Origin of the sequence: Pseudomonas sp. (genome assembly GCF_030150285.1) — a bacterium.
GTDB lineage: Bacteria > Pseudomonadota > Gammaproteobacteria > Pseudomonadales > Pseudomonadaceae > Aquipseudomonas.
Map to the genome: position 1 here is coordinate 1 of NZ_JASLGE010000032.1, position 57,671 is coordinate 57,671.

The window sequence follows — 57,671 nt, forward strand, 5'->3', positions numbered from 1 at the left end:
GATCCATGGGCAAATCGCTGGTCATTGTGGAATCCCCGGCTAAGGCCAAGACCATCAACAAGTACTTGGGTAACGAGTACGTGGTGAAGTCGAGTATCGGCCATATCCGAGACCTGCCCACCAGCGGTTCGGCTAGCGCCAGCAAAGAACCGGCTGCCAAGCGTGGCAAGGCTGCGGCGGGCGAAGCGCCGGCCCTGTCGCCAAAAGAGAAGGCTCAAAAGCAGCTGATCTCGCGCATGGGGGTTGATCCGGAGCACGGCTGGAAAGCCAAGTACGAGATCCTTCCAGGCAAGGAAAAAGTCATCGAGGAGCTGCGTCGGCTCGCCAAGGATGCTGACACCATCTACCTCGCAACCGACTTGGATCGCGAGGGGGAAGCCATTGCCTGGCACCTGCGCGAAGCCATCGGTGGGGATGACAGCCGTTACAAGCGCGTGGTGTTCAACGAGATCACCAAAAAAGCCATTCAGGAAGCCTTTTCCAAGCCGGGCGAACTGGACATCAACCGTGTAAATGCCCAGCAAGCGCGACGCTTTCTAGATCGCGTGGTGGGTTACATGGTTTCGCCACTGCTGTGGGCCAAGATTGCACGAGGCTTGTCGGCGGGCCGTGTGCAGTCGGTTGCGGTGAAGCTGGTGGTTGAGCGTGAGCGCGAAATCCGCGCCTTCAACCCCGAAGAGTACTGGGAAGTCCACGCAGACCTCGGCACCGCCAAGGGTGCGAAAGTGCGCTTTGATGTGGCCCGTGAAAAAGGCGAAGCCTTCAAACCGCTGAATGAAGCGCAGGCCATGGCCGCCCTGGAGAAGCTGAAGGCTTCCAGCTACAGCATCGTCAAGCGTGAAGACAAGCCTACCAGCAGCAAGCCATCGGCTCCCTTCATCACGTCAACCTTGCAACAGGCGGCCAGTAACCGCCTGGGCTTTGGCGTGAAGAAAACCATGATGATGGCTCAGCGTCTGTATGAGGCGGGCTACATCACGTATATGCGTACCGACTCCACCAACTTGTCCGCCGATGCGGTCGAGATGGCGCGTACGTATATCGAAGGTGAATTCGGTGCGTCTTACCTGCCACCGGCACCTAATGTGTACAGCAGCAAGGAAGGCGCACAAGAGGCTCACGAGGCGATCCGCCCGTCGGATGTCAACATGCACCCGAGCAAGCTGTCAGGCATGGAGCGCGACGCTGAGCGCCTTTACGAGCTGATCTGGCGTCAGTTCGTGGCGTGCCAGATGCTTCCGGCCAAATACCTGTCCACGACTGTCAGTGTTGCAGCCGGCGATTTCGAGTTGCGTGCCAAGGGTCGCATCCTCAAATTTGATGGTTACACCCGTGTCATGCCGCAAATTGCCAAGCCCGGTGATGACGATGTGCTACCGGACATGGCGCAGGGTGAAGTGCTGAAGTTGATCGGCCTCGATCCGACCCAGCATTTCACCAAGCCCCCCGCGCGCTACTCCGAAGCCAGCTTGGTGAAAGAGATGGAAAAACGCGGCATTGGTCGTCCTTCGACTTATGCGGCGATTATTTCGACCATTCAGGATCGGGGTTATGTGGCGCTGCATAATCGCCGTTTCTATTCCGAAAAAATGGGCGATATCGTGACCGAGCGCCTGTCCGAAAGTTTCTCTGACTTGATGGACTACGGCTTCACCGCCGGCATGGAAGAGAACCTTGATGATGTGGCCCAAGGCGAGCGCGACTGGAAGAACGTACTTGACGAATTTTACGGCAGCTTCAAGAAGAAGCTCGAAGTAGCGGCTGACCCTGACGGCGGCATGCGTGCCAATCAGCCTGTCATGACCGATATTGCGTGTAAGGAATGCGGTCGCCCCATGCAGATCCGCACCGCCTCAACGGGTGTTTTCCTGGGTTGCTCGGGTTATAGCTTGCCGCCCAAAGAACGCTGCAAAGCGACGGTCAACCTGGTGCCAGGCGATGAAATTGCCGCTGACGATGAAGGTGAATCCGAATCGCGGGTGTTACTGGGTAAGCACCGCTGCCCGATTTGCAGCACTGCGATGGATGCGTACCTTCTGGATGAAAAGCACAAGCTGCATATCTGCGGTAACAACCCGGATTGCACAGGCTATGAAATCGAAGAGGGTAGTTATCGCATCAAGGGCTACGAAGGCCCAAGCCTTGAGTGCGACAAGTGCGGCAGTGAAATGCAACTCAAAACCGGCCGTTTCGGCAAGTTCTTCGGGTGCACCAATGCGGAATGTAAAAATACCCGCAAGCTGCTGAAAAGTGGTGAGGCGGCACCGCCGAAAATGGACCCGGTGAAAATGCCGGAGCTCAAGTGCGAGAAGGTCAACGACACCTATATCTTGCGTGACGGTGCTTCGGGGCTATTCCTGGCGGCGAGCCAGTTCCCGAAAAACCGCGAGACGCGCGCGCCTTTGGTGATTGAAATCATCCCGCACAAGGACGAGATCGATCCCAAGTATCACTTTTTGTGCGACGCGCCCAAGAAAGACCCAGAGGGTCGCCCGGCAGTGATTCGCTACAGTCGCAAAACCAAAGAGCAATACGTGCAGACTGAGGTGGAGGGCAAGCCAACGGGCTGGCGCGCGTTCTACGACGGTGGTAGCTGGAAAATTGAAGACAAGCGTAAAGAAAAAGACGCTTGAAACTGAACTGACCCGCTAACAAAAAAACCGCGCAAGGGCTGTAGGCCTTGCGCGGTTTTTTGATACTGGAAGCGCCATTAAACGTGGCGGCTATGGGTGCCATGCCAGCGACTACAGGTCCTGTGTGATTCATGGGTTCGCCCAAGCCGAGGCGTCTGTGCGCCACGTTGGCATTCTGTTAGAAGCCAGCGTCAGCAAGGGCGAGACCATAAGTATGGATACGACGTCCCATCCGTCCGTGCCAACCCATGTCGCGACCTGCGCCGGAGTTGCCGGTGCCGCGAGCGGGGTGGGCGGGGTTGTTGACGCTCTTTTAAAGATCAACAGATCACGAGCAAGCTCGTTCCTACATGTTGCGTAAAGAGCTGGGGGCGCACTTCAATGCTCTGTAGGAGCGAGCTTGCTCGCGATCTTTTATGCTGGAAGTGCCATTAAACCCCGTTGCAGAGTTCATGAGGGTTGCACCCTTACACCCTGATCCTTGAGACTGCCCATCAGCCCTTACCCATTCGCTGTGGAGCGCCTGAACATGGCTCATGAACGCTATACCCGTACCAATCAGAAAATATATTTCGCCGGTTTGGCCCTTGAGGCCATGAACAAGGCCGGGGAAGGGCGGGCCATGAATGCTCAAGCGCTGGTTCAGGCAGAGCGCGAGTCAGCCGTGTTCCACTTGTATGGTGCCTTGCTGGGTTTGTGCCATGAAATCGCCGGTTTTTATCGGTTGCCGCAAGCCGATGCAGCGAGGGTGGAACTGTTGTTAACTCAGTCTGTGCTGGACGCCAAAGCCATTCCTGAACTGGCCGAGCTGTTTGAGTTGGCGCAAGCGCCACAGACGTGGCTGGCCCAGTTGGTCGCAGCGCATGCGGCGCTCTATCAGCCCTTGCAGGCTCCGAAGAAGATCAAAGTGGATGTTTTTCAGCCATTGATCGAGGCGGTTAACCTGGAAGATGAGGCGACTGAAGCATTGCCGCGTGAAACACTGGAAGCGTGGCGCCAGAGCCTCAAAGGCCTGGCGATTCGTTTTCGTGATGGGCTCAGTGAGTGTTAAGCCTCGCGCGTAAAACAGTACAGTCATTCATCTGACTGTAACTAAACCACCACACAACCTGGAAAATTGGCAGAGGATGACTGGTATAATCCCGCGCTTTCGTGGAGAACACATTTTTATGCCAACGTCCTTTCTAGAAATTGTCGAGCTGCCAGACGGCCGTATCGAGTTGCGCCGCGCTGAGGACGAAGGTTCTTTGGTAACGCTCAACTTCTCTGAAGATGCCAAGGCTTTTCTTCAGGGCCAGCATGTCGAAGTGGCCAAAGCCATGCTGAGCGTAGGCGTGCAAATGGCTGGTCGGCTTGCCGAAGGCGAGTTTGAAAAAGAAGATGGGCCGCGCGTACTTCATTGAACCCGGCAGCGGCTTAAATCTGGCATCACGGGGTTCTGCCTTGCGCAGCCCCTGATGTGATGGCCGAGATTCAACCCAGGCGAATATTCAAACTTTGCCCGTGGCCCGCGCGTGCTGCCCCAATAAGGTGTTGGCGTGCATTGGTGTTGAGCGGATTGATCCAGCTCACAACGGTATGGCTGCGCCCCAAGCGAAGTGCTTCACAGGTCAGTTGCAAGGCGTTCTTGTTGCCATTGGGTTGCAGCAACAGGATGCGTTCGCGGTTCAGCCCGGCATCCCGTAGCCAGCTTTGTGTCAGGCTTGCAGGTGGGGCGATCAGGGTTAGCCAGCGTTCGTGCTGTTGTTCGCTCAGCTCGCGCAGCATGGGCGCGAGCAGGCTCAGGCAGTTCTCGGCAGCACCGCGTAACGACAACTCACTGAAAACTTCCGGTTCGGTGCCCCAGGGCGAATCAAGCACATCCTTGATCGTGGGTGCCATGGGTTGTGCCATGAACGCCTCGAACAGGGGGAGTTGTGCTGGCTGCGGTGTGTGCGGGAACTGCATGGCGCCTCCTTTTAGCGGCGAATAACGCCTACGCTCAGGCCTTCGATGACCAGTTCCTGCTCTTTGAGATTGACTTCAATGGGCGCGAAATCCGGGTTTTCTGCGATCAGCCAGACTTTGCTGCCTTCTCGCTTAAAGCGTTTTACCGTCACTTCATCATCAATGCGCGCAACCACAATCTGCCCGTTTCGGGCTTCCCGACAGGTGTGAACGGCCAGCAGGTCTCCGTCGAAAATACCGACGTCTTTCATGCTCATGCCCTGCACTCGCAGCAGGTAGTCAGCGCGTGGATGGAAGAAGGTCGGGTTGATGTTGCATGACTCTTCTACGTGTTCCTGCGCCAGAATCGGGGCTCCGGCAGCCACTCGACCGATGATGGGCAGCGTGGATTCGTCCGCCTTGGCCTCGAACCCCGGGATGCGAATGCCGCGCGAAGCGCCGGGCGTCATTTCGATGGCACCTTTACGGGCCAGTGCCTTGAGATGTTCTTCAGCCGCATTGGGCGACTTGAAGCCCAGTTCCTGTGCGATCTCGGCACGGGTGGGCGGGTATCCGTTGTCATCCAGGCATCGCTTGATGAAAGCCAGGATCTCAGCTTGGCGTGGCGTCAGTTTTAGCATGTTGATCGCTCTGTCTTTTTATACAGTGACTGGGATTATATACAGTGAAGGCGCATTGGCAATCATCGTTTTTCAGCCGTCCGCTGGACGGTCGTCAACCGACGTTGTGACCTGCGTTTTACCAAACGGGTCTTACGGGTCCGGGCTGTGGTTAAATGCGAGACCGCCCAGTCGCATATCGAACGAGTCATCTTGACTTTTTACAAACTGAAACGTATGTTTCAAACAGCTGTTTAAAATGTTTGGTCAGCCGGAGTAGACATGGCCCAGTCGGAAACCGTTGAACGTATCCTTGATGCTGCAGAGCAACTGTTCGCGGAAAAAGGTTTTGCCGAGACTTCATTGCGGTTGATTACCAGCAAGGCCGGGGTCAATCTGGCGGCGGTAAACTATCATTTTGGCTCGAAGAAGGCCTTGATTCAGGCTGTTTTCTCGCGCTTTCTTGGCCCTTTTTGCGCCAACCTCGATCGCGAACTCGATCGCCGCCAGGCCAAGCCCGAACAGCCACCCACCCTGGAAGAACTTCTGGAGATGTTGGTCGAGCAAGCGTTGGTGATCCAGCCGCGCAGTGGCAATGACCTGTCGATCTTCATGCGTTTGCTGGGCTTGGCATTCAGTCAAAGCCAGGGGCATTTGCGTCGCTACATTGAAGACATGTACGGCAAGGTGTTTCGGCGCTTTATGGTGCTGGTTAATGATGCCGCGCCACAAATACCGCCGATTGAACTGTTCTGGCGCGTGCATTTCATGCTCGGCGCGGCCGCGTTCAGCATGTCGGGTATAAAGGCTTTGCGTGCGATTGCCGAGACCGATTTCGGCGTAAACACCTCGATCGAGCAGGTGATGCGCTTGATGGTGCCTTTTCTGGCCGCGGGCATGCGTGCCGACAGCGGTGTAGTCGACCCTGCGATGGCCACGGCTCAGCTTCGCCCACGGCTCAAGACCTCCCCGGCGGTCGCCAAGGTTTAACCCGCTGCAGGTGGGCGTGGCAGCGCAGTTCCGCTAAGCTAGCCGCCATGTTGCTGCCTTGTCTATTGCGTTCCGACTGCCTGTGGTGGTGGCCTTTTTTGGCCACTCGCTGCAGTGTGCCCGCGTACAATGCGCGGGATCCAAGCGCTCTCTTTCTGAAGGATTTTCCATGAGTTCTGCCTTGCACGGCTCCTTGATGGTGGATGTCGCCGGTACTTGGCTGACGGCCGAAGACCGGCACTTGCTGCGCCAGCCTGAAGTGGGTGGTTTGATTATTTTTGCCCGCAATATCGAACATCCCCGCCAGGTACGTGAGCTGAGCGCGTCGATTCGTGCCATTCGCCCAGACCTGCTGCTCGCCGTCGATCAAGAGGGCGGCCGGGTGCAACGCTTGCGTCAGGGCTTTGTTCGCTTGCCTGCCATGCGCGCCATTGCTGACAACCCCAATGCCGAGTACCTGGCCGAGCAGTGTGGCTGGATCATGGCCACCGAAGTGCTGGCGGTCGGGTTGGACTTGAGTTTCGCCCCGGTCCTGGATCTTGACTACCAGCGCAGTGCTGTCGTGGGTAGCCGTTCGTTCGAGGGTGACCCCGAGCGTGCAGCGACACTGGCCGCCGCCTTTATTCGGGGTATGAATGACGCGGGCATGGCGGCCACCGGGAAGCATTTTCCGGGGCATGGCTGGGCTGAAGCCGATTCTCATGTGGCCATCCCAACCGATGAACGTAGCCTTGAAGAGATTCGTGCCCATGACCTCGTGCCGTTCGCTCGACTGAGCACGCAATTGGCGGCAGTCATGCCGGCCCATGTGATTTACCCGCAAGTCGACCAACAGCCCGCCGGGTTCTCCCGTCGTTGGCTGCAGGATATCTTGCGCGGCGAGCTGGGCTTTGATGGCGTGATTTTCAGTGATGACCTGTCGATGGCCGGTGCTCATGTGGTCGGCGACGCCGCCAGCCGCATTGAAGCGGCCCTGTCCGCCGGTTGCGACATGGGGCTGGTGTGCAACGATCGCTGCGCCGCCGAACTGGCGCTGAGTGCGGCCCAGCGCCTCAAGGTGAAGCCCTCGCCACGGATCGCCCGCATGCGTGGCCAGGCCTGGGCCAGCACGGACTATCGCCAGAGCCCGCGTTGGCTCGTGGCGATGGGCGCACTCAAAGATGCTCAACTAATTGATTAAGGAACCTGCCTCAATGACGGTCTATGCAATTATCGGCGGTACGGGTTTAACCCAGCTTGAAGGGCTGACAATCAGCCGCTCGCTGGCGCTGGATACGCCCTATGGCCCGACTTCGGCCGATATTCAGATTGGTGAGTTCGGGGGGCGCGAAGTGTTGTTTCTGGCGCGCCACGGTCATCCGCATCGGGTACCGCCGCATCAGGTGAATTACCGCGCCAATCTGTGGGCGTTGAAGCAGGCAGGTGCCGAAGCGATCCTGGCCGTGAATGCCGTGGGCGGGATTCACATGGCCATGGGCACCGGGCATTTTTGCGTTCCGCACCAGATCATTGACTACACCAGCGGCCGTGAACACACCTACTTCGCCGGTGATCTGGAACAGGTGACCCACATTGATTTCAGTTACCCCTACAGTGAATCCCTGCGTGAGCAGTTGATTCGCGCTTTGGCCGCCGAGGGGTGTGCCTACAGCAGCCACGGTGTGTATGCCGCCACCCAAGGCCCGCGCCTTGAAACCGTGGCGGAAATTGCGCGCCTTGAGCGTGACGGTTGTGACATTGTGGGCATGACCGGTATGCCTGAAGCCGCGCTGGCCCGAGAGCTGGAGCTGGATTACGCCTGTTTGGCGCTGGTGGTGAACCCGGCGGCGGGCAAGTCTACGGCGATCATCACCATGGCCGAAATCGAGCAAGCGCTGCATGACGGTATGGGCAAGGTTAAAGCGACCCTGGCGCGGGTGCTGGCGGGTTAGTGTCAACCTTCGACGCTCGACTGCTCCTGGCGTTGGGGCAGTCTTAGCGTTTTTCGATTTTGGGCGGCAGCGGGGCAAACAAAGCGTCGATGTCGTCGTCTTGCAGTTTCCAGTCTCCGGCGATTCGCCCATCCAGAATACCTGCGGCCAGGTCAGACTTCTCCTGCTGCAAGTGCTGGATTTTTTCTTCGACCGTGCCGCGCGCAATCATCTTGTACACAAACACCGGTTTCTCTTGCCCGATGCGGTAGGCGCGGTCGGTTGCCTGGTGTTCGGCGGCCGGGTTCCACCAGGGATCATAGTGAATCACCGTGTCGGCTTCTGTCAGGTTCAGGCCTACACCACCGGCTTTAAGGCTGATCAGAAAAATCTGCAGTGTGCCACTCTGAAATGCCTTGACCGGCGTGCGGCGGTCGCGGGTCTGGCCGGTGAGCAGGGCATAGCGGATATTGCGTTTTTTCAGTTCCGCTTCAATCAGGCCGAGCATCGAGGTGAATTGCGAGAACAGCAGCACACGCCGCCCCTCGGTGAAGAGCTCTTCGAGCATCACCATCAAGCTGTCGAGCTTGCCTGAGGTGCTGCCTTTTTTCGGCGGGCTGTCGCTGACAAGGCGCAAATCGCAGCACACCTGACGCAATTTAAGCAAAGCCTCAAGAATGATGATCTGGCTGCGGCCCATGCCCTTGCGGGTGATTTCATCGCGGACCTTTTTGTCCATGGCCAGGCGCATGGCTTCGTACACGTCGCGCTGGGCTTCATTAAGCTCGACCCAATGAATGATCTCGGTCTTGGGCGGCAGTTCGGTTGCCACTTGCTCTTTCGTACGGCGTAACAGGAACGGTTTGATCCGCGCGTTCAGATGCTCCAGCCGCTCGCCGCTGCCATGGCGCTCGATAGGCACCCGGTAATCGCGATTGAAGGTTTTGACGTCCCCGAGCCAGCCGGGTAGCAAAAAGTGAAACTGCGCCCATAACTCGCCAAGGTGGTTTTCCAGCGGCGTGCCACTTAGGCACAGGCGTTGGCGTGCCTTCAGTTCACGAGCGGCTTGCGAGGCTTTGCTGTCCGGGTTTTTGATGTATTGCGCTTCATCAAGAATCAGCAGGTGCAGCGCCTGCTTTGACAGGTGTTCGACATCTTTGGGTAACAGAGCGTAAGTGGTCAGGATGACGTCGTATTCATGCAGGTGTTCAAAGTGTTTTTTGCGGGTGGCCCCGTATAACGCCAGCACTTTGAGCTGCGGGGTAAAATGTGCGGCCTCATCGAGCCAGTTTGGAATCAGGCTCGTGGGCATGACTACCATGGCCGGACAGTCCAGGCGGCCGGCGTTTTTCTCGCACAGAATATGTGCCAGGGTTTGCAGAGTTTTGCCCAGCCCCATGTCGTCCGCAAGAATTCCGCCGACTTCAAGTTGACGCAAGGATTGCATCCAGCTCAGGCCTTCCAGCTGATAAGGCCGCAGGTTGGCGTTGAGCCCTTCAGGCGGGTCGACACTGAAATCCTTGATATCGCGCAGGCGTTGGGCGAAGCCGCGAATATGTTCGCCACCCTCCCAGCGCAGTGGCAGAGCATCCAGTGCATTCAGGCGTGTCGCATCGGCGCTTTTGATACGCAGAACGGTCGCGTCGGGTTCGCCCAGATAGAACGCCCCCAGGGTGGCCAGCACCGGTTTCAGTCGACCGTACGGCAGTGCCACTTGTAGCGGGCCGTGAGCGTCATTGGGCAGGGCGGGAATGTTGACCAGAATCAGTTCGTCATCCCGGCGTCGGGCCAGTTTCTCGGGGCTGAGTATGTCGATGTGCGAACGCATCAGGTTCAGCAGGATAGGCAACAGGCTCAAACGCTGGCCGTTGACGATAATGCCCAGCTCCAGGTCAAACCAGTCGCGTTCAGGGGCTTCGTCAACGTTGGCGTACCAGTCTTCGACCGGGGTCAGGTCAAAGCCAAAATCGTCATCAATGTGCAGCTCCCAGCCTTGATCACGCAGGCCGGCCATCTCGTTGAGGGTGAAATTCAACCAGGCGCTGTCGTTGACCATTTCAAACAGCTCACCCGCGCTCTCCGGCAAGGCTTTGCTCTGGCGAGTGGCAATTTTGAATCCCAGGCTGCGCAGGTGCTCGCGAAAGATGTTTTCGGCTTCGGGGTGACGCTTGATGCGTAAGGTCTGGTGTTCCTGGCGAATCAGCACGTCGGCGTTTTTTTGCCCGCTGACGTACTGATCCTGGTAATTGAAGGACAAGGCTGCGCGGTGCTGGATATAGCGCTGCATTCTGCCGTTGCGCGGTTCAAAGGCGCTGAACTCGGCACTGGCCAGCCACAAACGCGGCACGGGCATCGCATCATCGATCAACTGTTCGGGCAGGGTGTTCGGGCGACGTGAATCGAGTACGGCCTGGAGTTTTTCCAGAAGCTCGGCGTCCCGGGCGGCGGCGGGGTAGTTCAAGGTGTCTTCAATCTTCAGTAGTACAGCAGCAGTGTGCTTGCAGTTGGTGCGCACAGGGCAAGTGCAGCTCGCACTGACCAGCAGCAGCGAGCCTTTGGCAGACTCGCGCAATTGAATGGTCTGGCGGTAGGTATTGTCCTCTGAGCCCTGGCAACTGGCCGTGATCAGGCTGTCGCCGATCTGGGCGATTCTAACGCGGTTCTCGCGCGCGTAGCGTCGGCCGCGTTCAAGGCTTTGTTCCTTGAACCGGCTGACCCAGCTCGGTGCGAGCGGTTTGGTCAGCCGGGCTATCGGGCTTAGAGGCATGGCGGCTTCATTGGGCAGGGGCCATCAGGACGTTTTCGGTGTCAGGCGTTCAAAGAGCGCTTCAAGGGTGTTGAAGCGCTCTTCCGGGCGCTCCATCGGCACCATGAATTTGAACAGGGTGGCACCTTCGAACTTGTAGCGGTTGGGTTGGCCCTGAATCAGTTTGATCAGCACCAGCGGATCAACCGGGGTGTCGCCGGCAAACTCAATGCGCCCGCCTTGTGGGCCTGCATCAACCTTTTTGATGCCCAGCGCTTCAGCCTGCAATTTAAGCAAGGTGATCCGTACCAGGTTTTTGGTCGGCTCCGGCAGCAGGCCGAAGCGATCGATCATTTCGACTTGCAGGTCCTTGAGACCGTCCTCGTCGGTGGCCGATGCAATGCGTTTGTACAGAATCAGTCGCGCATGCACATCGGGCAGGTACGATTCGGGAATCAGCGCCGGTACGCGCAGGTTGATTTCCGGGCCACCGCCCAGCGGTTGGTCGAGGTTAGGTTGCTCGCCCTTGCGGATCGACTTCACCGCGCGTTCGAGCATTTCCATGTACAGGGTGAAGCCCACGGCCTGGATCTGGCCGCTTTGCCCGTCGCCCAGCAGCTCACCTGCGCCGCGGATTTCCAGGTCGTTGGTGGCCAGGACAAACCCGGCACCCAGGTCCTGGGTGTTGGCAATCGCTTCCAGACGTTTTTGCGCGTCCCCGGTGATCTGCTGGCGTGGCGGCGTGAGCAGGTACGCATAGGCCTGGTGGTGACTACGGCCCACACGGCCACGCAATTGGTGCAACTGCGCCAGGCCGAATTTGTCGGCGCGCGCAATGATAATGGTGTTGGCACTCGGCACGTCGATGCCTGTCTCGATGATGGTCGAGGCGATCAGCACGTTAAAGCGCTTGTGATAGAAGTCGCTCATCACCTGTTCGAGTTCGCGTTCGCGCATTTGGCCGTGGCCTATGCCGATGCGGGCCTCGGGCACCAGCTCGGCCAGGTCGGCGGCGCACTTCTCGATGGTTTTTACATCGTTGTGCAGGTAATACACCTGGCCGCCACGCAGCAATTCACGCAGCAGGGCTTCTTTGATCGTGCTGTTGTTTTGCTCCATGACAAAAGTGCGCACCGACAACCGGCGCGCCGGCGGCGTGGCAATGATCGACAGGTCGCGCATGCCCGACACGGCCATGTTCAATGTGCGGGGAATTGGCGTGGCGGTGAGGGTCAGAATATCGACTTCACTGCGCAAGGCTTTGAGCTGCTCTTTCTGACGAACCCCGAAACGGTGTTCTTCGTCGATGATGACCAGCCCCAGGTTTTTGATTTTGACGTCGTCCTGCAACAGTTTATGCGTGCCAATCACGATGTCGATTTTGCCTTCAGCCAGGTCGGCAACAGCGGCGTTGATCTCCTTGGCGGATTTGAAGCGGCTCATCACCTCGACCCGTACCGGCCAGTCGGCAAAACGGTCACGGAAACTGTTGTAGTGCTGCTGGGCGAGCAGGGTGGTGGGCACCAGAATTGCGACCTGACGGCCACCATGTACGGCAATAAAGGCAGCGCGCATAGCCACTTCCGTTTTACCGAAGCCCACATCACCACACACCAGGCGGTCCATGGGCTTGGGCGCAAGCATGTCGGCGCGCACTGCTTCGATGGCGGTCTGCTGGTCGGGCGTTTCTTCGAACGGGAAACCGGCGCTGAACGTCGCGTAGTCGGCTTTCGGGTCATCAAAGGCATGCCCTTCGCGCGCGGCGCGGCGGGCGTAGATGTCGAGCAGTTCGGCGGCCACATCCCGTACTTGCTCGGCGGCTTTGCGCTTGGCTTTTTGCCAGGTTTCCGAGCCCAGACGGTGCAGCGGAGCCAGCTCATCGTCGCTGCCGGTATAGCGGGCAATCAGGTGCAAGTTGGCCACCGGCACGTAAAGCTTGGCACCTTCAGCGTATTCGAGCGTCAGGAACTCGGCGACCTGATTGTCGACTTCCAGTGTCGCCAGCCCTTGGTAGCGGCCTACGCCGTGGTCAATGTGCACCACCGGTGCGCCTTCGCGCAGCTCGGTGAGGTTTTTGATAACGGCATCGTTGTTGGCGTCGGCGCGCTTTTCACGGCGCCTGCGTTGCATCACGCGTTGGCCAAACAATGGGCTTTCGGCAATCAATGCCAGAGCCGGGTCGTTGAGCAGCAGGCCCTCATCAAGCGGTGCAATGGTGATCGCTAGGCGGTGTTTGCTGGCAACAAAGTCGGGCCAGCTGTCCACGGTTTTTGGCCGTAGTTTCAGGCGTTCGAGCAGTTCCAGCAGAACTTCGCGACGGCCTGCCGACTCGGCGGTAAACAGCACGCGGCCATCAAATTGTTCTAGAAATCCGGACAGTGCCGCCAATGGCTGATTGGCTTTGGCTTCAATCGCCAGGTCAGGCAAGGGCTGAGCAGGAAAGCGCTCGCGACCGCCGCTGGTGTCGATATCGTCCTGGCTGGCAATGACGCGCGGCCAGCTTTTTAGCCGAGCGAAGCAATCTTCCACCGGCAGAAACAGTTCGGCCGGAGGGAGTAGCGGACGTGACGGGTCGACACGGCGCTCTTCATAACGGTTACGCACATCCGACCAGAAATTTTCGGCGGCCTGTTCAATGCCGGGCAACGAGAAGACTTGTGTGTCACCCGGCAGGTAATCGAATAGCGTCGAGGTTTCATCAAAGAACAGCGGCAGGTAGTACTCGATACCGGCGGGCGTAATCCCGCTGCTCAAGTCCTGAAAGATCGGGCAGCGGCGGAAGTCGACATCAAAGCGTTCGCGAAAGCGCGCCTTGAAACGGGTGACGGCATCCTTTTGCAGCGGAAACTCGCGGGCGGGCAGCAGGCGAATCGATTCGACCTTATCGATGGAGCGCTGGTTCTCCGGGTCGAAGGTGCGCAGGGTTTCGATTTCGTCGTCGAACAGGTCGATTCGATAAGGCAGTTTGCTGCCCATCGGAAACAGGTCGATCAACGCGCCACGCACCGCGAACTCACCGTGCTCATACACTGTGTCGACACAGCGGTAGCCGCTGGCTTCAAGGCGGGTGCGCATCTGTTCGACGTCGAGCTTCTGGCCGACGTCCAGCACCAGGCTGCTGCCGAGCAGGAACTTGGTGGGGGCCAGGCGGTGTAGGGCGGTAGTGATCGGTACTACCAATACGCCATGGTCCAGTTCCGGCAACCGGTACAGGCTGGCGATGCGCTGGGAGATGATGTCCTGGTGTGGCGAGAACAGGTCGTAAGGCAGGGTTTCCCAGTCGGGAAAATGCAGCACCGGCAAGTCGGGGGCGAAGAACCTCAGTTCCTGCTCCAGGCGTTCGGCGCTTTGGCTGTCGGCGGTCAGGAGCAAAGTGAAGCGCCTGGCGGCACTGGCGGCCTCGGCAATGGCGAGGCTCAGGGCGGCACCGGGCAAGTTGCCCCAGTGCTGTTTACCCGCGGTTGCAGGCAGTTTGGGTAGTCGCAGGACGGGCACGGAAGGTTGAGCTCCAAGCGTTGCGGCAAAGAGGTCGATTGTAGCGGGCCAAGGGGGCGGCTGTCAGTTGCCGTCTTTCAGGGACGCTTAAATGAAGCTTTAAGCCCGAGAATGAAGGCGTCAGAAGGTTCAGATGGCCATCACGCAAGGGGGAAAGACCTGCAGCGAAGTTTTTTTTGCTTATATTTATGGAGGCTTAAACGTTTCAGCTCTTTAGGATGACAGGCGTGCATTGCCCGATCCTGGGTGCGGCGGCATAATGTAGCCCCTTTTTTCTGCCCCTACATGTGGAAGGTTCCCGTGACTCAGAAGCCCGACCAGTGTCTTGGTGAATGGATTGACCGTGAAGCACTCGCCGAAGCGATGATTCCGCTGATCGGTCAGCTCTATCGTAATAACAACGTGGTGAGCTCGATCTATGGCCGCAGCCTGATCAACCGTTCGGTTATTGCGATTCTCAAGGCCCACCGCTTTGCACGTCATCGTCAGACTGATGACAGCGAATTGTCCGTGCACGAAACTTTCCCGCTGCTCAAGGCCATGAGCGAGCTCAAGCTCGGCGCTGCCTCGGTGGACCTGGGCAAGCTGGCCGTGAAATTCAAGAACTCGGGCAATGGCCGCACTGCCGAGCAATTTGTTCGTGAAGAGCTGGCCGAAGTTGTGGGCCAACAAAACGCGACTGCCCGTAAAGGCACCGACGTTGTGCTGTACGGCTTCGGTCGTATTGGCCGCCTGCTGGCGCGCATCCTGATTGAAAAAACCGGTGGCGGCGACGGCCTGCGTCTGCGTGCCATCGTGGTGCGTAAAGGCGCTGAAAATGACCTGGTCAAGCGTGCAAGCCTGCTGCGTCGTGACTCGGTGCATGGCCCGTTTGACGGCACCATCGTGGTTGATGAAGCCAACAACACCATCACCGCCAACGGTAACCTGATCCAGGTGATCTACGCGAAGAACCCGACTGAAGTGGACTACACCCAGTACGGCATTCAAAACGCGCTGCTGGTGGACAACACCGGTGTATGGCGTGACGCCGACGGTCTGGGCCAGCATTTGGCCTGCCCGGGAATCGACCGCGTTGTTCTGACCGCGCCGGGCAAAGGCAAGCTGAAGAACATCGTTCACGGCATCAACCACGGTGAAATCACCGCCGACGACAAGATCATTTCCGCGGCATCCTGCACCACCAACGCCATCGTGCCGGTGCTCAAGGCTGTCAACGACAAGTTCGGCATCGTCAATGGTCACGTTGAAACGGTTCACTCGTACACCAACGACCAGAACCTGATCGACAACTTCCACAAGGGCGATCGTCGTGGCCGTTCGGCTGCATTGAACATGGTGATCACCGAGACCGGTGCTGCCACCGCCGCTGCCAAGGCACTGCCTGAGCTGGCCGGTAAGTTGACCGGTAACGCGATTCGCGTGCCAACGCCTAACGTGTCGATGGCCATTCTCAACCTGAACCTTGAGAAGCCGGCAACGCGTGAAGAAATGAACGAGTACCTGCGTCACATGGCGCTGCACTCCGACCTGCACAAGCAAATCGACTTCGTGAGCTCGCAGGAAGTGGTTTCCACTGACTTCGTGGGTTCGCGTCACGCTGGTGTGGTGGATGCTGAAGCGACCATCTGCAATGACAACCGCGTTGTGCTGTACGTGTGGTACGACAACGAGTTCGGTTACAGCTGCCAGGTGGTTCGCGTGATGGAAGACATGGCCGGGGTTAACCCGCCAGCGTTTCCACGCTAAACACCGCCCATAAAAAAACCCCGAGAAATCGGGGTTTTTTTATGGGCGGTGTTTAGTGAACGGCACGCTGCAAGTTTTAAGCTGAAAGAGAAAGGTGCCCAATCGTGTAGCTTAAGCCGCTTGCGCTACGCGCAGCTGGTGGGTGTTGCCACGGAACAGCACAACGGTCGCAATCAGGCCCAGCACGGCGGCACCGGTCAACCACAGGCCGGGTGCGGCTTTATTGCCCAGCACATGGATCAGGTATGTGCAGGCCGCCGGGGTAAAACCACCAAACGTTGCCGTCGCCAGGCTGTAAGCCAGTGAGAAGCCCGTGGTACGCACTTCGGCCGGCATGATTTCGGTCAGGGCCACCACCATCGCGCCGTTGTACGAGCCATACAGGAACGACAACCACAGTTCGACAATCAGCAAATGGCTGAAGCTGGGGTTGGCCACCAGCCAGGACAGGGCCGGGTAGGCGGTTAAAATGGCCAGAATGGTTGCGCCCAGCAGTAGGGGTTTGCGCCCGATCTTATCGGACAGTGCACCCATGACCGGCAGCCAGAAAAAGTTGGACAGGCCAATGCACACCGTCACCAGTAGCGCTTCAAGATCTGTCAGGTGCAGCTCGGCCTTGCCGAAGGTCGGGGTGTAGGCGGTAATCAGGTAAAACGACACCGTGGTCATGACCACCAGTGCCATTCCGCCCAGTACCAAGCCAAAGTTCTGGCCGATGGAGCGTACGATTTCACGCAGGGTAGGGCGGTGTTTGCGCGCTTCGAACTCCGGGGTTTCCTCCATCGAACGGCGGATTACAAAGATGATCGGCACAATCATGCAGCCCAGCAAAAACGGAATGCGCCAGCCCCATTCGCCCATTTCGTCTGGGCTAAGCCAGTGATTGAGGCCCACACCGAGCAGGCCGGCAAACACCACCGCAGCTTGCTGGCTGGCCGACTGCCAACTGACGAAAAAGCCTTTGCGGCCCGGGGTGGCGATTTCGGCCAGGTACACCGATACGCCGCCCAACTCCACGCCCGCCGAAAAGCCTTGCAACAGACGGCCCAGTAAGACCAGCAAGGGCGCTGCAACGCCGAGGGTGGCATAGCCTGGCACGCAGGCAATCAGTACGGTGCCCATGGCCATCAACGCCAGGGTGACGATCAGGCCTTTGCGGCGGCCGTGCCGGTCGATATAGGCACCCAGGAAAATCGCACCCAGCGGGCGCATCAAAAAACCTGCTCCGAAGGTGGCGAGGGCTAGCATCAGGGAAGCAAACGCGCTATCGCTGGGGAAGAAGGTTTTGGCAATGGCCGTGGCGTAAAAGCCGAAGACCATAAAGTCGAACATTTCTAGGAAGTTGCCGCTGACAACGCGAAAGATCGCTTTGCCTTTGCCTGTACTGGAGGCCATCGAAAATCACCCGCTGTTATCTGTTTTATGCGTAATCCATATTTTTTACTCGTCCGCACTGTCTGCTTCAGGCCTCAGCCATGCTGCAAAACAGTTTTGTAACAATATGTGTTACAGAATGTGTAGGCAACTAATGATGTGACTACCCCGCGCAATAAAACGGTAGGCGGCGTGCGGTTAGCTCGTGAGAGTGGTGCCAGAAAAACTCACGATTCAGGCTGTCGGCTGCGGTTTCTGGGGGCGAGGGGATGTAGTGCACGCAAAATTAGCCTACGTCGAGACCAAGGGTTAATGTTCGCGGCGTTCCGGGTTCTATAGACTGTGCCCCACGTTTTGATCCTTCATGTTGCTGGCCGCGACATGATTTAGCCGAAGGTGCCTGAAGGGGTGCCACGGCCTGTTCTGAGGAGTACGCATGGCTGTCTACAACTACGACGTAGTGGTACTGGGTTCCGGCCCGGCAGGAGAAGGTGCGGCAATGAACGCCGCAAAAGCAGGGCGCAAAGTGGCAATGGTTGATAGCCGTCGCCAGGTGGGCGGCAACTGCACGCACTTGGGTACCATCCCATCCAAAGCCTTGCGTCACTCGGTTCGCCAGATCTTGCAGTTCAACACCAACCCGATGTTTCGGGCCATCGGTGAGCCACGCTGGTTTTCTTTTCCGGACGTGCTGAAAAGCGCCGAGAAGGTTATTTCCAAGCAAGTGGCTTCGCGCACGGGGTACTACGCACGTAACCGTGTCGACTTGTTCTTTGGCACCGGTAGCTTTACCGACGAGCAAACGATCGAAGTCGTCTGCGCCAACGGCGTGGTTGAAACCCTGATGGCCAAGCAGATCATTGTTGCCACCGGTTCGCGTCCGTATCGCCCGGCTGACATCGACTTCTCTCACACGCGTATCTACGACAGCGACACCATCCTTAGCCTGGGCCATACCCCGCGTAAGCTGATCGTTTACGGTGCGGGCGTGATCGGCTGCGAATACGCATCGATCTTCAGTGGCCTGGGTGTGCTGGTTGAACTGGTGGACAACCGTGAGCAACTGCTGAGCTTTCTCGATTCCGAGATCTCGCAGGCGTTGAGCTATCACTTCAGCAACAACAACATCACCGTGCGCCACAACGAAGAGTACGAGCGGGTTGAAGGCGTTGAAAACGGCGTGATCCTGCACCTCAAGTCCGGCAAGAAGATCAAGGCCGATGCGTTGCTGTGGTGTAACGGCCGTACGGGCAACACTGACCAGTTGGGCCTGGAAAATATTGGTCTCAAGGCCAATGGCCGTGGCCAGATGAGTGTTGACGAAAACTATCGCACCAGTGTGCCGAACGTTTATGCCGCGGGCGACGTGATCGGTTGGCCGAGCCTGGCCAGTGCTGCACACGACCAGGGGCGTTCAGCGGCAGGCAGCATCGTTGATAACGGCAGTTGGCGCTTCGTGAATGACGTGCCGACAGGCATTTACACGATTCCGGAGATCAGCTCGATCGGCAAGAACGAGCAGGAGCTGACCCAGGCCAAAGTACCGTATGAAGTGGGCAAGGCTTTCTTCAAAAGCATGGCGCGGGCACAGATTGCCGGTGAGCCTCAGGGCATGCTGAAAATCCTGTTCCATCGTGAAACCCTGCAAGTGCTGGGCGTTCACTGCTTTGGTTATCAGGCGTCGGAAATCGTGCACATCGGCCAAGCGATCATGAACCAGCCGGGCGAGTTGAATACGCTGAAGTACTTTGTAAACACCACGTTTAACTACCCGACCATGGCAGAAGCCTATCGGGTAGCGGCTTACGACGGCCTTAACCGGCTTTTTTAAGCGGCTCCGGCCGGTGGCCTGAGCCGGCCGGGGAGACCGATTTCAGCTATTCCCGAGGGTGGCAGTGGCCAAACCGGGAAAGTCTGTAATCAGGCTATCTACGCCGAAATCAGCGAGCCTGCGCATCAGCGCAGGTTCGTTGACTGTCCATACCGACACATGCAGGCCCTGACGCTGAGCTTTCGCCAGCCGCTCCGGGGTACAGAGTGTCCAGTTCAACGCCAGCATTTCACAGCCATAGCTTTGGGCGACCTTGATCGGGTCGAGCCAGGCGTATTCGGCCACCAGGCCGCGTGACAGGTCCGGCGTCAGTTCCAGTGCAGCCTTGAGCACTTCGCGGGAGCTGGAGGTGACGGTGACTTTGTCCATCACGCCATGGCGTACGGCCATTTCGCGGATCGCCAGCACGGTTGTGGCGGCGCGGGTGCGTGATGCGCTTTTGACTTCCAGCTGCCAGTGTTCGAAGTTGCATTTCTCGAACAGTTCTTCAAGGCGTGGGATCGGGCAGGGCTGCACCCAGCCCGGGCCGCCTTTGCGAGCATCGTAGGTGACCAGGTCGGCAGCCGAGTGCTCGATGACCTTGCCGCGCCGGTCAGTGGTGCGCTTGAGGGTCGGGTCGTGGATCACCATCAATTCGCCGTCTTTTGACAGGTGCAAATCGAGTTCGCAACGACGCACGCCATGCTTGAGGCATTGCTCAAAGCTGGCAAGGGTATTTTCCGGTGCTTCGCCTTTGGCGCCGCGATGGCCATAAATAAGGGTCACAATTGCTCCTTGGTTGTCGCAGGTTCAGACGAAGTGCTTACTCGGCTGCGGATTCGTGTTGTTCACGGGCCTGACGGCGTGCCTGCGCCTGTTTTTGCAAGATATAGCGGGCCAGCAACTGACGTTGTGTCTCGCTGATGGATTCAAAATCGGTGTCGATCCGGTAGGCCCCTTCGTGGGGCTGGCACTGTGTGACCCGGGCGCGCAAAAGCAGGCCCAGCGCCTGGGGCATCAGCACGATTTTCAGTGTTAACAGGCTGCCGACCGGCCAGGCATGCGGGTGCTCAAAGGTAATGCCCCCTTCGGACAGCGTGACGGGCTGTAGCTCGCCAACCTGCCCCAGCACTGTTTGCGCGACAATCTGGCTGAGCAGGTCGACGCGTTTGTTCAATGTCTTCAGATAATGGGACAAGGTGCGGTCGCGTTCGCTGATCTGGCGCAACAGGTGCTGAGATTCGAATTCGCTCAGGTGCAACTCGCTGAGCAAATTGAACAGCGGAGACGCATCCTGCAACACATCGGTGCTCGTGGCATCGGGGTTCGACAGCGGGGTGATTTCCAGTGCGATCACATCCTCTATACGGTAGTATTCGCGGCGATCTGCTTCATCTAATGTCGACATGGCGAACCCATGATGGCGGCTGTGGTCTGAGTGTAAAGCTGCTTATCAGGCCCCGCCACAAGGACGTCTTCTTTTCCCTCGAACAAGCCCCGACATGTTCAGACCTCTCTTCGTATTTATCGGCACGCGTTATACCCGTGCAAAACGTCGCAATCATTTTGTGTCGTTCATTTCTCTGACTTCAATGATCGGGCTCGCCCTTGGCGTGGTGGTGATGATTGTGGTGCTTTCGGTCATGAACGGCTTTGATCATGAGATGCGCACCCGCGTGCTGGGCATGGTGCCCCACGCAACCATCGTTGGCGAACAGCCCATCAGCGACTGGCAAGCCTTGGCTGCCAAGGTCAAACAAAACCCCAAAGTGGAGGCGGTTGCGCCGTTTACCCAGATGCAGGGGCTGCTGACCCACGATGGCAATGTGCAGAAGGTGCTGCTCAATGCTGTCGACCCGCAGCAGGAGCACAACGTCTCGATCATTGACGACTTTATGCTGCAAGGTCAGCTTGATTCGCTCGCGCCCGGCAGTTTCGGGATCATCATCGGTGACAAGGCCGCGAAAAAGCTTGGCGTCGGCCTTGGCGACAAACTGACGTTTGTGGCCCCGGAAGTGACGGTCACGCCGGCGGGGATGTTCCCGCGCATGAAGCGTTTTACCGTGCAGGGCATTTTTCACGTGGGTGCGGGTGAGATCGACGGCTACCTGGGCATCACCAATTTGCAGGACCTGGCGCGCTTGCAGCGCTGGAAACCTGACCAGGTACAAGGCTTGCGGTTGAAATTCGACGACCTGTTCGAAGCGCCGCGCACTTCCTGGGAGATTGCCGAGCAGTTGGGCGAAAGCCAGTATTTTGCTCGGGACTGGACCCGCACCCACGGCAACCTGTACCAGGCCATCCGCATGGAAAAAGCCATGATTGGCCTGCTGCTATTGCTGATCGTCGCCGTGGCGGCTTTCAACATCATTTCCACGCTGGTGATGGTGGTCAATGACAAGAAAGGCGATATCGCCATTCTGCGCACGTTGGGCGCTACGCCGGGCACCATCATGGCCATCTTTATGGTGCAAGGCACCGTGATTGGCGTGGTCGGTACGGCGATTGGTGCGGTGGTCGGCATTTTGGCGGCCCTGAATGTCAGCGCTGCCATTTCGGCGCTTGAAGGGCTGATCGGTCACAAGTTTCTCAATGCCGACGTGTATTTCATCGACTACTTGCCCTCGCAATTGCAGGCCCAGGATGTAGTGATGGTGTGCGGCGCGGCATTGGTTCTGAGTTTCCTCGCGACCTTGTATCCGGCCTGGCGTGCTGCGCGCACCCAGCCTGCGCAGGCGCTTCGTTATGAGTGAGTTGGGCATGAAAGAACAAGCAGTGTTGAGTTGCCGCAACCTGGGCAAGTCTTACGACGAAGGCCCGGAGTCGGTGGTGGTGTTGTCGGGCCTGCAACTGGAACTGCACCCGGGGGAGCGCGTGGCGATTGTCGGCACGTCGGGCTCCGGCAAAAGTACCTTGCTCAATTTGCTGGGCGGGCTCGACACGCCGACCTCCGGTAGCGTCTGGCTGGCCGGTGAAGAGCTGTCGGCGCTGGGCGAAAAGGCTCGCGGCCAGTTGCGTAACCGCTCGTTGGGCTTTGTGTACCAGTTCCATCATTTGTTGCCCGAGTTCACCGCGCTGGAAAACGTGTGCATGCCGCTGCTGATCGGCAAAACCCCGATCCCGGAGGCGCGTGAGCGGGCCACGGCCCTGTTGACCCGCGTTGGCCTGGGCCATCGTCTGGAGCACAAGCCGGCGGAACTGTCCGGCGGTGAGCGTCAGCGTGTCGCTATTGCCCGTGCGCTGGTCAATAACCCGGGGCTGGTGATGCTCGACGAGCCCACTGGCAACCTCGACTCCCACACTGCGCAAGGCATTCAGGACTTGATGCTAGAGCTCAGCACCTCGATGCGCACGGCGTTTCTGGTGGTGACCCACGACATGAGCCTGGCCCGGCAGATGGACCGCGTTCTGCACCTGCAGGAAGGTCGATTGACCACGATTTGAACGGCCAAGCCCGGTGCCGAATGTCGGCATCGGGCCTTTTCTTTTTTTGTACGGTGCCCGCGAATGTTCAGACCGTTATCGATTTTTATCGGCACGCGCTATACCCGCGCCAAGCGCCGCAATCGTTTTGTTTCGTTTATTTCCATGACATCGATGATTGGCCTCGCCCTCGGCGTGTTGGCCATGATTGTGGTGTTGTCGGTGATGAACGGTTTTCAGCGTGAGATGAGTGGCCGCATTCTCGGTATGGTGCCCCACGCAACCGTCGTGGGCGTTAAACCGATCGACGATTGGCGCCCCGTGGCCGATGCCGCCATGAAAAACCCGGAGGTGACAGCCGCCGTACCGTTCACCGAAATGGAAGGCATGCTGTCTTACAAGGGCTCGATGCAGCCCATCCAGATCAGCGGTGTTGACCCGGCTCTTGAGGGCAAGGTCTCCATCGTCACCCAGCACATCGTGCAGGGCCGCATGGAAGACCTTAAACCTGGCGAATTCGGTGTGGTGCTGGGCGAGATCACCGCACGGCGCTTTCGTTTGGGCATCGGTGACAAGATCACCCTGATCGTGCCGGAGGCCAGCACGGCACCGGGCGGTATTACCCCACGCATGCAGCGTTTGAATGTGGTGGGGATTTTCAAGGTGGGTGCCGAACTGGATGGCTCCATGGGCTTGATCCACGTGGCCGACGCTGCCGAAATGCAGCGCTGGGAACCGAACCAGGTGCAGAGCGTGCGCCTGGCGGTCAAGGACCTGTATGCAGCCCCCCGGGTGTCACAGCAAGTGGCCGCCGGCTTGGGAGCCGGGTATACCGCAGATGACTGGACCCACACCCAAGGCAGCCTGTTCAGCGCCATGAAAATGGAAAAAACCATGATTGGCCTGCTGCTGCTGATGATCGTGGCCGTGGCGGCGTTCAATATCATCGCGACCCTGATCATGGTGGTAAACGACAAGGGCGCGGACATCGCGATCTTGCGCACCATCGGCGCTACGCCACGGCAGATCATGGCCATTTTTATGGTGCAAGGCACCGTGATCGGCATTGTAGGCACCTTGATCGGTGGCGTGCTGGGCGTGATTGCGGCGCTGAATGTCAGCGCGCTGGTGGGCTGGGTGGAACGTGTGTCCGGGCAGCATATTTTCAGCTCGGACGTGTACTTCGTCAGTAACCTGCCGTCTGAACTGCAAGGTGGTGATGTGGCTCTGATCTGTGGTGCGGGTTTTGTGTTGAGCTTCTTGGCCACACTGTACCCGGCCTACCGCGCGGCCAAAATCCAACCGGCCCACGCGCTGCGCTACTCCTGAGACCTGTTGCAGGAGCGGGCTTGCTCGCGATCTTTTGATCTTTAATAGCTCGCGAGCACTCGAACGCCGCTGCTACAGGCGGGCTATGCGCTAAACGGTAACGCGATGACAAACCGCGTGAGCCCATCCCGGGATTCACACCCAATGTGCCCGCCATGGGCGCGAATGATCGATTGGGTGATCGCCAGCCCCAAGCCTGCATGTTCGCTACTGCCCTCGCGGCGCGCCGGGTCGGCCCGGTAAAAACGATCGAACAGGCGCGGCATCTGTTGTGCAGGAATGCCGGGGCCGGTGTTCTCAATCGTGATGAGCAGGCTGTGTGCCGCAGGTTCAAGGCGCACCGCGATCGTGCCGCCCGCAGGCGTATGGCGCAGGGCGTTGTCCAGCAGGTTGGAGAGGGCGCGGCGTAACATGCTGCGATCGCCTGCCACTTGCCCGTACCCTGTGCGGCCAAGTTCGATCTGCGCGTCTTCCGCCAGCAAGGCATAAAACTCCAGCAAGGCATCCACTTCGCCGCCCACGTCCAGCAGTTCGCGGCGAGGTGTCAGCAAGCCATGATCCGCCTTGGCCAGATACAGCATGTCGTTGACCAACTGCGCCATCCATTGCAACTCTTCAAGGTTGCTGTGCAAGGCTTCACGATACTCGTCAATACCACGGGGGCGAGTCAGGGTGACTTGAGTGTGGGTTAACAGGTTCGATAGCGGTGTGCGTAGCTCATGGGCAATATCGGCGGAAAATGCCGAGAGCCGCTGAAATGACGTGTCCAGCCGCTCCAGCATGGCGTTGAAGGCTTTCGCCAGGTCGGCCAGTTCGGCCGGCATCCGGGCTTGGGGCAAGCGCGCATTCAGTGAATCGGCCGAGACGCTGGCGGCAATCACGCTCATGCGGCGCAAGGGGCGTAACCCACTGCGGGCCGCCCAAGCGCCGAGAAGGGCGGTGGCCAGTGCTGACAGGCCGACGGTCATCCAGATCAGGTGCTGCATGCGTTGCAGAAAGTGTTGATGGTGGGTGATGTCCATCAGCACTGTCAGTTGCGGCCCGTTGAAGGTGTCAGGCACCGGATTGAGCACGCGGTAGTGCGTGCCGTCTATTTGCAGGCTTGCCAGGCCCGGGTTTGTGGGTAATTCGGTTGGCAGGCGTGTAGTGCTGTCAAACCACAGCTGCCCGTCTGGGCCGCGCACCCGCACCGCAAGGTCGGGTTGATGGCTGAGGTCTTGCCGCAGAGCAGGCAATTGGCGGGTAAAGCCTTCAAGGGTATCGATGCCCTGCAACGTGCTGCCCAGCACGGCAAGGCGGCTGTTCATGAGCTGCTGGTCGAGTTCCATGAAATGCACTTCGCTGGCGCGGCCGAACAGCACCCCTGCGAGCAGGGAAACCACGGCCGTGCAGCCGGCAAATAACAGCGCCAAACGGCTGCTCAATGACAGTGTTCGCATCAGTGAGCGCGCTCTTCGAGTACATAGCCCATGCCACGCACGGTGTGGATCAGTTTGTCTTCGTACGGATCATCGACCTTCAGGCGCAAGCGGCGGATGGCCACTTCGATCACGTTGGTGTCGCTGTCAAAGTTCATGTCCCAAACTTGTGAGGCGATCAGGGACTTGGGCAGCACTTCGCCCTGACGGCGCAGCAGCAACTCCAGCAGGGCGAACTCCTTGGCCGTGAGGTCGATACGCTGGCCATTGCGTTCAACCCGGCGGCGGATCAGGTCCAATCGCAGGTCGGCCAGTTGCAGGCAGGTGTCCTGGGGAGTGCTGTTGCCGCGCCGCAACAGGCTGCGTACCCGCGCCAGTAGTTCGGAGAAGGCGAACGGCTTGACCAGGTAGTCGTCGGCACCGAGTTCCAGGCCGTGTACGCGGTCTTCAACCGCATCGCGCGCGGTCAGAAACAGCACGGGCATGTCCAGCCCGGCGCTGCGCACCGCGTGCAGAATTTGCCAGCCGTCCCGACCGGGTAGCATGACATCCAGAATCAGCAGTGAATAATCCCCGGTCAGTGCCAGATGCTGCCCGGTGATGCCATCGGCAGCCAACTCGGTGGTGAACCCGGCCTCGCTCAAGCCCTGGCGTAAATACTGGCCGGTTTTGGGTTGGTCTTCGACAATCAGCAGTTTCATGGGCGACCCATCAAAAAAATACCTCAGCCTTATACAGTGGGCCTCGCCGGGTGGGAGCAACCTGACAGCGTTGTAATCTTGCCGTCAGTTACCTGCCAGCACCGGAGCCTTAAAGTCGATTCAGGTTTTTATCTTAGTCTTCTGGAGTCTGTATGGCTGTTCTTAAGCGTTGTGCCGTTGCAGCCGTGTGGTGGGCGTTGAGTGTGCCGGCCTTTGCATCCCCGGCGGGTCACTATGCCTTCGGCCACCCGGCACCCGCCGCGAGCGCTACACGCACCGTGCAGGTAGAAATGACGGATATCGCTTTCGCCCCCACATCGCTGGACGTCAAAGCGGGCGAAACCGTGCGCTTTGTGCTGATCAACAAGGGCCAGTTATTGCACGAATTTAACCTGGGAGATGCGCCAATGCATGCCGCGCACCAAGGGGAAATGCTCAAAATGCAGCAGGCCGGGGCGCTTACACCGACCGGCATGGATCACGCGGCGATGGGGCATGGTGCCATGGGCATGCCAGGCATGAAGCATGACGACCCCAACAGTGTGCTGGTCGAGCCGGGTAAAACCGCCGAGTTGACGTGGACCTTTATCCGGGCCAATAACCTGGAGTTCGCCTGTAATGTGCCGGGGCATTACCAAGCAGGGATGGTGGGGACGGTGAAAGTAGCCCCTTAAAATCGGCCTGATCGTCTGCGGGCGCTGAAAGCCTGGCGTAAACCCGATAGAATTACCGGGTTTTTCTAGCCAGGTTTTTTTGCCATGCATCCCGCAGCCGAACATTCGCCGCTGGGCAAGTCCAGTGAATACATCAGCACCTACACCCCGTCCTTGCTGTTCCCGATCCCGCGTGCGGCGAAATGGGCCGAGCTTGGGCTGAGCGCCGAAACGCTGCCTTACGTCGGGGTCGATTTTTGGACCTGCTTCGAACTGTCCTGGCTGTTGCCATCGGGCAAGCCGGTGGTGGCCATTGCCGAGTTCTGCTTTGCTGCCGACTCGCCAAATATCGTCGAGTCCAAGTCGTTCAAGTTGTACCTGAACTCACTCAATCAGACCGTGTTTGCTAACAAGCACAGCGTCGAGACGACTTTGCAGGCAGATTTGTCAGCGGCGTCCGGAAAACCTGTGAGTGTGCAGGTGCGCAGCCTGGATGACGTTCAGGCCGATGGCGTCGCCGTGTTGCCGGGCAAGTGCATCGATGATCTGGAGATCACGGTCAGCGACTATGCCCAGCCGCGCCCCGAGTTGCTCAAATGCGACGCGTCCCGCGTGGTGCAGGAAAGCGTCTACAGCCATTTGCTCAAATCCAATTGCCCGGTGACCAGCCAGCCAGACTGGGGCACGGTCGTGGTTGAATACCGTGGCGCGGCGCTGGACCATTCGAGTTTGCTGGCGTACCTGGTGAGCTTCCGCCAGCACTCGGATTTTCATGAGCAATGTGTCGAGCGGATCTTTCTCGACTTGCAGCGCTTGCTCAAGCCAGAGGCATTGACGGTGTATGCGCGCTATGTGCGCCGTGGCGGGCTGGACATCAACCCGTACCGCAGCACCGAAGCGGTTAAGTTCCAGAATGTAAGGTTGGTGCGTCAATAACCGTCGATAAGACCGCAGGAGCAGCCGCCCCGTCTTCGACGCCGCGCTGTCGTTCAGCAGCCTTATCCATTGCTGCGGTCACGGCCACTTGAGCTGCGCAAAACCGGTGTGAGGCCAGCGTGGTTTAAGGGGGCCCTTGGATCAAAAACCAGATCAACAGATCACGAGCAAGCTCGTTCCTACAGGCCTTGCTGCATTCGGCCAGCGTGGTTTAAGGGGGCCCTTTAGATCAAAAAGGTCGCGAGCAAGCTACGCAGGGATCAGGCCTGATTCAGCTGCTTGGCCTGTTCCAGCACCGCTTCAACATGCCCCGGCACTTTTACGCCGCGCCATTCGTGGCGTAGCACGCCGTCTTTGTCGATCAGGAACGTGCTGCGGTCTACGCCCAGGTATTCCTTGCCGTACAGCTTTTTCAGCTTGATCACGTCAAACAGCTGGCACAAGGCTTCGTCCTTGTCGCTCAGCAACTCGAACGGAAAGCCCTGCTTGGCCTTGAAGTTCTCGTGCGACTTGAGGCTGTCCCGGGATACGCCAAACACAACGGTGTTGGCTGCCTGGAACTCGGCGTAGTGGTCGCGAAAGCCCTGGCCTTCAGTGGTGCAGCCCGGGGTGCTGTCTTTCGGGTAGAAGTAAATCACCACCTGCTGGCCTTTCAGGGCCGACAAACTAACGGTTTTTTCGCCAGTCGCCGGAATCTGGAAGTCGCTTACGGGTTGGTCAATTGCAACGGCCATGGGGGATCCTTCCTTACATTGGGTTCTGTGGGCGCCAAGGTTCGATCAGAGCGTCGAGGTTCAAGGCGTCGGCAAAGTCCAGGAACTGATCGCGCAACCAGCTGATTTGTACGCCAGCAGGCAAGGTGACGGTGAACGTGGCGTTAAGCATGGTGCCGCCTGTTTGCGGTGCCTGATACGTGTCGCAGGTCAGGTTTTCAAGTTCCACATTGTGGTCCATGAAGAACTGGCACAGTTCGTTGATGATGTCCGAGCGGTAGGCCGAACTCACGTAAGCCACATAAGGCAGCGCTTGCGGGCGGGTTTCGAGCGCAGCACTGCGCACGACATTGACGCTGAAAGCATGTTTTTTGGCGAGAGCGGGCAAGCCGGCTTCAAGGCGCGCCAGCGCGTCCCAACTGCCAGTGATTTCCAGGACCAGCGCGCTGCATTCGCCGTGGCGAGTGAGGCGCGAGGTCACGACGGCGCAGCGATTTTCATGGCTGGCGCGGCACAGCACGTTAGTCAGCTCCATTGGGTTGGCGCCAAGGGCACTGATGACAAGGAATTGTTCGCGAACTGTGGGGGTGGACATTCAGCCTTCCTAAAACGATGAGCGGTCAGTACGGTCGATGAAATACGTGTCGGGATGCAAGCCCGATTCAAGCGCCGGATACCCGCCAGCAGGCCGTTTCAGGCGGTTTGCACAGGTTGCAAACCACGCTCCGAGGCGCAGGGGGTGGGCGTTGGGTGCTTGCTTGAAGGCCTGCAAAACAGACGCTCGCACACATCCGTACCAATCAAAGGCTGAAGGGTAGCGAAAAGCAGCGCCAAGGGGAATGCTCATTGGGCGCGCTGTTGCTTGTGCAAGCATCTTGTCGCCAGTACCATTACGGCTCTCTTTTTCCGGCAGGAGCGGTTGCATGATTGCGGGCAGTATGGTGGCACTGGTCACACCTATGGATGCACAAGGTCGCCTGGATTGGGACGCTCTGAGCAAACTGGTGGACTTTCACCTGCAAGAGGGCACCAACGCCATTGTTGCCGTTGGCACTACAGGTGAATCGGCAACTCTGGATGTGAACGAGCACATTGAAGTGATTCGTCACGTGGTCAAGCAAGTGGCAGGGCGTATCCCGGTGATTGCCGGTACCGGTGCCAACTCGACGCGCGAAGCGATCGAGCTGACCTCCAATGCGAAAATGGCTGGCGCAGATGCTTGCCTGCTGGTCACACCGTACTACAACAAGCCGACTCAGGAAGGCTTGTACCAGCATTTTAAAACCATTGCGGAAACCGTTGATATCCCGCAAATCCTGTACAACGTACCCGGACGTACCGCGTGTGACATGCTCGCAGATACAGTCGTACGCCTGTCCACCGTGAAGAACATCATCGGTATCAAGGAAGCCACGGGCGACCTGCAGCGTGCGAAGGACATCCTGGCGGGCGTGAGCAGCGACTTCCTGGTCTTGTCCGGTGACGACGCTACCGCCGTTGAGCTGATCCTGCTGGGTGGCAAGGGTAATATCTCCGTCACCGCTAACGTCGCACCGCGTGCCATGAGCGACCTGTGCAAGGCGGCGATCGCCGGTGATGCAGAAACGGCGCGTGCCATTCACGAAAAGCTGATGCCGCTCAATAAAACCCTGTTTATCGAATCCAACCCTATCCCCGTGAAGTGGGCGCTGCATGAGATGGGCTTGATGCCGGACGGTATCCGTCTGCCGCTCACCTGGCTCAGCGAAGCCTGCCACGAACCCCTGCGTCAGGCCCTGCGCCAGTCCGGTGTTTTGGTTTAATTGAGGAAGCACTACGCATGAAGCGATTGGCCGGACTTTCCGCCCTAGCCGTGATTATTTCGAGCGCCAGCGGCTGCGGTTGGCTGTGGGGTCCAGAAGGTTACTTCCGGGACCGTGGCAGCGATTATCTGGAGGCGCACGAAACCGCGCCGATGAAATTGCCGCCGGGCGTTGTGACTGACAAGCGCCTCGTGCCGCTGCTGCCGATCCCGAGCAACGTGGCAGATGACACCATCAAGGGTGAGTTTGTTGTCCCGCGTCCACAGCCATTGGGCGTGGTTGCCGGTACCAGCGACTATACCCTGCAAAAAAGCGGTGACAGCCGTTGGGTGATGGCGCAGCACGTCCCGTCAGAAGTGTGGTCGGTGACGATGCAGTTCTTCCAGGACAACGGCTTTCGCATCGATGAGCAGCGCCCGCAAACCGGTGAGTTCACCACGACCTGGCAGCAGGCCGGTGAGCTGTCCGCTCCCATGGCGCGTCACGTGAGCAGCAGCGGCCTGGACCCCGACAGCGAAACCCGTTTGCGGGTGCGTATCGAGCCGGGCGTGCAACGCAACACCAGCGAAATCTACATTGTCAGTGCCAACCGTCCTGCGGGCAGCACGGCCAACGTCGATTTCACACCGCGTTCGATCAACACCGGGCTGGATGCCGCGCTGGTCGACGAAATGCTGATCAGCATGAACCGCAGCGCTGAGAAGGGCGGTTCGGTGTCTCTGCTGGCCGAACGTGACTTTGATACCCCGGCGCGTGTAAGCCTGAGCGAAGACGGCAGCGGCAACCCCGTGCTGAGCCTGAGCGAAGACCTTGATCGCGCCTGGTCGAGCGTGGGTCGTGCGCTGGAGCAGGGCGAGTGGCGTGTAGAAGATATCAACCGCACCTTGGGCCTGTACTACATCAACCTGGCGGAAAAAGCCGAGAAGAAGGATGAGAAGCCCGGCTTCTTCTCCAGCCTTTTTGGCAGCAAGCCGAACAAGGATGAAGTGGAAGCACGCGCCCAGCGTTATCAGGTTCGCCTGAGCAAGGTCGGTGAAAGCGTTCAGGTCACCGTCGAAGAAAACATCAACACCAGTGCACCGCCTGAAGTGGCGCGCAAAGTGTTGGGCGAGATTCAAGACAACCTGGGCTGACTGTATGCGTTTTGCCGTTCTCGGCAGTGGTAGCCAAGGGAATGGCACGCTGATAGCCAGCGACAGCACGTATGTGCTTGTTGATTGCGGGTTCTCCTTGAGAGAAACCGAGCGACGTCTGGTTCGATTGGGCGTCAGCCCGCACCAACTGAGTGCCATTCTGGTAACCCACGAACATGCCGATCACGTGCATGGCGTGGGTTTACTGTCTCGGCGTTATAATTTGCCGGTGTACATGAGCCGTGGCACACAGCGCGGCATGCGTAAACCGCTTGAGCCGGCCTCGTTCGTGGCTCATGGCGAAACCCTGCAGATTGGCGCGTTGAGCATTGGCGTGACACGCGTTGCCCATGATGCTCAGGAGCCTACTCAATATGTCTTCAGTGACGGCCAGCGGCGTTTTGGCTTGCTGACGGACCTGGGCTCGTACTGTGAGGGTGTGCTGGACCACTATCGCAACCTTGACGCCTTGATGATCGAGGCGAACCACTGTCGCGATTTACTCGCCCGTGGTCACTACCCCTACTTTCTCAAGCAGCGGGTGGGTGGTCAGGAAGGACATTTGAACAACCACCAGGCCGCGAGCCTGGTGGCCGAGTTGGGCTGGCAAAACCTGCAACATTTGGTGCTGGCTCACCTTAGTAGCAAAAACAACCTGCCGCAGTTGGCCCGGCAATGTTTTGTCGACACCCTTGGGTGCGACCCGGACTGGCTGCAACTGGCCGATCAAGATTCAGGGCTCGACTGGCGCACAATCGCCTAGCCCACCTACTTAGCATGCGGAGCCCATCATGGAAAAACGTGAAGAACTCTATCGCGGTAAAGCGAAATCGGTTTACAAGACCGACGACGAAAACCGCTTGATCCTGTTGTTTCGCAACGACACCTCGGCATTTGACGGCAAGCGTATCGAACAGCTCGACCGCAAAGGCATGGTCAACAACAAGTTCAACGCCTTCATCATGCAGAAACTCGAAGAAGCCGGCGTGCCGACCCAATTCGACAAGCTGCTGGGCGACAATGAATGCCTGGTGAAAAAGCTCGACATGATCCCGGTCGAATGCGTCGTGCGTAACTATGCTGCCGGCAGCCTGGTCAAGCGCCTGGGTGTTGAAGAGGGCTTGAAGCTCAACCCATACACCTTCGAGCTGTTCCTGAAGGACGACGCCAAGGGCGACCCGTTCATCAACGAATCCCACGTTGTGGCATTTGGTTGGGGCACTGCCGAACAACTGGTGCGCATGAAAGAGCTGTCGCTGAAGGTAAACGACGTCCTGAACAAACTGTTCGACGACGCAGGCCTGATGCTGGTGGACTTCAAACTTGAGTTCGGCGTATTCCATGACGGCTCCATCGTCCTGGGCGACGAATTCAGCCCGGACGGCTGCCGCCTGTGGGACAAAGCGACCGGCAAGAAAATGGACAAAGACCGCTTCCGCCAGGGTTTGGGCGGCGTGATCGAAGCCTACGAAGAAGTTGCAAACCGCCTCGGCGTCCCGCTTTAAGCTGTAAGCGCGCGCAAGCAACTGATACCACGCAACTTTTTTGAAATAAGGCTTTGCCAGAATCAAAAACCGCTGTTATCATGCGCGCCGTTGGAGAGATGCCAGAGTGGCCGAATGGGACGGATTCGAAATCCGTTGTACTGGCGACAGTACCTAGGGTTCGAATCCCTATCTCTCCGCCATTATTAAAAAGTCCTTATAACTCAATAGGTTATAAGGGTTTTGGTAAAGCGATTTTGTACCAGCGCTTTGTACCAAAAAATAGCCCTGATCTTCGGATTGGGGCTTTTTTTTGCTTGATTTTTGATCTGACTGTAGTGGATCAACTGATCCCGGACACGGTGTTAAGGTTTCTTCGGTTTTTGCCGGAGCCAACCCATCGTTAAATTGATGAGGTCGAATCCAGTTGTAGTGATGCATCAGGTACTGGCTGATGTCTCTCTGAGCTTGTTGGCCGTTCATGTAGCCAGTGGTCGGTATCCACTCTGTTTTCAAGCTGCGAAATACCCGTTCCATCGGCGTATCCCAGCAGTTTCCTCGGCGACTCATGCTATGGCACATGCAGTAACGCCACAGCCGTTGGCGAAAGTTGCGGCTGCCATATTGGCGCGTTCATCAGCATGGTGCCGCAAAAAAACAGCACAGGCTGCCGAGGCCATGGGTAAGTCCCGAGGTGGCTTGAACACCAAAATACACGCAACCGTGGATGCCCTCGGTAACCTGCTGCGCTTGCTGTTAACGCGGGGCAAGCTTCGGAATATGAGCAAGCTGCAGCTCTGATTGATGGTTTTACGTGCGAAGCCGTGTTAGCAGACAAAGGCTATGACTCCGCCGCTTTCGTTGATGCAATCCAGTGCATGGGGGCTGAGGCCGTGATCCCCTCTAAAAAGAATCGTCTGAACCACGTACACTGGATCGGCATCTCTACAAGGCGCGCAACCTGGTGGAGCGTTTCTTCCTGAAGCTCAAGCAGTACAGTCGAATAGCGACCCGATATGAGCGACTGGCCAGGAACTATCAGACGATGTTGAGTCTCGTGTCAGCCGTCATTTGGCTGGCCTGATTGAGAACGCCCTGTAGATTTTTTCGTCCACTTTCCGTTTTAACCGCGCAATTCACAATTCCCCCCCCCCAGCTGTTTTTCGAGCCTTCCAGAGGTTGGACAGAGTAAACAGTGTGGTCAATTGAACAGTTTTTTTCATCATCCTACGAAAGCGTACTTTATTTGGCAGGAGCGATTGCCTCGACTTGCTCTGCTGTAATTGCCTTGCCCTGGCCTCCCCATTGAGCACGCATCCAGGAGGCCAAACCCGCAACTTCTTCAGCACTCATTCGATCCGCAAATCCCGGCATGGCATACATACGCTGATTCCCGGTGAACGTTTGTGTGGGAACCCCCTGCAAAATAATGGTCAGCAGATTAACCGGGCTGTCCATGACGACAGCAATATTGCCATTCATTGGCGGCGCAACATTTGGAATGCCTTCCCCATTGGTCCCGTGACATCCGGCACACGCGGAGAAGTAACTGAGTCGGCCACGCTGCAACGGCGTATCACTGGCAGCAGGTAGTGGCTCAGGTGCTTTTTCCGGCTTAAGCAGTTGACCATCCTTACCGGTCATCAGGTATGAGGCGATAGCATCCACATCAGCCGCTTGCATCGCACTGGTAGAGAAGTGCGTCACGGTATACATGCTGCCAAAGGCTGTGCCTTGGGCAGAGATGCCGGAGCTCAGATACTCGCTCAATGACGTAGTGTTAAAGCCTCGCTTTGCCAGCGTCTGTGCAGTGATGTCAGGGACCACCAGGCCATCAACGACGTCACCTCCCTCCAGGGAGCGTGCAAAAGAAACACCCATCGTGACATTGCGCGGCGTATGACAGGCCCCACAATGCCCCAGACCTTCCACTAAATAGGCGCCGCGCAACCATTGTTCCGAAGCCCCCTCGCGTACAGGCGGTTGACGGTCTGGAAAGTTGATCAATGCCCAAAAGTTCATAAATGGTCGCACAGGCAGCCTGAACACTCCGGTGTTAGCAACATTGGGCTCAGCAATAGACGGCAGGCTCATGATGTAGGCATACAAGGCATCAATGTCTTCGGGGCGCGTGATATGCGTGAAGACAAAAGGCATGCCCGGATACAGATTCCTGTTGCCGGGTGCGATGCCATCACGCAGCACACGATGAAAGTCTTCACGGGTGTAGTTGCCGATGCCATAGGTCTTGTCAGGGGTTATGTTGGTCGAATAGAGGGTTCCAAACGGTGTATCAATAGGTACACCGCCGGCACCTCTTGGCCCCTGAGGCAGCGAATGGCAGCCCATGCAATTTCCAGCCAGGGCCAACTCACGGCCACGGGGGAGCAACTCCCGGGTCTGCGCATCCGTCAGCGGTTGCTGTACACCAGGTGCAACCGTTGAGGGACGGAACACACCCAGGAGTACGGCTAGAGCAAGCAAAACCGCGACAACTATGAAACTCACCAAGCCATTGCGTAAACGGTTACGTTTCATTGCCTGCTCCTTAGTCGATCACGCAGCCAGGAGTCTTCAGCGCGACGTCCTGAACAGCCTGGTAGTAACGGACATACCCGGTACAACGACAGATATGGTCATTGAGCGCTGTTTCGATTTGACTTTGTAAGTCGGCACGTTTTACAGGTTGGCGCTTTAAAGATTCAACAAACACGGTGGCTGCAGTCACGAACCCCGGAGTGCAATAACCGCACTGAAATGAAAAGTGTTCGATAAAGGCCTGCTGTATCGGGGTCAGGTCGCTCACCTCGCCATGCTCATCCCGCTTGGCCTGGCCCTCAATGGTAATCAGCGTTTTACCATTAAAAAAGTGGGCGTCAAAGATACATGTACGCGTCTCTATGGGGATTCCGTCGGGTTGAATTTCCATGACGGTGCACGCATGGCAAATGCCTTGCCCACAACCAAAACGAGTGCCTGTCAGATCAAGGTGTTCATGCAAAAAATCGATCATGGGCATGCCCACGGGCGCGTCTACCGGACCTACTTTCTGACCGTTTATGGTGAGGGTCAGTAAGCGTTTCTCAATACTCATAGCATCAACGCCTTTTTAATTTTGTTGGCTGTCACTGGAAGGTGATAGAAGCGTGTTCCAATGGCATGAGTAATGGCATTGCCCGTCGCAGCTACAACCGGGATCATCACCACCTCGGCTAAGCCTTTGGGTGGGGATGTTTCAGTGAGAGGATCAAGATAGGCGGCCGTTTGCGTCCACACGGCGACATCTTTGGCCCGTGGCAACCTGTAGCGGTTGAAGTTCCAAGTGCCGTTCCCCGGGCCATCACCGTACAAAGGGAGTTCTTCCATCAGCGCGTGACCAATACCCATGGCGATACCGCCTTGCTGCTGGCCTGACACCAGAGCAGGCACAATGATATTGCCGGGATCGAGCAAGCTGTGATGATTCATGATCTCAACCTGCCCTGTGAAGGTGTTGACATTCAGTTCTACCAGGCAGGCTGCTGGTGTATAGGTGGTGACACCCGCGTTGTTGCGCTGGGCAGACGGAAACTGAACGTTACTGCGCTTGATGAAGTCATAGCCGCCGGTAGACATTCTTGTCTTCAACGACTCGGGAGCAGCATCTCCATAGCGCACTGCGATTGCATCTGCGGGTAGATTCTTGATCCCTAGTCCAGGAATCTCGAAATCGGCACGAGCCCATTGCCAACGGCTGAAGCAGTGCAGGGCAACGCCTGTGACAAGTCCCATTTCATGGGCTTTACGGGCGATTGCTTCGAATGCTAGTGGCGCCATACCACCGCCGCCGATGCCGCCAGGCACTGCCCGCAGGTCTTTGGCGGTCATATAGCCACTCGCCAGCTGGCCTCCTGCCGGACCACTGCTCCAAATGGCCTGTGCAGCAGGCCAAACAGTATTTTCGAGTAGAAATTGAGCAGCCTGACGTGTACCAAATCCGATGAAGTAGACACTGTTTGAAGCGCTCATCGCGGGCAAAATAGCGGGCACCCAGAAGGGGTCCCGTGCAAGCTCGTCCTGTTGTTCCTGTGTAATGGAGAACGGTTCGAAATTACTCATTAGCGGCAACTGAGCGAAGTTGGTTTCACCAAAAATTGCGATATCAGGTGCCTTGCCCAGCAAGCGCTGCACCATGACTTGCTGCGCCGTCGTAGCACCGGTACCAATTTCTTGTACGCAGTGGCGCATTGTAATCTTGCCTGCTGCATCGAACTCTAATAACAGCGCCGTGGTATCTGCACCCGTTCCATAGTCTTTCTGCACTTGTGCAAAGCCCACGCCGTAGCGACGACCGGGATTGGCTGCCTCGTATTTAACTTTTTCCTGCTCGCGGTTTAGCCACAGTGGATGACTCGAGGCGAGGTCAAGCATCTCCAGATTACGTGGGTCACCCAGCTGGACTGCACCCTGAGTGTTTGGATCGCCCGCCTGCAATGCATTTCGCTTACGCAACTCAATGGCGTCTATTCCCAACTGCGCAGCAACTTCGTCAATCAGTAACTCTGTGATAGACATGGCCTGGAGAGTGCCGTACCCGCGCATCGAGCCCGCTTCGACTGCGGCTGTTGCAATCGCAGCAGTGGCCAGATCGGACTTGGGAAAGTAGTAGATGGACTGAGCTGCGGTGGCAGCGACTTGCGCCACTGAGAAAGAAAAGTTGGCGCGACCACCACCATTACAATTATAGAAAGCTTTAAGCACCTCGAATTTCCCGGTCTTGCGATCAGCGACCAGCGTTAGATCCATCTCGATACTGTGGCGCTTCATACCCAACTGGAACTGCTCGTAGCGGTCATTGGCCAGGCGCACAGGCAGGCCATCACCATAAAAACAAGCTGCAATCGTGTAGAAAGGGAAAATGGAGTGATCTTTGGAGCCATATCCAACGGTGGTGCCAGACACCAGTTCAATCTTCTCAACTGGAAAGCGCTTGTTATCTTTGACCATGAACGCGGCAACCCGCGCAACTTCATACGGAGACTGCGCAGCAATCAGTACATGCAAGGTACGCGTCGATGCATCGTACCAAGCATTGCCGTTATCAGGCTCCATGGCACTGGGGTCAATGGACTGCGAAAAACCCTGGCGTTGCACAACAAGTTTTGCAGGGTTGTTATGTGCAGCTTCAATCTCTGCCTCAATAATGCCCGCAGCGGCCATACCCCGGCGCATCGGCTCATCGGTCTGCTGAGCGACTTTTAATGGATCGCGAACACCGCCACCGCCGCGATGGGGCAACAAGACTGAACGCGGAACAAAGATGCCGTCCGGATCCGCTTTAGGCCAGGTAGGCGTATCACCGTCAAAATTCCCCCAAATAACAGCATCCTGGATAGGTGCAAAGGCAGGAGGGGCAGATGGCGTCTCACCACCGATTCTCACATAACGCGCCGCTCCATAATTGGGGGGCTGGATCAATCCCGTCTTCCTGCCATATTTGACTGCAGTGGTTTCGAATCGCAAACGCCGCTTGGCCGCTTCAAAACGGTCAAAGTCATGGAAGATCAATAAGGCCACAGGGTGTCCGTATAGTGGGGCCGTGTTACCCGCCGGCAGCAGAAAGTCCTGACCGTAAAACCCAACGCCTAGATCTGCCAGTTCGGGGACCCGGACACCGTCTTTTTCCAAATCGGCATGCTTTAAAACCCGATCTGGCTGCAAGTCTGGCCCAAGCATTGACAGGTCAATATCGTCAAATGCATGTTCGACATCGGTTGCTTTGAGGAAAAAACCATGTGCTTGTTTTTCTGGCCAGCCAGGCAGGTTTTTGGAGCGGAAGTCACGGGCGAATACTTTTTCGCCCGTGACTTTTCGTATCGCATCCCATCGATATTTCACACTGCCATCGGGCGCCATCCATTCGGATGTTTGCGCTCCTGAATGAACTTCACGCGCTTGAAGCGCAGGCAAGCGGCCGAACATAACAGTGATACCCGCAAACGTTCCAAGCTTGATAAAGTCGCGTCGATTGATGCCTGATGCCATGTTTGCTTCCTCTAAACACAGTCATACCGGTTTAAGTCGTCATTGAGCATAGATGCAAGCGCAAGAAAAAATCATTAGGTGTGAGGTGAAAATCCTAGATAAAAAAGCTTAGATAAAAAGCGATAGAAATCCACCTGAAAGTTAAATAAACGCCCCGATCGCTCTCTCTAAAAACAATCGCGGAGATATACCCGCACGCCAGTTTTGACATTGAGGTTAAATGACTTGCTTTTTAAATACTTTCATGCTGCCAAACTAAGTCAGCTGCGCTCAAGCTGCTCTTTTTTTTGTTTGCCCACGCTAATCTTCATCGCAGGTTCAAGGATGACACCGTTTTTAATGGCAATAATCTCCGCCATAATGCTCACCGCTATTTCAGCAGGCGTTTTACTGTCGATGAATAAACCAATGGGGCCGTGCAGCCGTTGCATCGTTTCCTTTTCAATCTCAAAGTGCTCAATCAATCGTGCACGCCGAGCCTCATTGTTCTGACGCGAACCAATGGCACCGACATAAAAAGCGGGGCTCTGGAGCGCCTCTATTATCGCCAAATCATCCAGTTTAGGATCGTGACTAAGCGTCACCACGCATGAGCTTGGGTCTGGCCTGAAAGCGGTGACTGCATCATCTGGCATACACCGTAACAGGGGGACTTCGCTCTCGTTCCAGCTGAATGTATGTTCAGGACGAGGGTCGCATACCGTGACCGTAAATCCCGTGCTCTGGGCAATTGCCGCTAGATACCTGGCGAGTACCCCGGCACCGATCAGCAACATGCGCCATCGCGGGCCTATGTACATTGCCAGTTGCTGATCATCTAAAAACAAAGGTGCGTACTTGTTGACGGCGGTTAACTGCACATCCCCGGTTTCGCAATCCACGGTACGCCGCACCAAGGCCCCGCCATCCAGATATTCCAGTAGCTGTTCAAGCCGCTCTGCACAAGGGTTGCGCTCCACCATCAACTCAATGGTACCCCCGCAAGGCAAGCCAAAACGGTTTGCTTCCTCTGCGGTCACGCCATAACGAACCAAAGTGGTTGATGGCGTCGTCTCAATATCTTTAAAGCGATCAAACAGGTCATCCTCAATGCACCCGCCCGAGACTGACCCCACCATTTCTGCCCCGACTCGCAGGGCCAGCATCGCTCCGACTGGACGAGGCGATGACCCCCAGGTCTTTACAACAGTGATGAGCAACGCGACTTGCCCTGCTTGGCGCCATGCGTGCAGAGCACGCAAAACCGTTATATCGACAGCATCCATGGCTTCTCCGACAACAACGTTGTGACACATGTGAGGTGTGATCAATGGGTACAAAGCCAGAGTTCGGCTCGTTGCAAATCTTCTACGGTGTCGATGTCATGCACGATGCCTGGGTCATCAACCAACAGGGCTTTGACTTGCCCTTGACTGTCCAGGGCTTGCAGTACTGAGCGAGCCCCTTGGTCACCCCGCAAGCCCAGCAACGCCTCAGCACAACTCGCTGCGAAAGCGACAGGGTGGCCTTGGCGCTGTTCCCAGTACGGCACGACTGCCTGATAGGGTTCGTCAGTGATTAAAGCCTGCGCAACGGCGCGTAGTGTTGCAGAGCACACCAGTGGCATATCAGCAGGCAAGATCAACCAACCCGCCGCACCCTGCGTAGAACGCACACCGCAGGCAATGGAGTCACCCATACCTTCAGTCTCTGCCCCCGCGGGACTGACTATATGGCACTGCAAGCCAGCCTTTGCCACGGCTTCCAGCACATGGCTCATCACCGGTTTTCCAGCCAGTAGCGCTTGCAGTTTATGTGTATGGCCGCCACTGGAAGCAAAGCGCACTCCTTTACCTGCTGCCAGCACTAACACCGTTACGTTCATGTTCATGGACCAAAACCACTGCTCTCGCAGATGCTTGAAAACGCTTTTGAAACCACCCCGGCAATTGGTTCGATTGGTCAGGTCGCTCTGGATATCTTTCAGGGCGGCCTCATCGTTTAGAGGCGCTTTGTCGACGCGACATAGTGCATCATGATAGCTCGCTGTCGAAGAACCGGGGATTTATTTAGGAAGGAGGACGCTATGTCATCACGTTGTCTCGGGCGTTAAGGCAAAGAGGTGTCTAGGAAACCCGGGGCGATTCATGTCTATCTACAGGGCTCGCGACTGAGCATTGTTTGCAATCAGTTTTGTGATAGTGGGAGTGGACTCAATATGAAAGGTCTATCGTTTCGATTTGTACCAGGATTTTGTACCAAAACTCAGCTGTAGCCCCTATGCCGCTTGCGCTTCGGGGGCTGTGGAGCATTTAGCAGAGTGTCCCTATCTCTCCGCCATTATTACGGAAGCCCCGCAGATCAAGGTCTGCGGGGCTTTTTCGTTTTCGGCATTTGACCACCCCCCATTCCCTTCCTCCCCCTCGGAACCCGCTTGGCAGTTCCCGATAAGCCTTGTGGGTTGGTCGGTGGGAAATCCTCAGGAGAGGGTAAGCAGCAGCGTTAAGTCTGTAGTCTTGATTTTAAGCGGTACCCACTTCATGAAAAATGAAATCCACCCAGTTCATTGTCGGCACAGCGGTCAGCAAGCGAATTATTGATTTTATTCTATTAGTACTGCCCCAGCGCTAAGGTCGATTTTGCAATGGTTTAAATTGTTCCGAAAGGAAGGGTACGTATTATCACGTTATTGGGTAGCTCACGATGGAAATACTATCAACAAGTGCAACCATCTGATTGCCCCTCAACTCGACTGCTGGAAAGGTGGAGAAGTCAATGTTCAAAGCAGACAGCTCTACGAATAAGGAATTATCCGATAGTTCAAGCTTGATTGCTCCGGCTGGGTAAATGCCTTTACCTTTTTCGGTCAGAAGAAATGCCAGCGGGAAGAAAGACAGTATGCTCATGCTGCACTGATTACCTTCATTTGCCATGCTGAAGATCTTGATGCTTTGGTGGTGCTTGTGAGGGAAGAACCAGTAGTAAATGTCGTGGGTATCGTCCAGCGCGCGGTCGTCACCAAGAACAAAGTGTTGCAGCGGAGTGAAGTATAGGGTTTCACAAGGTTCTCTTCGGCACTCAGTCACTGAAGTGGCGGCAAGAATATGGCCTATCATTGCGCGGCAGTACTTCACGGCATTGAATAGTGTGTAGACGTGGGAGACGGGACTGTTGGCAGCTCTAAAGAAGTGACGAATTTTTCGGGTTAGTGTTTTGCATACATCGGCAATTTCACTGTCGTTCTCGATATGTTTTTCCCAAGCCGATGCCACTGCTGCCTGAGCGTTGCTGAGGTCGTGCTGTTTATTCTTCGAATACTTCATCAGCAGAATAATCTGTGAAGCCCTGATGCGCGCCGACGGTTTTTTTAAGAGCGCGCCATGGCGGCAGGTCGCGGCAAGCGCGATCCGGCGGCGGCCCTGCGCTTTATGTGTACAGACGCACTTTCCTGATGGCGACTTGATATGATTGGTTTCCGGGGCCGTGTTTTTGGTGCAAGGCGGATGGGTTTCGTTTGATAGCCACATGTTCAGGATTCAGTCGAATCACAGGAGGGGGCGGTGCAGATAGCGTTTGTTGTGGCTCTAGTGCTTGCGTGGCCTACTTTTGGCCTGTCCGTGCTTTGTTGGGCGGTGTGTTTTTACGTGTTTGGCCGGAAAAAGACCAAGGCGCGAATTCCGAAAGCGGATCTGGCGGCTGTCGAGGCCGTTTTCCAGCACGAGTACGCTGATTTTTTTAAGGCATTGGATGTGCCCTATTTGCAGGGGGCCGTGATAACTGATGGTGAAGCCGAGCAGTGCGGGCGGCATATCAAGAACTATATTGCTGGTAACCCTCCGGAAATCGGTCTGTTCTTTAAAGGTCTCGCCAAGTGGCGCACCAAAGGCGGGGATGCGTATGCCAGCCCGGCGATCGCCGCCGGGGAAGAGTTTAAGTTCAACTTAAAAGAACATGTTCATGGGGTGTCTTATCGGGCCATTGAGGCGTTGATGATTAATAACCCCGGGCTGCGATGTTTTAAGTCGGTTAACTTGGCTATGGTTTCACAGTATGTTCATGCCGGGGACGCTGGCGGGGCGTCCTCGTCAGTTAATAATATACAGAGTGTCAGCTCTCATGCCTCTGCCGAGGCTGTCGCCTATTTTAAAGAGGCGCAAGAGAGCTATGACCCTCACAATTTTGCACATGATGCGAATCCCACCGCCATCTATCTCTACCTTAAGGCTGCAGAGCTTGGGCACCTGGAGGCGCAGTTCCGGTTAGGCTCAATTTATTTGGGTAAATCGGATTCCAGGAATGCTCTCAGGTGGCTGCCTAAGGCGGCAGAGAAAGGGCATATAGGCGCTTATTACAAATTGGGAAACTTGTATTCACGCAAGAATGACCCGCAAGCGCTGATTTGGTATTGCAAGGCGGCTGAGTCGGGCAGTGTGGAGGCAATGATAAGCTTGGGTCATATGTATGCGCAGGGGCATATAGTCCCTCAAGACCTGCCTCAGGCTGCTGCATGGCACCAGAAGGCGGCAGAGCTGGGGAGTGTCGAGTCTCAACTCAGATTGGGCAGGATGTATAAGGAGGCGGCCGGGTTAGAGCCTGATCAGGCCAAAGCAGATTTTTGGTTGGGCATGGCATTCGCCGGGTATTTAAAGCTGGCCGAAGAAGGCGACGCCGACTCGCAATGCATGCTGGGGTGTTTATACGTGGAAGGCGAGGGGGTGGCTGAAGATTACGCCCAAGCTCGCTACTGGTTTAAACAAGCAATTCTTCAGGGTGATGCTCAAGCGAACGAGATGATGATGATGTATGGTTTTGATGAATGACCCACGCAGTACGTTACCCCTCTGAATGGTTTATGCCCGGTATTGGCCCTTGCCCGGGTTGATCCGCGATCAACCCGGGGTGGGGCGTAGAAGGCCGTTAGGCCCCGTGGTTAAAACTCGTAAGAGAGGTTGATTGTACCTGTCGCCCCTTTGCGCTCGCCAAAGAAGCCTTGTACACCCACGTCCAGTTTTACGGCCGTCAGCGAGGCGAGGGGGGTGGTCGAAATGCCGACTTCGACGATGCCGGTGCTGCCCCCCAAATCAGGCTTTTTAATCGACATGTCGAAGGCTTTGCCTGAGACTTTTCCGTCGAATTCATGCTCGTAAGCAATACCGGCATAGGGTGCGATTTGTGGGGTGGCCGCGTAGGTGTAGCGGGTGCCGGCGCGCAAGCGCGAGCTGTTGTCGCTGCCAAAGCTGAGCTTGTCGTTGCCGATCATGACGCTGTCAGCGTCAATGCGGCTCCAGCTGTAGCGGCTGTACACATCCACCGATTGTTTTTCATCCAGGTTGAAGGCGTAGCCGAGGCCAGCCATGGCGCTGACGTAGTTCGATTTGGCGTTGTAATGCCCGCGTACGCCGCCGGCATCCACCAGGTCGTTGCTGTCAAAGCTGGTCTTGACCTTGCCGGCCCGCAGGACGGCATCGACGTACAGGCCATTCTTGCTGCCGACTACCGGTGCCGGGGCTGCTTTGGGGGCGGTGCCGGCGACATCCATGTGCATCATCAAGCCCGCGCCGGTGTAGCGCAGGTCGCCCGTGCCGTGCACATCGCCATAGCCGGCGAAGCTGTTGTAGCTGTCGTAGTTGCCTTGGCCATGGTCGATAAAAGCGCCCATCATCATTTTGCTGGTATCTTGCAGCTCAACGCAGCCGCGCAGGCCCAAGGCCATTTTGAAGTCCCGCACCCGGATGTGTGAGCCCGTGTCGTAACGGCTGGAGCCGCCATCGCCGATGAAGAAAAAGTTGGTGGCGCAGGTGTTAAGGCTCTCGCGGATCATATCCGTGCCCTGGTTGGTGAAGGCGAGCGCGGCGGCGCGACCTTGCAGGAAGGCTTCCGATTTGGGGTTGAGGGTGCCGGCAGGGGAGCCGTCGGTCTCATCCTTGCGGTCAATGTTCAGCACAAAGGCATCATCTTCCATGCCGAGATTGGCATCGTAAACAATGAAGTGGCCTTGCTCGACCTTGACTCGGGTTGGGGTGGTAGCCCCTTGTGCCTTGTCGATCAGCACCACCTTGTCACCGGCATTGAGTTGGTTGCCGTCGCTTTCCATGGCGACGGTGTGCTGGGTATTGGTGAGGTTCACCGCGTCCGGCCCGGTGATGGTGATCAGGGTGTCTTGATTGACCACATCTTTAGGCAATAGCCAGTTGTATTGTTCGAAGTTGTAGATCCCCGCGAGCGAACCCCGGTAGCCATTGAGGTTCAGGGTATTGCCGCTGAAGGCCCTGCTGGCGACGGCCTTCCCGTCGCCGTCGACACTCTGGCCGCCATACACCGCACCGGTGATGGAGAGCAGGGCACCGTTCAAGGTCACGGTGTTGTTTTGCGCCAGGCCACCCAGGCCCGCCACGCCCCCCATACCGGCCGCGCCACCCTGGCTATAACCGCCATACACATCGCCGGAGATTTCAGATTGACCTGAAACATTGATTGTATTGTCGCTGGTGTCGCCACCGTTACCACCGTTTGAACTCACACTGGAGTAGCCGCCGGCACCGCCACGGCTGAGCCCGCCGTACACGGAACCGCCCATATGGCCGTCTGAAGCGGAAGGGGCCGCCCTGGACGCTCTGTTAAGAACGCCACCGGCATCGCCGCCGGCGGCCCCGTTCAGGATCGTATTGGTCAGGTTGAGGGTGTTGTTGGAGATTGCACCGCCATCGCCTCCCGAGGCGTTGCCTTCTTCAGCAACGCCGCCTGCGCCGCCTTGGCTAAGCCCGCCAAAGACTGAACCGCCGCCATGGCCGCCTGCGCCCGGAATGTCAGCGTAGGAACTGCCATTGCCGCCCACGGCCCCTGTGAGCCGGGTGTTGGTCAGTGAGAGGATGTTTCCTGTGATGTCTCCTCCCTGGCCGCCCGCCGCAGCGCCTTCCGAAGCGGCTCCTCCGGCCCCGCCGGTGCTGATGCCACCAAACACCGAGCCGCCACCGTTACCGCCATTGCCAGCGTTACCGGACGCGCTGCCATGGTTGCCAGCGCCGCCGGTGATCGTAGTGTCGCTCAGCGTAACGGTATTGAAACTGACGGCACCGCCCGTGCCGCCATTGGTGAGGCTCTCTGTAGAGGAACCCCTGAAAATGCCGCCCGCACCGGCGGTGCTGACGCCGCCGTAGATCGACCCGCCGCCATCCCCGCCTGAGCCTGCCTCTTCACCCGCTGCCCCGCCGTCTGCGCCGGTGATGTCGACGCGTGTCAGGGTGAGGGTGTTTCGCGAGACCGCGCCGCCGTTGCCGCCAAGGGCCATTTCTGCCCCTCCGCCGGCACCGCCGCTGCTGAGCCCGCCGAAGACCGAGCCGCCGCCATGCCCCCCGGCGTTCGCACCGAATTGATCATGACTGCCCGCCGCACCGCCTGCAGCACCCGTCAGAAAGACATCGGTCAGGGAAATGCGGTTGAGCGAAATAGTACCGCCATGGCCGCCAGACGAGGTGCCATCATCCTCCGATAAGCCGCCGTTTCCCCCGGTGCTCAGCCCACCAAAAATCGAAGCACCGCCATGTCCGCCAGCCTTTACAACGGGCTCATCGGAAGGGTTGCTGCCGCCCACACCGCCGATGATTCGGGTGCTGGTCAGTGAGAGGGTATTGGTCGAGATGTCCCCCCCCATACCGCCCGAGGTTGAGCCCTCTTGAGCGCTTCCCCCCAGCCCGCCGCGGCTGACGCCGCCAAACACCGAGCCGCCACCGTTACCGCCGTTGCTGCCAGCCCCTCCGGTCAGTACCGAGTCGCTCACCGTCAAGGTATTGAAACCGACATTACCGCCAGTGCCGCCATCGACGCGGCTGTCGGGCGAGGCCGCTGCGTGATGGCCACCGGCTCCGGCGTTGCTCACCCCGCCGAAGATCGACCCGCCGCCATCCCCCCCTGCGCCCGCCATCCCCGTCCCAGAGTTTTCGCCCGTAGCCCCGCCTTCTGCGCCCGTGAGCACGGCGCGGGTCAGGGTGAGGGTGTTGCGCGAGACAGTGCCGCCGTTGCCGCCAACAGAGGTTTGTGCCCAGCCGCCGGCACCGCCGCTGCTGAACCCGCCGAAGACAGAGCCGCCGCCATAGCCCCCTGAACCGGTAACGCCGTTATTTTCATTATCGCCGGAGGCCCCGCCCGCAGCACCGGTGAGGGAGACATCGGTGAGGGACAGCTGGTTGGACGAAATATCACCGCCATTACCGCCCGAGGCGATGTCATCATCCGAGGCATCATTAGAGCCCCCGCCGGCCCCGCCGTTACTGAGCCCGCCAAAGACCGAAGCCCCCCCGTGCCCCCCGGCCGCGCCAGTTCGATTCAACTCGCTGGTACTGCCGCCCACACCCCCGGTGAGCCGGGTGTCGGTCAGCGAGATGATGTTTTGCGTGATTTCCCCTCCCGTGCCCCCCCTTGCGGAGCCTGTTTGGACCATCCCGCCCGCACCGCCGTTGCTGAGACCACCAAAGACCGAGCCGCCGCCATTGCCGCCCATGCCAATGCCCCCCGCAATGTCGCGGTTACCGTAGTTCCCGCCGACGCCGGCACTGCCGCCATCCCCGCCGTTGATCGTGGCTCCATTGACAGTGATGGTATTAGAGCCCGCTTTGCCCGCATTGCCGCCATCGGCTGTCGCAGCGTAATCGGCGAAACCGCCCGCGCCGGCGTTGCTCAGCCCGCCGATGAGAGACCCGCCGCCCTGACCGCCCGTGCCGCCACCGCCCCCGTTATTTTGCAGGCCGCCTTTAACGCCGCCGCCCTGGCCGCCGTCACCGCCGTCTAGCGTGATATTGGTGAGCGTGAGCGTATTGCCCGTGACATCGCCTGCATTGCCTCCGTTACTGGTGGAGGTGGGCGAATAGCTATACCCCGCGGCCCCACCGTTGCTTAAACCGCCGACAATCGACCCGCCACCATTACCGCCGCTACCGCCCCCGCCTGTGCCATCCGTGGTTTGCCCGGCATTGCCGCCCGCCGCCCCGTTCAGTGTGGCGTCCGTGAGGGTGACGGTGCTGCCGGTCACGTTGCCGCCAAGGCCGCCATTGGCCGATGAGGTGTCGGCGCGTGCACTGCCACCTGCACCCCCGGCGCTGACGCCACCGTACGCCGAGCCTCCCCCATGCCCCCCGTCACCCTGGCCGCCTTGGCCTTCAAACTCTGAAACGCCACCGCTACCGCCTACCTCGCCCGAGAGCGTGGCACCGGTGATGTTGAGTGTGCTTTGAGTGATGTTTCCGCCGCGGCCGCCCTCGCTGGTGCCATGGCTGGCGACAGTTCCTCTATCCTCCGCTTCTCCCCCTGCGCCGCCGGTGCTCATCCCCCCAAAGACTGAGCCGCCGCCGGCCCCACCGGCCCCACCGGCGCCTTCGCCCGTGCTCCCGCCCTTGCCGCCTGCGGCACCGGTGATTGAGTGAGTGAGCGTCACCGTATTCTGACTGAGTGCACCGCCGTTTCCGCCATTGGTGCTGGCACCCTCATCGTATGAGGTTCCGCCCGCGCCGCCGCTACTGAAGGCACCAAAAAACGAGCCGCCGCCCTGGCCGCCGGCTCCAGCCCCGCCTGACGACGAGCCTGAGCCGGGGTTTTGGCCGTTGCCACCCGGTGCCCCGGTGAACGCAGTGTTGGGTGGGGTGATATCTTGGTTAGCGATATTGGCCCCATCGGAGCCATTCGTTTGGCCCGGGGCATCAGTTGCAGCCGCCCCTTGGTTGAATTGGCCTTGATCATAACTCTCGGTGTTACCGGCCTGGCCAGCCGTGCTAGCCGCCCAGGCGGAAGAAGATAAGAACAGACTTGAAGAAATAGCGATGGCTAAAGGTGTTAAGTACAAGTGCATAGTGCAATCCTCTCTTTTTATGGGGGAGAACGCAGTATTGGCTTCAGCGTTCCTTTGCTCTGGAAAGCAAAGGTAGTTGGGGAATCGGCAAGCGCCGGTAAGTTGTAAACGTTGCGTCGGCAAAGCCGATGAGCGGTTAATGCTTATCGAGCCTTGGGTCTCTTTAAATATGTTTCCTGCGCCAATGGGTGTGTGCGCTGTAACCCGCGTGATAGCCAGTTATCGGCAGGTTGATTGGCGCTGCTATGATGTTTTTTCAGTGTGGGGTTTTGCTCGTTTTAATGCGGGGGTGCATAACTTTAAAAGGAGGCGTGAATTTTTTTGTTAGGTTGGCTTAATACACTTTAGTATTAATTATTTAGTACAAGTTTAAGGCCGCATTGGCAGTGGCTATTAATGCGCCTTGAACGCTGTTATTTGGGCGCATGCGACCCAATTGATTAACGCGTTGCGGCGGGAAGAGAGGCGTTACAGGCTTAAACACGGCGGGATGACAGCGGGTTCTAACCCGCCCCTGTTCGCCTGGGGTCAGACGAACAGGGGCGGGGGGTGGATCAATGTTGCAGGATTTTCGACAGGAAACTGCGGGCTCGTTCTGAGCGCGGCGCTCCGAAGAACTCTTCGGACTTCACGTCTTCGATGATTTCACCACCGTCCATAAACACGATGCGGTCAGCCACTTTGCGGGCAAAGCCCATTTCGTGGGTCACGCACATCATGGTCATGCCTTCGCCCGCCAGTTCGACCATCACGTCCAGCACTTCGTTGACCATTTCCGGGTCGAGGGCCGAGGTGGGTTCGTCGAACAGCATGGCGATGGGGTCCATGGCCAGGGCGCGGGCAATGGCCACCCGTTGTTGCTGGCCGCCGGACAGCTGAATCGGGTACTTGTGAGCGTGGTTTTTCAGGCCCACGCGCTCCAGCAGCGCCATGCTCTTTTTCGTGGCGGTGGTGCGGTCGCGCCCCAATACCTTGATTTGCGCCAGGTTCAGGTTGTCGGTGATGGTCAGGTGCGGGAACAGTTCGAAATGCTGGAACACCATGCCTACCCGTGCGCGCATTTTGGGCAGGTCGACGCCTTTGCCGGTCACGGGCTGGTTCTCGATGAAAATGTCGCCTTCCTGCACCGGCTCAAGGCCGTTGACGCATTTGATCAGGGTGCTCTTGCCCGAGCCGGAAGGCCCGCATACCACCATGACTTCACCGCGCTCGAGCTGGGTGGTGCAGTTTTTCAGGACCTGAAAGTTACCGTACCATTTGCTCAGGTTGTTCATCTGGATCATGCGGTTCTCTCCATGTTTCTTTTCATGCGTTTGGTCAGGCTGGACAGCAGGTAACAGATCACCAGGTAAACGAAGGCTACGAACAGGTACAGCTCGACCAGACGGCCGTCACGCTGAGCAAACTTGCTCGCTGCGCCGGTGAAGTCGGCAATGGACAGCACGTACACCAATGAGGTGTCCTGGAACAGGATGATGGTCTGGGTCAGCAACAGGGGGGCCATGCGCCGCAAGGCCTGGGGCAGAATCACGAACATCATCGACTGGGACGGGCGCAGGCCAAGGGCCGCTGCGGCCTGTTTCTGACCGCCGCTGATGCTTTGAATGCCACCCCGGATAATCTCGCTGTAATACGCGGCTTCGAACATGCAGAACGTCACGAAGGCGGTGGTGACCGGGCCGATTTGCACGGGGCGTTCGGTGCCGAAGGCCATTTGCAGCAGCAAGGGCATCAGGAAGTAAAACCAGAAAATCACCAGCACCAGCGGGATGCTGCGCATCACTGTCACGTAAGTCAGGGCAAAGCCCCGCATGACGCGGTTATTCGACAGGCGCATCAGGGCCAGCAGGGTGCCGGTCACAATACCCACCGACATGGCGACGAACGTGAGCAGCAAGGTGAATTTCAGGCCGTTCCACAGGGCCGGCATGGCCCTGACAATGACGCTTGGATCTAGATCAAACATGACTTACCTCGTCGCGCCGCGAATGGCCAGTGAACGTTCGATGTGGCCCATGATGAAGGTCACCAGTAGCGAAATGACGACGTAAATCACGGTGGCGGCGGTGAACGCCTCAAAGGTGTTGAACGAGTACTCGCTGATGTTGCGCGCTTGTGCGGTTAACTCCATCAGGCCAATGGTCAGCGCCACCGATGAGTTTTTCAGGGTGTTCAGCGCTTCAGACGTCAGGGGCGGGAACACCACGCGAATGGCCTGGGGCAACAGCACTTGCAGGTACATCTGGGTTGGGCGCAGGCCCAGCGCCAGCGCTGCACCGCGTTGTCCGGCGGCGACCGATTCGATGCCGGCCTTGAACAGCTCCGATAACTTGGCTGACGTAAACAGGGTCAAGGCCAGGACGGCGCTGAAAAATGAGGGGTAGGGCAATTCCTGTTTGAGGTAATCCCCCATCGTGACCGGCAGTAATTCCGGCAGCACGAAAAAGCAGATGAACATCTGCACCAGCAAGGGGATATTGCGAAACACTTCGGTGTAGACGTTGCACAGCCACACCAGAGGGCGAATCGTGGTGGTGCGCAGGGTCCCGACCAGGCCGCCGATCAGGAAGGCCAGCACAAAGGCCATGACGGTGGTTGCCAGGGTCCAGCTAGTACCCGTGACCAGCCATTGCAGATACGAAGCAGACTCTCCGGGAGCAGAGCTCCAGAAGATGCCCCAATTCCAGTTGTAATCCATGAAAACACCAACCTTTGAGGGGGAGCAGGGGTTGGTGCACACCGTAAAACCCGCCGATCAGTCAGAGGGTTCACGGCGCGCACGCCCGGTAGGGTGACGCTTCGGGATCAGACGCCAGTGTCGTTAGGATGAGCGATGGCTTCTTTCAGAGCTTCGCTCATCGGCAGGTTGATCACGGTATTTTTCGGTGGAATAGGCTGCTGGAACCATTTCGGGTACAGCGTATCGATGTAACCGCTGCTGTACAGGTTGCGCAGTACACCGTCAGCGAACGACTTGAACTGCGGGTCGTTTTTGCGGATACCGATGGCATACGGTTCCGCTGACATGGCTTGAGGCAGCAACGTGTAAGCATCGGGGTTGCGGCTTTGGGCGATGGTGGCCATCAACTGCACATCGTCATTGATATAGGCCGCAGCGCGACCGGTTTCCAGCATCAGGAAGGCCTCGCCACCGTCTTTGGCGTTGAGGATTTTCAGCCCCAGGTTTTTCTCGCGGTCCAGGTTCTTGGTCAGCCACTCGCCGCTGCCCCCGGTGATCACTACGACGGCTTTGCCTTTGAGCTCGTCAACAGAGTTAATGCCGGCGGTTTTCTTGACGGCGTACTTGGCGCTGGCCACATAACTGGTCAACAGAAAGCTGATTTGCTTCTGACGCTCGACCGTGTTGGTCGTCACGCCGCATTCCAGGTCGATAGTGCCGTTAATCAGCAGCGGGGTGCGCGTGGCGGCTACCACCGAAACATAGTTGGTTTTGAGGTTGGGTTCACCGACCTTGACCTTGATCTCATCGACGATTTTCTGGCACAGCTCGATGCTGTAGCCGATCGGCTTCTGGTCATCATTAAGGTAGGAGAAGGGCAACGACGCATCACGGTAGCCGAGGGTGACGGCACCCACTTCCTTGATTTTTTTCAGTGTTCCGGTGAGTTCTTCGGCCTGTGCAGCGCTGGTGCTCATGCAGGCAGCGACGACGAGGGCAAGCAGCTTTTTCTTGTGATCGAACATGGACATCTCCGATGGTTGTTATGGCAGCTTTGGCACAGCGAAAAGACGAGGCCTTCAGCGCAGGGCTGCAAGGGCTTCGTTGATACGAACAACGGCTTTTTTTATTTGCTCACGTGACGTGGCGAACGACAGTCGGAAATACCCCGGCAATCCGAACGCAAGGCCCGGTACAACTGCCACACCTGCGTGTTCGAGCAAGTAGGCGGACAACTCGACATCATTGCTGAGCACTTGGCCTTGCGGCGTGGTGCGGCCCAGCAACTGGCTGCACTCAGGGAACGCGTAGAAGGCACCGGCCGGTGCGCTCAGGCGCAGGCCCTGGCATTGAGCCAGGCCGTCCACCAGCAAGCGCCCGCGCTCGGCGTATTCGCTGGCGCTGGTGCGGACGAAACCCTGAGGGCCTTCCAGTGCTGCGCGCGAGGCCTCCTGGGAAATGGCGCTCGCGCCCGAGGTGCTCTGTGATTGAATTTTGCTGATGGCACCAATCAAGGCCTTGGGGCCGGCGGCGTAGCCGATGCGCCAGCCGGTCATGGCATAGGCTTTGGCCACGCCATTGATCAGCAGCGTGCGCTCGCGCAGTTGCGGGCAGGCATTGCCGAACGAGACGAAAGGCTCGTCGGCCAGCAGTACGTGCTCGTAAATCTCGTCGGACATCACCAGCACATTGGGGTAATCGTCCAGCACGTTGCCCAGCGCCTTAAGCTCGGCTTCGGAGTAAATCGCGCCGCTGGGGTTGGAGGGCGAGTTCAGAATCAACCAGCGGGTTTTATCGGTCAGTGCAGCACGCAGCACGTCGGCTGTCATTTTGAAACCGACGTCGATGCCGCAAGGGATGACTTTCGGGCTGCCGCCATTGAGCGTGACGATATCGGAGTACGACACCCAGTAGGGCGCAGGGATGATGACTTCGTCGCCGGGCTCCAGGGTGGCGACAAAGGTGTTGTAGATCACTTGCTTGGCACCGTTGCCCACGGTGATTTCATCAACGCTGTAGTCCAGGCCGTTTTCACGTTTGAACTTGCCCACAATAGCGGTGCGTAGGGCCAGGGTGCCTTGGGGGGCGGTGTAGCGGGTATGCCCGTCACGCATGGCCTGGCAAGCCGCGTCGATGATATGCGCGGGGGTGTCGAAGTCAGGTTCGCCCAGACTCATATCGACAATGTCGCGGCCCTCGCTGGCCAGTGCTTTAGCGCGCATGGAAATGATCATGCTGGGGGACGAGGAGATCTGTTTGACCCGTTGACTTTCGAAGCTCATGAACTAACCCGCCTTTCGTCAAGGCCCGCCGAACAATCTCGGGCGTTCCGTTGTTGTTGTACGACGTAGTATGACATGAGGATTTTTGCTTTTGCAATCGCTAGAAATCCCTGATTTCAACAAGGCCTTCGAGGCTAAAACGGGGCCTTGGCGAGCCGTTTAGCCACGACAAAGCGGCTGTGACAGGTGGGGAAAAGCACAAGATATACGATGAGTTAACCCGACAACACGCAAGACGCGTACGGATTGCCGATAAGCGGCGCAGGAACAACCGGTGTAATCGTCCGTCAGCCTTTGAAGCGGCTTCAGGCGTGATGGTTAATCGGCTCTGTGGCTCGGGTCGCTGGAAACGAAACCCTCCCTTTGAGTGGCTACCAACCCGACAGACGGTCGTGGGCTCCTTAGATGTTGGGCTATACCTTCGGTTCGTTATTATTTATTTATTTATTTAATTAAATAGGGAGCATTTATTAAATGGGTTCTATAGGAAGCATGACTAAACCCGAGCATGGATTTCTTACAGCGGCCATTCAATACCCGGTGCCGATTGTTAAATCCAGGGCGGATATCGATAAACAGATCGAAAACATTGTCACTATTATCAAAAATACCAAAGCCGGGTATCCCGGTCTGGAACTTATTGTTTTTCCTGAATACAGCACTCAGGGGTTGAATACAGCGAAATGGCTGACGGAAGAGTTTCTCTGTGATGTGCCCGGCAAAGAAACCGATCAGTTTGCCAAAGCCTGTAAAGAGGCTGGGCTTTATGGTGTGTTCTCAATTATTGAGCGCAACCCGGACCCGACCCAAAACCCCTTTGACACCGCGATTATTATTAACCCGCAAGGCGAGATCTGCTTAAAGTACAGAAAACTCTTCCCGTGGACCCCTATCGAACCCTGGTCGCCCGGAGACCTTGGTATGCCGGTGTGCGACGGCCCGGGTGGCAGCAAGCTGGCGGTGTGTATCTGCCATGACGGTATGCTGCCGGAAGTTGCGCGCGAAGCCGCGTACAAAGGTGCCAACGTCTTTATTCGCATTTCGGGTTACAGCACACAAGTTAACGAACAATGGAAACTCACCAACCGTTCGAACGCCTGGCATAACTTGATGTATACGATCTCGGTGAACTGCGCCGGCTACGATGGCGTGTTCTACTACTTTGGTGAAGGCCAGATCGTTAACTTCGATGGCACCACCCTTGTTCAAGGCGACCGTAACCCCGGAGAAATTGTCACCGGTGAAATTTACCCGCATCTGGTTGACAGCGCCCGGCGTACATGGGGGCTGGAAAACAACATTTATAACCTCGGGGCCAGGGCCTATGTGGGTGACCCGGGTGGCGACCCGGATACCGGCTTGACTTATATTAAAGACCTGGCCGCCGGCACTTATAAGTTGCCTTGGGATAAAGATATCAAAATCAAAGACGGTTCCATTTACGGGTACCCGACCACGGGCGGCCGCTTCGGCAAGTAATCCAGAGCCGCACACCCGATCCCCCCCCTGCTGACGGTGTATCGTCAGCAGGGGGGGATTGCGCGTTAGTCCCCCCGCTTATCCGCCGCCTGCCTGTCAGCTAATCGGTTCATAGCCTTCAATGTGATCCGGCCAGGCGCTCAGCACCTCAAACCCGTTGTGGGTCACGGCCACCATATGTTCCCACTGCGCTGACAGCGAGTGGTCTTTGGTGACGACGGTCCAGTCATCCTCCAGCACTTTCACATGGCGCTTACCGGCGTTGAGCATGGGCTCAATGGTAAAAATCATGCCTGCCTTGAGGGTCAGGCCGTGGCCCGGCTGACCGTAGTGCAGCACCTGCGGTTCGTCGTGATAGACCTTGCCGATGCCGTGCCCGCAGTATTCGCGTACCACGCTGTAGCCGGCATTTTCAGCCAGCGACTGAATGGCATGGCCGATGTCCCCCAAGGTTGCGCCGGGGCGAACCGTACGAATGCCGGCGCACAGGGCGTCGTAGGTGGTTTTGGCCAGGAGCTGCGCCTCAGGGCCGGGTTCGCCCACGAAGTACATGCGGCTGGTGTCGCCGTACCAGCCGTCTTTGACCACGGCGATATCGATGTTGACGATATCGCCGTCCTTGAGCGGTATAGCGTTGGGGATGCCGTGGCACACCACATCGTTGACCGACGCGCACACGGTCTTCGGAAAGCCGTGGTAGCCCACGTTGCCCGGGATGGCCTGTTGTACGTTGACGATGTAATCGTGGCACAGCGTGTCGAGCTGGTCGGTGGTCACACCGGGCTTCACATGGGGCGCGATCATGGCCAGCACTTCGGCGGCCAGTTGCGCCGCTACTTTGGATTGGGCGATCTGGGCCGGCGTGTGGATAACGATGTTTGATCTCATGGATGGATTTCCGTGGTGGCAAAAGTGGCGTCAGCCAGCTCGCACAGGTGCTTCAAATCGAGGCCACCCTGGCGTTCGGCGTCGATCAGCAGGCGGCAGATCTGGTGATGGTTCAGATTGGGGTGCAGCTCGGCCAACATGCCGACCCGCATCCAGTGCTCGGCCTGGGCATTGATCGAGCGGCTCAGGGCGTTGCTGGCCACGCGCAGGTTTTCGTGCATGGCGTCCGAGATCTTGACGATACCCATTGGTGTACTCAATACGAAATATATATGAATCGTATACTAGGCGATGCCGGGTCAGCCCTGCAAGCCATCTGCACCCGTCCATGTGTAGACAGGCCAGACAGTCGATCCCTATGCTGGCACCACTATAAAAACAAGCCAGTCCGCCATGAACCCTGATTCTGCCTTTCGCACTCTGCTCCATTGGCTTGCCCGGCCCCATCGCACCCTGGTGGCCCGCTATACCTTGCTGTCGGTGGTGGTGATGAGCATCGCGCTGATCGCCCTGGCCATTTTGTACGAGCAATTGGCCAAGGACCTGCTCAACCGCCTTACCGGTGAACGGCTCGACGCTCAAGCGTTATCCACCGCCAACCGCTTGTCGTCCTTTTTGGATGATCGTTTTTACCAACTGTCGGCCCTGTCCAATCACCCCAACATGCCGGACTTTATTGCCGACCAGTCACACTTTGTCAGTGATGTGGATTCGTTGCTCAAGCTGGAGGGCGACTTGCCCTTTATGTACGGCGTGCTGTTTTTTGACGAGCACAACCGGCTACTGAAAGTACTGCCCGGCCAGTCTGCTTCGGGCGAGCCTTACTGGGGCAATGCGCACTGGTCCATTGCGGATTTGCCCGTGCAATGGGTGGGTGATGTGGAAGTCATTGGGCCGTTAGGGCCCGAGGCGGGGCGCTCGGGCAGTTTTCTGATTCGCAAAACGGTGCGCAATGGCCGCACCAACCAGCGCGTGCGCATTGCGCTGCATTTGCGCCTGGCGTCGTTGACCGAGTTACTGGTGAGCGCGGGCATGGGGGGCGTAGTCGCACCGCTGCTGCGGGTGCCGGAGGGTGCTTTTTTCGACCCCACAGGGCGGCGGGTACCCGCCCCGGCGCAGTGGCATGAGGGGCCGCTGATTTTGCCCGGCTGGCAATTGGTATTCAGCGTGGAGCCGGGGGCCATTCTCAAGCCGCTTAACGATGCCCGCTGGTGGTTGTACTGGGTGGCAGCGGCCTTTATCGGTTTTATCCTGATCGTGTTTTTCACCCTGTCGCGCCAGTTGCGCTCACGGGTCAGCACCTTGTTGCAAGGGGCGCATCAACTGTCGATGGGGGACTTGAGTTACCGCTTGGCTCAACCGCCACAGGATGACGAAATCGGCCATGTGGCCCGCGCCTTTAATGTGATGGCTGAACGGCTGGCGCAGGTCATGGAAAAAACCGTACGCAGCGAAAACCTGGCGGTGCTGGGCACCTTCGCCACCGGCGTGGCCCATGAAGTGCGCAACCCGCTGGCCACCATGAAAACCACGGTGCAAGCGTTGCTGCGCCGTGAGCAGGAACCCGAGCGGCACCAGTTGTTGAGCGATCTGGTCAAGGAAATCGATCGTTTGTCACGGGTCACCAATGACCTGCTGGAGTACGGCCGGCCGCAC

47 protein-coding genes, 1 tRNA gene and 4 pseudogenes (1 of these 52 running past the window's edge) are annotated in these 57,671 nt (G+C 57.7%); 24 read left to right on the top strand and 28 right to left on the bottom strand.

Features of this window, described 5'->3' with window-relative positions; all coding sequences use genetic code 11:
- Positions 1-5: 5 nt before the first annotated feature.
- From topA to Q1W15_RS06720, 3 genes are all read left to right on the top strand, one after another.
- The gene (topA, locus tag Q1W15_RS06710) at positions 6-2,633 is read left to right on the top strand and encodes a type I DNA topoisomerase (protein WP_300725706.1); all 2,628 of its coding nucleotides are present in this window, start codon (positions 6-8) and stop codon (positions 2,631-2,633) included.
- Between the two features lie 529 nt (positions 2,634-3,162).
- Entirely contained in the window at positions 3,163-3,684 is a 522-nt protein-coding gene (locus tag Q1W15_RS06715) for a DUF6586 family protein (RefSeq protein WP_300725357.1), read from the top strand.
- A gap of 118 nt (positions 3,685-3,802) precedes the next feature.
- On the top strand, positions 3,803-4,036 hold the full coding sequence (locus tag Q1W15_RS06720) for a hypothetical protein (RefSeq protein ID WP_300725359.1): 234 nt from the start codon (positions 3,803-3,805) through the stop codon (positions 4,034-4,036).
- A 70-nt stretch (positions 4,037-4,106) separates the two neighbouring features.
- On the opposite strand, the gene sulA is transcribed toward Q1W15_RS06720, so the two are convergent.
- Together sulA and lexA are read right to left on the bottom strand one after the other, a co-directional pair.
- On the bottom strand, positions 4,107-4,580 hold the full coding sequence (gene sulA, locus Q1W15_RS06725) for an SOS-induced cell division inhibitor SulA (protein ID WP_300725361.1): 474 nt from the start codon (positions 4,578-4,580) through the stop codon (positions 4,107-4,109).
- Positions 4,581-4,591: 11 nt separating this feature from the next.
- A complete protein-coding gene (lexA, locus tag Q1W15_RS06730) occupies positions 4,592-5,200 on the bottom strand; it encodes a transcriptional repressor LexA (RefSeq protein WP_029611310.1) in 609 nt (202 codons plus the stop codon).
- Positions 5,201-5,461: 261 nt separating this feature from the next.
- Here lexA and Q1W15_RS06735 point away from each other — a divergent pair, with 261 nt between their 5' ends.
- From Q1W15_RS06735 to Q1W15_RS06745, 3 genes are all read left to right on the top strand, one after another.
- Positions 5,462-6,169: a TetR/AcrR family transcriptional regulator gene (locus Q1W15_RS06735; protein WP_300725365.1), complete on the top strand. Its 708-nt coding sequence runs from the start codon at positions 5,462-5,464 to the stop codon at positions 6,167-6,169.
- A gap of 181 nt (positions 6,170-6,350) precedes the next feature.
- Positions 6,351-7,349 (top strand): beta-N-acetylhexosaminidase, encoded by a 999-nt coding sequence (gene nagZ / locus Q1W15_RS06740; RefSeq protein ID WP_300725709.1) that lies wholly within the window; start codon positions 6,351-6,353, stop codon positions 7,347-7,349.
- A 13-nt stretch (positions 7,350-7,362) separates the two neighbouring features.
- Positions 7,363-8,100, top strand: coding sequence for an S-methyl-5'-thioinosine phosphorylase (locus Q1W15_RS06745; protein WP_300725367.1), 738 nt, complete (start codon positions 7,363-7,365; stop codon positions 8,098-8,100).
- A gap of 43 nt (positions 8,101-8,143) precedes the next feature.
- Here Q1W15_RS06745 and Q1W15_RS06750 read toward each other — a convergent pair whose 3' ends face one another.
- Both Q1W15_RS06750 and mfd read right to left on the bottom strand, forming a co-directional pair.
- Positions 8,144-10,846 (bottom strand): DEAD/DEAH box helicase, encoded by a 2,703-nt coding sequence (locus Q1W15_RS06750; RefSeq protein WP_300725369.1) that lies wholly within the window; start codon positions 10,844-10,846, stop codon positions 8,144-8,146.
- Positions 10,847-10,870: 24 nt separating this feature from the next.
- The gene (gene mfd / locus Q1W15_RS06755) at positions 10,871-14,320 is read right to left on the bottom strand and encodes a transcription-repair coupling factor (RefSeq protein ID WP_300725371.1); all 3,450 of its coding nucleotides are present in this window, start codon (positions 14,318-14,320) and stop codon (positions 10,871-10,873) included.
- 285 nt (positions 14,321-14,605) lie between these two features.
- Here mfd and Q1W15_RS06760 point away from each other — a divergent pair, with 285 nt between their 5' ends.
- On the top strand, positions 14,606-16,069 hold the full coding sequence (locus Q1W15_RS06760) for a glyceraldehyde-3-phosphate dehydrogenase (RefSeq protein WP_300725374.1): 1,464 nt from the start codon (positions 14,606-14,608) through the stop codon (positions 16,067-16,069).
- Positions 16,070-16,180: 111 nt separating this feature from the next.
- On the opposite strand, the gene Q1W15_RS06765 is transcribed toward Q1W15_RS06760, so the two are convergent.
- The gene (locus Q1W15_RS06765; protein ID WP_300725376.1) at positions 16,181-17,464 is read right to left on the bottom strand and encodes an MFS transporter; all 1,284 of its coding nucleotides are present in this window, start codon (positions 17,462-17,464) and stop codon (positions 16,181-16,183) included.
- 415 nt (positions 17,465-17,879) lie between these two features.
- Between Q1W15_RS06765 and sthA the strand changes: the two genes are divergently transcribed.
- Positions 17,880-19,274 (top strand): Si-specific NAD(P)(+) transhydrogenase, encoded by a 1,395-nt coding sequence (sthA, locus tag Q1W15_RS06770; protein ID WP_300725378.1) that lies wholly within the window; start codon positions 17,880-17,882, stop codon positions 19,272-19,274.
- Positions 19,275-19,316: 42 nt separating this feature from the next.
- Here the strand turns inward: sthA and Q1W15_RS06775 are convergent, their stop codons facing one another.
- Positions 19,317-20,039 carry a glycerophosphodiester phosphodiesterase family protein gene (locus Q1W15_RS06775; protein WP_300725380.1) on the bottom strand — a complete coding sequence of 241 codons (723 nt, stop codon included), beginning with the start codon at positions 20,037-20,039 and terminating at the stop codon, positions 19,317-19,319.
- Positions 20,040-20,076: 37 nt separating this feature from the next.
- Positions 20,077-20,661 (bottom strand): PilZ domain-containing protein, encoded by a 585-nt coding sequence (locus Q1W15_RS06780; RefSeq protein WP_300725382.1) that lies wholly within the window; start codon positions 20,659-20,661, stop codon positions 20,077-20,079.
- A 94-nt stretch (positions 20,662-20,755) separates the two neighbouring features.
- On the opposite strand from Q1W15_RS06780, the gene Q1W15_RS06785 reads away from it, so the two are divergent.
- The 3 genes from Q1W15_RS06785 (at position 20,756) to Q1W15_RS06795 (ending at position 24,005) form a co-directional block, all read left to right on the top strand.
- Positions 20,756-22,006: a lipoprotein-releasing ABC transporter permease subunit gene (locus Q1W15_RS06785; protein WP_300725384.1), complete on the top strand. Its 1,251-nt coding sequence runs from the start codon at positions 20,756-20,758 to the stop codon at positions 22,004-22,006.
- A gap of 7 nt (positions 22,007-22,013) precedes the next feature.
- Positions 22,014-22,697, top strand: coding sequence for a lipoprotein-releasing ABC transporter ATP-binding protein LolD (gene lolD / locus Q1W15_RS06790; protein ID WP_300725386.1), 684 nt, complete (start codon positions 22,014-22,016; stop codon positions 22,695-22,697).
- A 63-nt stretch (positions 22,698-22,760) separates the two neighbouring features.
- Positions 22,761-24,005, top strand: coding sequence for a lipoprotein-releasing ABC transporter permease subunit (locus tag Q1W15_RS06795; protein WP_300725388.1), 1,245 nt, complete (start codon positions 22,761-22,763; stop codon positions 24,003-24,005).
- Between the two features lie 83 nt (positions 24,006-24,088).
- On the opposite strand, the gene Q1W15_RS06800 is transcribed toward Q1W15_RS06795, so the two are convergent.
- Entirely contained in the window at positions 24,089-25,444 is a 1,356-nt protein-coding gene (locus tag Q1W15_RS06800) for a heavy metal sensor histidine kinase (RefSeq protein ID WP_300725390.1), read from the bottom strand.
- Positions 25,444-26,124 carry a heavy metal response regulator transcription factor gene (locus Q1W15_RS06805; protein WP_300725392.1) on the bottom strand — a complete coding sequence of 227 codons (681 nt, stop codon included), beginning with the start codon at positions 26,122-26,124 and terminating at the stop codon, positions 25,444-25,446. Before Q1W15_RS06805 ends, Q1W15_RS06800 begins: the two co-directional genes overlap by 1 nt.
- A gap of 152 nt (positions 26,125-26,276) precedes the next feature.
- Here Q1W15_RS06805 and Q1W15_RS06810 point away from each other — a divergent pair, with 152 nt between their 5' ends.
- Both Q1W15_RS06810 and queF read left to right on the top strand, forming a co-directional pair.
- Positions 26,277-26,798, top strand: a complete 522-nt coding sequence (locus Q1W15_RS06810; RefSeq protein WP_300725394.1) for a cupredoxin family protein — start codon at positions 26,277-26,279, stop codon at positions 26,796-26,798.
- Between the two features lie 84 nt (positions 26,799-26,882).
- Entirely contained in the window at positions 26,883-27,713 is an 831-nt protein-coding gene (queF, locus tag Q1W15_RS06815) for an NADPH-dependent 7-cyano-7-deazaguanine reductase QueF (protein WP_300725396.1), read from the top strand.
- A gap of 260 nt (positions 27,714-27,973) precedes the next feature.
- Here the strand turns inward: queF and Q1W15_RS06820 are convergent, their stop codons facing one another.
- Genes Q1W15_RS06820 through Q1W15_RS06830 form a run of 3 tightly spaced genes read right to left on the bottom strand, consistent with a single transcriptional unit; the run spans position 27,974 to position 29,351 of the window.
- The gene (locus Q1W15_RS06820; protein ID WP_300725398.1) at positions 27,974-28,447 is read right to left on the bottom strand and encodes a peroxiredoxin; all 474 of its coding nucleotides are present in this window, start codon (positions 28,445-28,447) and stop codon (positions 27,974-27,976) included.
- Between the two features lie 13 nt (positions 28,448-28,460).
- Positions 28,461-29,021 carry a glycine cleavage system protein R gene (locus Q1W15_RS06825; protein WP_019410656.1) on the bottom strand — a complete coding sequence of 187 codons (561 nt, stop codon included), beginning with the start codon at positions 29,019-29,021 and terminating at the stop codon, positions 28,461-28,463.
- 9 nt (positions 29,022-29,030) lie between these two features.
- A complete protein-coding gene (locus Q1W15_RS06830) occupies positions 29,031-29,351 on the bottom strand; it encodes a hypothetical protein (protein ID WP_300725401.1) in 321 nt (106 codons plus the stop codon).
- Between Q1W15_RS06830 and dapA the strand changes: the two genes are divergently transcribed.
- The 5 genes from dapA (at position 29,350) to Q1W15_RS06855 (ending at position 33,048) form a co-directional block, all read left to right on the top strand.
- Positions 29,350-30,228, top strand: coding sequence for a 4-hydroxy-tetrahydrodipicolinate synthase (dapA, locus tag Q1W15_RS06835; protein ID WP_300725402.1), 879 nt, complete (start codon positions 29,350-29,352; stop codon positions 30,226-30,228). The genes Q1W15_RS06830 and dapA overlap by 2 nt on opposite strands.
- Before the next feature lie 17 nt (positions 30,229-30,245).
- A complete protein-coding gene (gene bamC / locus Q1W15_RS06840) occupies positions 30,246-31,361 on the top strand; it encodes an outer membrane protein assembly factor BamC (protein WP_300725404.1) in 1,116 nt (371 codons plus the stop codon).
- A 4-nt stretch (positions 31,362-31,365) separates the two neighbouring features.
- Positions 31,366-32,124 (top strand): MBL fold metallo-hydrolase, encoded by a 759-nt coding sequence (locus Q1W15_RS06845; protein ID WP_300725406.1) that lies wholly within the window; start codon positions 31,366-31,368, stop codon positions 32,122-32,124.
- Between the two features lie 28 nt (positions 32,125-32,152).
- Positions 32,153-32,866, top strand: coding sequence for a phosphoribosylaminoimidazolesuccinocarboxamide synthase (gene purC / locus Q1W15_RS06850; protein ID WP_300725409.1), 714 nt, complete (start codon positions 32,153-32,155; stop codon positions 32,864-32,866).
- A gap of 92 nt (positions 32,867-32,958) precedes the next feature.
- Positions 32,959-33,048 (top strand) — tRNA-Ser (locus Q1W15_RS06855).
- A 140-nt stretch (positions 33,049-33,188) separates the two neighbouring features.
- Here Q1W15_RS06855 and Q1W15_RS06860 read toward each other — a convergent pair.
- Positions 33,189-33,489 (bottom strand): annotated as a pseudogene (locus Q1W15_RS06860) (integrase core domain-containing protein); the annotation flags it as partial.
- 31 nt (positions 33,490-33,520) lie between these two features.
- Here Q1W15_RS06860 and Q1W15_RS06865 point away from each other — a divergent pair.
- From Q1W15_RS06865 to Q1W15_RS24540, 3 genes and pseudogenes are all read left to right on the top strand, one after another.
- Positions 33,521-33,624: pseudogene (locus Q1W15_RS06865) on the top strand (IS5/IS1182 family transposase); the annotation flags it as partial.
- A 21-nt stretch (positions 33,625-33,645) separates the two neighbouring features.
- Entirely contained in the window at positions 33,646-33,828 is a 183-nt protein-coding gene (locus Q1W15_RS24535) for a hypothetical protein (RefSeq protein ID WP_367280623.1), read from the top strand.
- Positions 33,768-33,929: pseudogene (locus tag Q1W15_RS24540) on the top strand (transposase); the annotation flags it as partial. The gene Q1W15_RS24535 and the pseudogene Q1W15_RS24540, both read left to right, overlap by 61 nt.
- Before the next feature lie 52 nt (positions 33,930-33,981).
- Here the strand turns inward: Q1W15_RS24540 and Q1W15_RS06870 are convergent.
- From Q1W15_RS06870 to Q1W15_RS06900, 7 genes and pseudogenes are all read right to left on the bottom strand, one after another.
- Positions 33,982-34,089: pseudogene (locus tag Q1W15_RS06870) on the bottom strand (IS5/IS1182 family transposase); the annotation flags it as partial.
- Positions 34,088-35,383 (bottom strand): cytochrome c, encoded by a 1,296-nt coding sequence (locus Q1W15_RS06875; protein ID WP_300725411.1) that lies wholly within the window; start codon positions 35,381-35,383, stop codon positions 34,088-34,090. The pseudogene Q1W15_RS06870 and the gene Q1W15_RS06875, both read right to left, overlap by 2 nt.
- 10 nt (positions 35,384-35,393) lie before the next feature.
- Positions 35,394-35,933 (bottom strand): (2Fe-2S)-binding protein, encoded by a 540-nt coding sequence (locus Q1W15_RS06880; RefSeq protein ID WP_300725711.1) that lies wholly within the window; start codon positions 35,931-35,933, stop codon positions 35,394-35,396.
- 2 nt (positions 35,934-35,935) lie between these two features.
- Positions 35,936-38,869 carry a molybdopterin cofactor-binding domain-containing protein gene (locus Q1W15_RS06885; RefSeq protein WP_300725413.1) on the bottom strand — a complete coding sequence of 978 codons (2,934 nt, stop codon included), beginning with the start codon at positions 38,867-38,869 and terminating at the stop codon, positions 35,936-35,938.
- A 260-nt stretch (positions 38,870-39,129) separates the two neighbouring features.
- Positions 39,130-40,134 carry an XdhC family protein gene (locus tag Q1W15_RS06890; RefSeq protein WP_300725415.1) on the bottom strand — a complete coding sequence of 335 codons (1,005 nt, stop codon included), beginning with the start codon at positions 40,132-40,134 and terminating at the stop codon, positions 39,130-39,132.
- A gap of 41 nt (positions 40,135-40,175) precedes the next feature.
- Entirely contained in the window at positions 40,176-40,739 is a 564-nt protein-coding gene (locus Q1W15_RS06895; RefSeq protein ID WP_300725417.1) for a nucleotidyltransferase family protein, read from the bottom strand.
- Between the two features lie 790 nt (positions 40,740-41,529).
- Positions 41,530-42,375 carry a hypothetical protein gene (locus Q1W15_RS06900; protein WP_300725422.1) on the bottom strand — a complete coding sequence of 282 codons (846 nt, stop codon included), beginning with the start codon at positions 42,373-42,375 and terminating at the stop codon, positions 41,530-41,532.
- 33 nt (positions 42,376-42,408) lie between these two features.
- On the opposite strand from Q1W15_RS06900, the gene Q1W15_RS06905 reads away from it, so the two are divergent.
- Positions 42,409-43,668: a tetratricopeptide repeat protein gene (locus Q1W15_RS06905; RefSeq protein ID WP_300725424.1), complete on the top strand. Its 1,260-nt coding sequence runs from the start codon at positions 42,409-42,411 to the stop codon at positions 43,666-43,668.
- 110 nt (positions 43,669-43,778) lie between these two features.
- Here Q1W15_RS06905 and Q1W15_RS06910 read toward each other — a convergent pair whose 3' ends face one another.
- From Q1W15_RS06910 to Q1W15_RS06935, 6 genes are all read right to left on the bottom strand, one after another.
- Positions 43,779-48,686, bottom strand: a complete 4,908-nt coding sequence (locus tag Q1W15_RS06910; protein ID WP_300725426.1) for a hypothetical protein — start codon at positions 48,684-48,686, stop codon at positions 43,779-43,781.
- Positions 48,687-49,240: 554 nt separating this feature from the next.
- A complete protein-coding gene (locus Q1W15_RS06915) occupies positions 49,241-49,969 on the bottom strand; it encodes an amino acid ABC transporter ATP-binding protein (protein WP_300725428.1) in 729 nt (242 codons plus the stop codon).
- Entirely contained in the window at positions 49,966-50,652 is a 687-nt protein-coding gene (locus tag Q1W15_RS06920; protein ID WP_300725430.1) for an ABC transporter permease subunit, read from the bottom strand. Before Q1W15_RS06920 ends, Q1W15_RS06915 begins: the two co-directional genes overlap by 4 nt.
- Before the next feature lie 3 nt (positions 50,653-50,655).
- On the bottom strand, positions 50,656-51,384 hold the full coding sequence (locus Q1W15_RS06925; protein WP_300725432.1) for an amino acid ABC transporter permease: 729 nt from the start codon (positions 51,382-51,384) through the stop codon (positions 50,656-50,658).
- A gap of 107 nt (positions 51,385-51,491) precedes the next feature.
- Positions 51,492-52,391, bottom strand: coding sequence for an amino acid ABC transporter substrate-binding protein (locus Q1W15_RS06930; RefSeq protein WP_300725434.1), 900 nt, complete (start codon positions 52,389-52,391; stop codon positions 51,492-51,494).
- A 54-nt stretch (positions 52,392-52,445) separates the two neighbouring features.
- Positions 52,446-53,648 carry a pyridoxal phosphate-dependent aminotransferase gene (locus Q1W15_RS06935; protein ID WP_300725436.1) on the bottom strand — a complete coding sequence of 401 codons (1,203 nt, stop codon included), beginning with the start codon at positions 53,646-53,648 and terminating at the stop codon, positions 52,446-52,448.
- Positions 53,649-54,122: 474 nt separating this feature from the next.
- Here Q1W15_RS06935 and Q1W15_RS06940 point away from each other — a divergent pair, with 474 nt between their 5' ends.
- Entirely contained in the window at positions 54,123-55,127 is a 1,005-nt protein-coding gene (locus tag Q1W15_RS06940) for a formamidase (RefSeq protein ID WP_300725438.1), read from the top strand.
- Between the two features lie 96 nt (positions 55,128-55,223).
- Here the strand turns inward: Q1W15_RS06940 and map are convergent, their stop codons facing one another.
- Complete coding sequence (gene map / locus Q1W15_RS06945; RefSeq protein ID WP_300725440.1) at positions 55,224-56,015, bottom strand: type I methionyl aminopeptidase; 792 nt, start codon at positions 56,013-56,015, stop codon at positions 55,224-55,226.
- Positions 56,012-56,263 (bottom strand): ParD-like family protein, encoded by a 252-nt coding sequence (locus tag Q1W15_RS06950; RefSeq protein WP_300725443.1) that lies wholly within the window; start codon positions 56,261-56,263, stop codon positions 56,012-56,014. The genes map and Q1W15_RS06950 overlap by 4 nt, the downstream gene beginning before the upstream one ends.
- 145 nt (positions 56,264-56,408) lie before the next feature.
- Between Q1W15_RS06950 and Q1W15_RS06955 the strand changes: the two genes are divergently transcribed.
- On the top strand, positions 56,409-57,671 hold the 5' portion of the coding sequence (locus Q1W15_RS06955; RefSeq protein WP_300725445.1) for an ATP-binding protein. It continues 459 nt past the right edge of the window; 1,263 of the gene's 1,722 nt are visible here — the first part of the coding sequence; it begins with the start codon at positions 56,409-56,411; its stop codon lies off the right edge, out of view.

Coding starts and splice junctions, on each gene's coding strand:
- topA (WP_300725706.1), top strand. CDS start 6: ATGGGCAAATCGCTGGTCATTGTGGAATCCCCGGCTAAGGCCAAGACC.
- Q1W15_RS06715 (WP_300725357.1), top strand. CDS start 3,163: ATGGCTCATGAACGCTATACCCGTACCAATCAGAAAATATATTTCGCC.
- Q1W15_RS06720 (WP_300725359.1), top strand. CDS start 3,803: ATGCCAACGTCCTTTCTAGAAATTGTCGAGCTGCCAGACGGCCGTATC.
- sulA (WP_300725361.1), bottom strand. CDS start 4,580: ATGCAGTTCCCGCACACACCGCAGCCAGCACAACTCCCCCTGTTCGAG.
- lexA (WP_029611310.1), bottom strand. CDS start 5,200: ATGCTAAAACTGACGCCACGCCAAGCTGAGATCCTGGCTTTCATCAAG.
- Q1W15_RS06735 (WP_300725365.1), top strand. CDS start 5,462: ATGGCCCAGTCGGAAACCGTTGAACGTATCCTTGATGCTGCAGAGCAA.
- Q1W15_RS06745 (WP_300725367.1), top strand. CDS start 7,363: ATGACGGTCTATGCAATTATCGGCGGTACGGGTTTAACCCAGCTTGAA.
- Q1W15_RS06750 (WP_300725369.1), bottom strand. CDS start 10,846: ATGCCTCTAAGCCCGATAGCCCGGCTGACCAAACCGCTCGCACCGAGC.
- Q1W15_RS06760 (WP_300725374.1), top strand. CDS start 14,606: ATGTGGAAGGTTCCCGTGACTCAGAAGCCCGACCAGTGTCTTGGTGAA.
- Q1W15_RS06765 (WP_300725376.1), bottom strand. CDS start 17,464: ATGGCCTCCAGTACAGGCAAAGGCAAAGCGATCTTTCGCGTTGTCAGC.
- sthA (WP_300725378.1), top strand. CDS start 17,880: ATGGCTGTCTACAACTACGACGTAGTGGTACTGGGTTCCGGCCCGGCA.
- Q1W15_RS06780 (WP_300725382.1), bottom strand. CDS start 20,661: ATGTCGACATTAGATGAAGCAGATCGCCGCGAATACTACCGTATAGAG.
- Q1W15_RS06785 (WP_300725384.1), top strand. CDS start 20,756: ATGTTCAGACCTCTCTTCGTATTTATCGGCACGCGTTATACCCGTGCA.
- lolD (WP_300725386.1), top strand. CDS start 22,014: ATGAAAGAACAAGCAGTGTTGAGTTGCCGCAACCTGGGCAAGTCTTAC.
- Q1W15_RS06795 (WP_300725388.1), top strand. CDS start 22,761: ATGTTCAGACCGTTATCGATTTTTATCGGCACGCGCTATACCCGCGCC.
- Q1W15_RS06800 (WP_300725390.1), bottom strand. CDS start 25,444: ATGCGAACACTGTCATTGAGCAGCCGTTTGGCGCTGTTATTTGCCGGC.
- Q1W15_RS06805 (WP_300725392.1), bottom strand. CDS start 26,124: ATGAAACTGCTGATTGTCGAAGACCAACCCAAAACCGGCCAGTATTTA.
- Q1W15_RS06810 (WP_300725394.1), top strand. CDS start 26,277: ATGGCTGTTCTTAAGCGTTGTGCCGTTGCAGCCGTGTGGTGGGCGTTG.
- queF (WP_300725396.1), top strand. CDS start 26,883: ATGCATCCCGCAGCCGAACATTCGCCGCTGGGCAAGTCCAGTGAATAC.
- Q1W15_RS06820 (WP_300725398.1), bottom strand. CDS start 28,447: ATGGCCGTTGCAATTGACCAACCCGTAAGCGACTTCCAGATTCCGGCG.
- Q1W15_RS06825 (WP_019410656.1), bottom strand. CDS start 29,021: ATGTCCACCCCCACAGTTCGCGAACAATTCCTTGTCATCAGTGCCCTT.
- dapA (WP_300725402.1), top strand. CDS start 29,350: ATGATTGCGGGCAGTATGGTGGCACTGGTCACACCTATGGATGCACAA.
- Q1W15_RS06830 (WP_300725401.1), bottom strand. CDS start 29,351: ATGCAACCGCTCCTGCCGGAAAAAGAGAGCCGTAATGGTACTGGCGAC.
- bamC (WP_300725404.1), top strand. CDS start 30,246: ATGAAGCGATTGGCCGGACTTTCCGCCCTAGCCGTGATTATTTCGAGC.
- Q1W15_RS06845 (WP_300725406.1), top strand. CDS start 31,366: ATGCGTTTTGCCGTTCTCGGCAGTGGTAGCCAAGGGAATGGCACGCTG.
- purC (WP_300725409.1), top strand. CDS start 32,153: ATGGAAAAACGTGAAGAACTCTATCGCGGTAAAGCGAAATCGGTTTAC.
- Q1W15_RS06875 (WP_300725411.1), bottom strand. CDS start 35,383: ATGAAACGTAACCGTTTACGCAATGGCTTGGTGAGTTTCATAGTTGTC.
- Q1W15_RS06885 (WP_300725413.1), bottom strand. CDS start 38,869: ATGGCATCAGGCATCAATCGACGCGACTTTATCAAGCTTGGAACGTTT.
- Q1W15_RS06890 (WP_300725415.1), bottom strand. CDS start 40,134: ATGGATGCTGTCGATATAACGGTTTTGCGTGCTCTGCACGCATGGCGC.
- Q1W15_RS06895 (WP_300725417.1), bottom strand. CDS start 40,739: ATGAACATGAACGTAACGGTGTTAGTGCTGGCAGCAGGTAAAGGAGTG.
- Q1W15_RS06900 (WP_300725422.1), bottom strand. CDS start 42,375: ATGTGGCTATCAAACGAAACCCATCCGCCTTGCACCAAAAACACGGCC.
- Q1W15_RS06910 (WP_300725426.1), bottom strand. CDS start 48,686: ATGCACTTGTACTTAACACCTTTAGCCATCGCTATTTCTTCAAGTCTG.
- Q1W15_RS06915 (WP_300725428.1), bottom strand. CDS start 49,969: ATGATCCAGATGAACAACCTGAGCAAATGGTACGGTAACTTTCAGGTC.
- Q1W15_RS06920 (WP_300725430.1), bottom strand. CDS start 50,652: ATGTTTGATCTAGATCCAAGCGTCATTGTCAGGGCCATGCCGGCCCTG.
- Q1W15_RS06925 (WP_300725432.1), bottom strand. CDS start 51,384: ATGGATTACAACTGGAATTGGGGCATCTTCTGGAGCTCTGCTCCCGGA.
- Q1W15_RS06930 (WP_300725434.1), bottom strand. CDS start 52,391: ATGTTCGATCACAAGAAAAAGCTGCTTGCCCTCGTCGTCGCTGCCTGC.
- Q1W15_RS06935 (WP_300725436.1), bottom strand. CDS start 53,648: ATGAGCTTCGAAAGTCAACGGGTCAAACAGATCTCCTCGTCCCCCAGC.
- Q1W15_RS06940 (WP_300725438.1), top strand. CDS start 54,123: ATGGGTTCTATAGGAAGCATGACTAAACCCGAGCATGGATTTCTTACA.
- map (WP_300725440.1), bottom strand. CDS start 56,015: ATGAGATCAAACATCGTTATCCACACGCCGGCCCAGATCGCCCAATCC.
- Q1W15_RS06950 (WP_300725443.1), bottom strand. CDS start 56,263: ATGGGTATCGTCAAGATCTCGGACGCCATGCACGAAAACCTGCGCGTG.